The organism is Kitasatospora sp. NPDC022785 (assembly GCF_055561295.1).
In genome coordinates, this window is the sequence record NZ_JBVHHB010000012.1 from 57,672 (window position 1) to 114,344 (window position 56,673).

Sequence of the window (56,673 nt, forward strand, 5' to 3'; positions counted from 1 at the left end):
GCTCGGCGACGGTTACACCGCCGACGAGCAGGACGCGTTCCGGCAGCAGGCCGACCGGGCCTGGCGGGCGCTGATGGAGATCGAGCCGTTCCGCAGCTACCAGGGCTTCTTCAACATAAGGCGGGTCGAGGTGGTCTCCCCGGTCTCCGGCATCGCCGAGACCGAGAGTCGCGGCCGCAACCCCGCCACCCCGCTCGGCATGCACTTCTGGTGCGAGGGCACCGCCCGGCTGCTCTGCGCCGACGAGAGCGCCACCGCCCGCTACGCCGGGGACGGCGACGGCCCGCAGTACCTGATCGCGCTGGCCAACTCCAGCGAGTACGGCGGCGCCGGCGGTACCGGGGTGACCACCCTGGCCGGCGGCAGCGCGGACGCCGGGCGGATCATCCAGCACGAGATAGGGCACACCGTGGGTGACCTCGGCGACGAGTACGACAGCGCGCCGGACGACGCCGACTACCCCAACCTCTCCACCGACAACGCCGACGAGATGCGCCGCAAGCAGACCAAGTGGTGGCGCTGGCTGGGTGCGGAGTCCCCGGACGGCGCCGGGACGGTCGGGGCGTACCGGAGCGCCAACGGGATCTACCGGCCCACTCCGGACTCGGTGATGCGCACCCTCGGCGGCGCCTACAACCTGCCCTCGCGGGAGGCGATCGTCGAGGAGATCTACCGCCGGATCCGGCCGACGGACGCGCCGGAGCCCGCTCCCGGCGAGGTCGCCGGCCGACCCCGGCTTGAGGTCCGCCCGCTGCCGCTGGCCGGTGCCCGGCAGCTCCAGGTCGAGTGGAAGGTGGACGGCGTCCCGGTGGAGCCGCAGGTGGCGGGCCGCAGCTGGTTCGACACCGCCAAGCTGGACCTCGCCCCCGGGCGGAGCGCCACCGTCACGGCCACCGTGCGGGACACCACCGACTGGGTCCGGGACGAGGCCTTCCGTGACCGGTACATGACCAGGTCGGTCTCATGGACGGTGACCGGCTGAGGTGGTTCGTGTCCGACCTCCTGTGACCCCCCGGCCTGGGCGTCCAATGATGGGATGACTAATCTGGGTGCACTATGCCCGTGGACCCTGCCTCCGCCGCCCGTCCGATCACAGTCCCTGGTCCCCGAGTCGACGCCGGTCCGTCCCCGGCCCCGACCCCGCACGCCCCGCCGGGCGGCCGTGCCGCGTGGCTGGCCTGGTCCATCGGCGTCAGCGTCTACATCCTCGCCGTCATCCACCGCACCAGCCTCGGCGTGGCCGGGCTGGACGCAGCCGAGCGCTTCACCATCGGGGCCTCCGCGCTCTCCACCTTCTCCATCCTCCAGGTGCTGGTCTACGCGGCCATGCAGATACCCGTCGGCCTGCTGGTCGACCGGTTCGGCCCGCGCAGGGTGCTGCTCCTCGGTGTCCTGCTGCTCAGCCTGGGGCAACTGGCCTTCGCCTTCTCCGCGTCCTTCGCCCCCGCGCTCGCCTCCCGGGCAGTGCTGGGCTGCGGCGACGCGATGACCTTCATCAGCGTGCTGCGGATCGCCGCCCGCTGGTTCCCGGCCGCGAAGAACCCGCTGGTCGCCCAGCTGACCGGGCTCGCCGGCATGGGCGGCAACCTGGTCACCACGGTCGTCCTCGCCCAGGCCCTGCACCGCGAGGGCTGGACGGCCACCTTCGCCGCCATCGCCGTGCTCGGCGTCGCCGTCTTCGCCCTGGTCGCACTGTTCCTCCAGGAGGCCCCGGACGGTCCGCCGGCGTCCGCCACCGCAGCCCGGGCGCCCCGGCCGGCCGTCGGGCAGCAGATCCGCGACTCCTGGCGCGAACCCGGCACCCGGCTCGGGCTCTGGGTGCACTTCACCACCCAGTTCCCCGGCAACGCCTTCGGCCTGCTCTGGGGCCTGCCCTATCTGGTCGAGGCGCAGGGCATGTCCCGGGCCGAGGCGGGCGGGCTGCTCACCCTGCTGGTCTTCAGCAACATGGCCTTCGGCCTGCTCTTCGGCCGGCTGCTCAGCCGCACCGCCCGGGCGCGGATGCCGATCGTGCTCACCGTCATCGCCGCCACGTCCGCCGGCTGGGCCCTCACCCTCGCCTGGCCCGGCGGCCACCCGCCGCTCTGGCTGCTGGTCGGGATCATCCTGGTGATGGGCAGCAACGGCCCGGCCTCGCTGGTCGGCCTCGACTACGCCCGCTCCCACAACCCCGTCGAACGCCTGGGTACCGCCTCCGGCATCGCCAACATGGGCGGCTTCATCGGCACGATGATCACCCTATTCGGCATCGGCGTCCTGCTCGACGCCCTGACCCCCGGCAACGGCAGCGGGTACTCGGCGGAGGCGTACCGGTGGGCGTTCTGCTGGCTGTACGTGCCCATGGTGCTGGGGACGGTGATGATCTTCCGGCTCCGCCGCAAGGTGGTGGCGGCTGCGTAGGGTTTCCGACCTGCGGAAAGGTGCTGACCCTCAGAGATCCTGAGGGCCGGCACCTTTCGGCACCTTTCGATCAGCGCCCGTACTCGCGCATCAGGTCGGAGATCTGCCGAGCCGTCCCGTGGATCCGGGCGCCGTGCAGCTCCACGAGCAGCTGCCCGTCACCGAGCCGGGACGGTGCCGGCGCCGCGGCCATCAGGCGGACCAGGTCGACGAGCTTGAGCTTCGGGCAGCCCGGGATCGCCTTGCCGCCCCGGATGCCGACCCGCTCGACGATCGGGCAGGAGAAGTAGCCGCCGAAGGGCGGACCACCGTCCTCCTCCCGGCTCGGCACGGTGAAGACCATCTCCCCGTGCCGGCAGTGCACCGTCCCGTCGGAGTGCACGTGCACGCCGGGCCCGCCGTCGTGGTCGAGCCCGGCGATGATCTGCACCTGCTGGCCGATCGCCTCCGCCAGGGTCTCCGCCATCCGCCGCTGCTGGGTGGGGACGTCGGTGTCGCCGCGGCGGACGGAGGGGAGGAGGTCGATGGTGACCCACTCCTGGAAGGGGCGTGCGGCAGCCTTGTCCGACCTCATGAGCAGCCCGTACAAGCCTGCCTCGCTCACCACTCCGAGCAGCGGATTTCCGCGTCGATAGGCTTTCTGATCTGGAAAAACGTCGTAACCCTTGTTCCGAACAAGGGTTACGGCCCTCAGGTCCACCGTCCGGTGGTGGTGTGCCTCCAGGACCTTCACTGCATCGGTCGGGTTTCCCCGGCCCAGGACGCGGCACACGTCGGCCGTGACGAACCACGGCTCGCCGTCGATCATCACGACCCTGATCGGCTGCCCCGTGACCGGGAAGCTCGACCGCACCAGGACCATCTGCGTCTGTTCGTCGTCCATCTGGACGCCCCTCCTTCTTCCGGGTGACGACTGCCCGGAACAACGAGGCCGAACTGCTGGGGTACTGGTACCAAGTTGACGTACGGAGGCGCGAGGGGAACCACCCGGCGTGCGGCGGTGCGGGCACGCCGGGTGGGTGACCGCGGCCGCTACAGCGTGACGGAGAAGTTGGCCAGGACGCGGGAGGCCAGCTCCTGGTCGCCCTCGACGGTGACCGGGCCGGGGCGGCCGCGGCCGCAGGCGAGCCGGAGGTAGGTCTCCCAGTCCATGGTGAGCTGGACGTCGGGGGCGAGGCTGATCGACTCGTCGAGCGTGCCGAGGCCGCCGGCGTCGACCCGGACGGTGCGCAGGAACTCCACCGGGCCGGTGACGTCGACCACCAGTGCCGTCCCGGCCGGGGCGCCGGCCTGGTGGGCGACGGCCTTGGGCAGCAGCTCCAGCAGGACGTCCCGGGAGACCAGGGCGCCCGGGGCGTCGAGGTTGCCGGGCTCGCCGAGGGCCCGCCGGAGGTCCTGCTCGTGCACCCAGACGTCGAACGCCCGGCGGCGCAGCAACTCGTGGTACGGCAGGTCCCGGCTGTGCGGCCCGGCCGGCCAGCGGACCGGCTCGGTCGGGGTCTGCTTGGCGTTCCGCAGCGCGCGCGAGCGGCGGATGATCGTGTACTCCAGCTCGCCGGTCAGCTCGACGGAGGTGTGGCAGCGGCGCTTGTCGACCGGCAGCTCGATGTAGCGGGCGAACTCGCTGGTGACGTGCCGCAGGTCGCGGGGGAGCGAGTGGATCGGGCGCGGGTCGCCGAGCAGCTCGGACTCGATGGCGATGACGTGCGAGACGACGTCCCGTACCGACCAGCCGGGGCACTCGGTGGCCCGGTTCCAGGAGTCCTCCGGAAGAGGGGTCACCAGTTCCGATATCGATTCGATGGACCGCGTCCACGCCTCGGTGTAAGCCTGCACGGTCTGGTTGTCCGTCACGGGAATCTCCGGCCCTCCGTCAGCTGCCTTGCCATGCGCGCCCTGGCTCCGTGGTCCACCGGGTTCCTCCGGCTTCCGGGCGCACACGCTAACCGCACGTTACGCTGCCGGGTGAGAGCAGGGCAGTGCTTTCGGGTGACGATCGTAGGACTCTTGCCGTGGACGGTGGTACTGTGCGCGCTTCATTGATCCAACTCGCGGTCTCCGACGCCGAGCCGCCGGCCGAGCGGCGGGCCCGGGCGGCCGCCCTGGTCCGGGCCCAGCAGGGCGCCGACCTGGTCGTCCTGCCGGAGCTGTGGCCGCTGGGCGGTTTCGCGTACGACCTCTGGTCGGACGGCGCCGAGGCGCTGGACGGGCCGACCTCCGACGCGATGGCGGCCGCCGCCAGGGCCGCCGGCGTCTGGCTGCACGCCGGGTCGATCGTCGAACGCGATCCGGACGGGCCGATCTACAACACCTCGCTGCTCTTCGCCCCCGACGGCGAGCTGGTGCACACCTACCGCAAGGTGCACCGCTTCGGCTTCGACAGCGGCGAGGCCGTGGTGATGGGCGCGGGGCAGGAGATCGTCACCGCCGCCACCGACTTCGGCACCCTGGGCCTGGCCACCTGCTACGACCTGCGGTTCCCGGAGCTGTTCCGGGCCCTGCTGGACGCGGGCGCGCAGCTGCTGGTGATCCCGGCGGCCTGGCCGGAGCGGCGGCGCGAGCACTGGACGCTGCTCAGCCGGGCCCGCGCGGTCGAGGAGCAGGCCTTCGTCCTGGCCTGCAACACGGCCGGGACGCACGGTGGAGTCGAGCAGGCCGGGCACAGCATCGTGGTGGATCCGTGGGGCCGGGTGCTGGCCGAGGCGGGCCTGGGCGAGGAGGTGCTGACGGTGGAGTTCGACCCGGCCGAGGTGGCCAAGGCCCGTGCCGACTTCCCGGTCCACCGGGACCGGCTGCTGGGCATTCCGGCTCCCGTCCAGCGCTGAGGCCCGCCCGGGCACACCGGGGCCCGTTCGGTGGGGGACCTCCCGGGCACCCGGCGGGCGGGTCCCGCCCGGCGCCGTGTGCGGGTGGGGCGGCGGCTTCCGCCGGGGCCGGTGGCGCCGCCCGGCACGCCCCGGCCGCACGGCAAGGACATCTTTGAGAAGATGAGCCTTCGTCGTGTTCCAGCCGCTGTCCCACCGGCCTGTCCCGAGGCAGGCCGCCCAGCCCGCCCGAGGAGGTCGCGCGCATGTTCGGCACCGGCTCGGGCGACACCCGCCCCGTGATCCAGCGCAACAGCCTGCGCGAGCAGATCGCCGGCGCGCTGCGCGAGGAGATGATGGCCGGCCGGCTCGCGGCCGGGCGCAACTTCACGGTCAAGGAGATCGCCGAGCTGTACGGGGTCTCGGCGACCCCGGCCCGGGAGGCGCTGGTCGACCTCGGCGCGCAGGGGCTGCTCCGGGCCGAACACCATCGGGGCTTCACGGTGCCCGAGTTCGGCTGGGACGACTTCCTGGAGATCTTCGAGTCCCGGGTGCTGCTCACCGACAGCTACTTCCGCCGGCTCGCCGCCATGCCCACCCTGCCGGACACCGGCGGCCGGCTGCCCTCGCTGCGGCGGCGGGCGGACGCGGCGGTTCGGGCCGCCCGGGCCGGGAACCTGGACGTGATGGTGGGCTGCGACCGCCGGTTCTGGCAGGAGGCGGCCGGGCTGCTCGGCAACCGCAGGATCGGCGACTACCTGGACTGGCTGCGGGTGCAGTCCTGGATGTTCGCCGCGCCGTACCTGCGGACGATGCCGACACTGGAGGGCGTCTGCTGGGACCGTCACTCCGAGCTGGTCGACGCGGTCGAGGCGGGGGACCGGGCGGGCGCGCACCGGATCGTCTGCGAGTACAACCTGTTCACTGTGCGGCTGCTGGCCGATCTGGCCGGGCAGCCGGTGGAGTCGGCCGGCGTCCTGCCGCTGCTGACGGCCACGCTCGGCCTGCCGGCGGACGCGGGCCCCGCGGCGGATGCCGGGCCTGCGCCGGTACCGGACGCCGGGCCTGCGCCGGTACCGGACGCGGGCACCGCTCCGGCGGCGCCCGGACCGGCGCCCGGGACAGCGCCCGGGACGTCGACGGGGGCGGCACGCGGGGAGGCCGCCCAGGCGGCGCAGTCCCCCCAGACGGGCGCGGCGGAGACCGGCCGTGCCCGGGGCCGTGAGCGCGAGCTGGGCCGGGAGCTCGGCCGTGAGCTGGGGCTGGGCCTGGGCCTGGTACCGCAGCCGCGCACGGTGCCGTACCGACGGTTCGGCCGCCGGCCCGCCGACCCGCCGTCCGGCCAACTGCCCGAGGGGCGCCCCGACCCGCACCGCGCGCCGGGCCGGTAGGGTGGGCGGTCGTCGTCCCGGGCGGTCCCTGCACCGACGGTCCGGGTGCCGACCCGTCCGCCCGTCGTTCGCCCCGCGAACGGCACCCGCCGCCCGGAGAGGAAGAGCCGGCCCATGGCCTGCGACCTCTGGCTCGTCCCGCTCGTGGACGTGCTGAGCCACAGCCCCGACAACCCCTTCCGGGACGATCTCGCGCTCTACAACGCCGTGTTGACCTCGCACGGGCTGCCCGAGGTGCCGGTCTACCAGTTCGTGCCCGGGCTCAGCGGGGCGGTCGAGCCGATAGCCGCCTTCGACTACGACTCGCTGCACTTCCTGCGCCGCGCCTACCTGCTGGGGCTGACCGGCCTGGACATCACGCCGGTGGACGCGCTCGGCGGCGACTACGAGCAGCTGCTGGAGATGTTCGAGAGCAGCGCGGAACAGTCGCACCTGGTCTGGCACTTCGACCACGCCGGGGCGTACGTGCCGATCGAGTTCGCGGTGCCGCTGGTGGACGACGCGCTGCTCGTCGCGGGCGGTCCGCTGGGCTCCAGCCACGGGCTGCTGCGCGAACTGCAGGCCGTCGCACCGGCACTGGGCATCGACCCGGCCAACCCGCCGCACCCGACCCGGCCGCTCGGCCCCACCGGCCTGGAGCAGCCGTTCGGCCCGCCGCTGGACGACCTGCACCCCTTCGCCAGGGAGCGGCACGCCTGGGCGGGCCTGTACGCGGCGGCCACCCGGAGCCTCACCCAGGGCTCGATGATCGTCTTCGCCTGAGCCCGGGCCGGACCTCTCCCCGGCCCGGATCTCCCACCCGGCCGGACCCCTTCGCCGGCCGGACCTCCACCCGGCCGGACAGCCCCTAGCGCAGCGGGCCCTCCGGGGGCCGCTGGCGCGGCATGGTCGGCCGGGTGCCCGGCGGCGGCAGGATCCGCACCTGGGCGCCCCCGCCCGTCTCGCTGCGGCCGCCCCAGCTGCCGGCGGCCTGCGTGGGCAGCTGGGTCATGCCCGCGCGGAACTCCAGCATCCACTCCGAGGTCTCGGTGCGGACCATGTCCGAGACGTCCTCGCAGAACCGCCGCAGCACCCCGAGGCAGCGCTCGGCGGCCTCACCGGCGGTGCCCTCGGTGGGGCCGAGCACCTCGCGCACGCACTCCGACGCCCAGTCGAACTGGAAGGCCTCCAGCCGGCGCTGCAGCGCCTGCGCGGTGGAGACGTCCCGCATCCAGCCGGAGGTCAGGCCGAACACCCGGTCCGCGCCGTAGCAGGCGGCGGAGAGCGCCAGGCCGACGTAGCCCCAGCTGGTGGCGTTCGCGACGGTGCCGGTGAGGTCCACCAGCGGGGCGGTGACCCCCCCGACCGCGAAACCGGCCGAGCCGAACCGCAGCAGTCGGGCCCAGCGGCGCTTCCAGATCCGGTCCCGGCGGTACCAGTCGATCGCCTCCACGGCCCGCTCCTCGGACCAGCGGTAGAGCTCCTCCAACCGCTCGGCGGGCTCGCCCCAGTCTCCCAGCGGGAACTGGCGGGTGCTCAGATCGGTCCGGTGGCGGGTGGACGCCGGGCGCGCGACTGTGGCGGCCGGCTGGTCCTCCTCGCCGATCTCCTTGCCCCAGGCACTCTCCTCGGGCTGCATTTCCGGCTGGCTCACCTGTGGGGCTCCCTGTGGCGGGCGGACTGCTGGGTCTGACGGCGCATCGCCCTGACGTGACATCGGCCTGACTGGCCGTGGAACGCCGGGTGACGCATCGGACGCGCGACGCCCCGGGGCGCGTGTGCTCGCCCGGGGACGGCGCACCGGCCGGCGGCCGGTGCTGGTCCAACAGCACTTCTTACCGCCAAATGGCTGACCGTGGGGGCGCTTCTCCAATGATCGTTACCGGATCCGACCACCGGAAGCCGAGGTGAGCGGGTTGCGGCGGGCGGCGAGATTTCACCCGTCCGAGCGAGGCTCCGGTGACCCGCTGTCCTGACCCGGACACCCCGGGCGCACGACCGGTGCCGACTCTTGGAGGTTCCTCCGAGGCCGGCAGCGTACGGACGGCTTCCGCTGTAGGTTCCGACGGGACCGGGGGGAAGCCGGAACCGGCCACCGACTACCCTTGCCAACCGTGAAGGTCCTCGTCATCGGCGGCGGCGCCCGCGAACACGCCCTGTGCCGCTCTCTGTCCCAAGATCCCGCCGTCACCGAGCTGCACTGCGCCCCGGGTAACGCCGGGATCGCGCAGGTGGCGACGGTCCACCCCGTCGACCAGCTGGACGGCGCGCAGGTCGCGGCGCTCGCCCGGCAGCTCGACGCCGACCTGGTCGTGGTCGGCCCGGAGGCCCCGCTGGTCGCGGGCGTCTCCGACGCCGTGCGCGCGGCCGGCATCCCGGTCTTCGGCCCGTCCGGCTCGGCCGCCCGGCTGGAGGGCTCGAAGGCCTTCGCCAAGGACGTGATGGCCGCCGCCGGCGTGCCCACCGCCCGCTCCTACGTCTGCACCACCCCGGCCGAGGCCGCCGAGGCGCTGGACGCCTTCGGCGCGCCCTACGTGGTCAAGGACGACGGCCTGGCCGCCGGCAAGGGCGTCGTGGTCACCTCCGACCGCGAGGCCGCGCTGGCCCACGCCGCCTCCTGCATGGGGGCAGCTCCCGGCCGCCAGGGCCGGGGGAGGGTGGTCATCGAGGAGTACCTCGACGGCCCCGAGGTCTCGCTCTTCGCCGTCACCGACGGCACCACCGTCCTCCCGCTCCAGCCCGCGCAGGACTTCAAGCGCGCGCTGGACGGCGACGAGGGCCCGAACACCGGCGGCATGGGTGCCTACTCGCCGCTGCCCTGGGCGCCCGAGGGCCTGGTCGAGGAGGTCCTGGAGACCGTCCTGCAGCCGACCGTGGACGAGCTGCGCCGCCGTGGCACCGACTTCTCCGGCCTGCTCTACGCGGGCCTGGCGCTCACCTCGCGCGGCACCCGGGTGATCGAGTTCAACGCCCGCTTCGGCGACCCGGAGACCCAGGTCGTGCTGGCCCGGCTGCGCACCCCGCTGGCCGGCGTCCTGCACGCCTCCGCCACCGGCACGCTGGACCAGCTGGAGCCGCTGCGGTGGGACGACGGGGCCGCCGTCACCGTGGTGATCGCCTCCGAGGGCTACCCGGCCGCGCCGCGCACCGGCGACCCGATCGAGGGCCTGGCCGGGGCCGAGGCCGCCGACGGCACCGCGTACGTGCTGCACGCGGGCACCCGGGCGGACGAGGACGGCCGGGTGCTCAGCGCCGGCGGCCGCGTCCTCTCGGTCACCGCCACCGGTACCGACCTCGCCGAGGCGCGCGGCCGCGCGTACGACGCCGTGGACCGGATCAGCCTCAAGGGCGGCCAGCACCGCACCGACATCGCGCTCAAGGCCGCGCAGTAGCAAGCGGTTTCAGTGCGCCGCAGGGCGCTGCGTTCGCGGGGAAACAACCCCCATGGACGCAGCGCCCTGCGGCGTTTACGGGTCAGGGGGAGCCGGAGTGGTTCCGGCGACCGCCACACCGTTCGGCGGCCGGAATCCAGCCCATCGAGTGACAGCAACCGCATCCAGCTGACGTAACCGGGCGCCCGGCCTTATGGTGCGCTGGTCCGCAGCACCCCGGGCCGTGCCGCTCGCGGCCGCCGCCGGGTAGCCGTGGTCGCGCGGGGGGATGCTGGACGGCGTCCGGCCGGGCGAGCACGCCCGGACCGCTTCGCACGACGCCCTGGCGCGGTCGTCCGGAATTCGGGCACCGTCACCGGGACGAGTGGAAACCGGCGAGATCCGGAACACCCACCCGGGTACGGGCGTCAAAAATGTCACAAGCGCCACGCAGCATGTATTACCGGGGATCGGACGCCGCCGTTTCCCAGTCGGAACTGATCGTTTCGAGTCGGCTCAGGGCCCGTCACCGGGCGCCCGAGGGCTCCGAAGGGGGTGCCGCACCGTATGACCGCTTTCGACACCGCGCGCGCTCATGCCCACGCGGTCCTGCGGGTCCGTGGTCTCGCCCTGGCCGCCGCCGCACTGCCCGCCGCCGTCGCGGTGGTGCTGCTCGCGGGCCGGTTCACCGGCCGGCTCGGGGCGCCCGGCGCCTCCGACGCCGCCGCCTGGGACGCCGTCCGCTGGGCGGTCTGCGCCGTGGCCGCCGGCACCCTGCTGGTGGCCGGCCTGGCCGCCCGGGCCTACCGCCGGGCCGTGCCGCCGCAGACCCCGGCCATTCCGCTGGAGCGGGCACAGGCCCCCGAGCTGTACCGGCTGATCGGCGAGCTGGCCGACCGGCTGGAGGTCCCCGCGCCCTCCGCGATCGCGCTCACCCCGGACTGCGACAGCTGGCTGGAGGACGTCCCGCCGGCCCGCCGGGCACCGGGCGGCGCGCACGAGCCGCCCGCGCCGGTGCTGGTGATCGGCTCGCCGTTCCTCTGGTGGATGCGGGCCGGCGAGCTGCGCGCGCTGCTCGCCCCGGTGGTGGCCGGCACCGCGGCCTCCGCCGACCCGGACATCGCCGCCGCCCGCCGCTTCCTGCGCGGCCTGGACGCCAGCCTGGACGCGGCCGCCCCCGGGCCGGCCGGAGCCGCCGCGCCCGCCGCCCCGCGCACCGGCCGCCGGGGCCCCGCCGCACTGACCGACCGGATCACCCGCCGGCTGCTCGGCGCCTGTCGCGGGCACTCCGCCGAGCTGGAGCGGGCCGTCGCCGGCTGGGCCTCCGAGCAGGCCAGGTCGGTCGACTACGGCCTGCGGATCGCCGCCCAGGAGCAGGTCGGCCTGGCCTACGCCGGCTGGGACCGGCTGCTCACCCGGGTCGCGCTGCCCGCCTGGCGGCTCGGCCGGCACCCCGCGCACCTCAACGCCGGCGTGGTCGCCGCGCTCACCGAGCTGTCCCGCCGCGACCGGCTGGCCGGCGGCTACGGCAGCCGGCTCGGCGACCGCCCCGCCTGCGACCTGCTGGAGGAGCCCGGCGCGGTGGACGAGGCCGTCTCCCTGCTCGCCGCCGAGCTGTTCTTCGGCCGGCCCGCCTCCGGCAGCTGGCGCGAGCTGGACTGGGCCGCCTACCCGGCCGAGGTGGTGGACGCCGGCTGGCGGGCCCGGGCCGCAGCGCTGCAGTCCGCCCTGGACCGCCCGGCCCCGCAGGCCCGCCCCGGCTCCCCGACCCTCACCAGGCTGCTGGTCCGGCTGGCCGAGGGCGACGGCGAGCAGCTGGCCGCCTCGCTCACCGCCCAGCTGGCCCGCACCACGGCCCCCGCACCGCTGCTGGAGCCCGTCCGCACCGGGCGGGACCTCCTGGTCGACCACGTCACCGCGATGGTCTGCTGCGCCGCGGTCGACACCGCCGGCGCCACCCCCGGCCTGGACTGGCTGGACGGCCCGGTGCTGCTGATCGGAGGGGTCCGCCGGACCGACCTTGCCGGCCCGGTCGCCCAGGCCGTGGAACAGGGCCAGGACGGCCCGCTGCGCACCTGGCTGGACGCCGCCGACGTCCGGCTGGAGAAGCCGGTCCGGCTGTAGGCCCCGCCCGGCCGCAGGGGGCGGCGGGGCGCTCGGTATCCGCGCTCGCGCCCCCGGGGCGGCCGGGTACGGCGGGTCTTCGCAGGCCGGAGGCCATCCCCGGGCGGGTCGGAAGAATCGCCACCACTAGTTGCTACCGTTGGGTGACACAGCGCCAGCACTCTGTGGTGTATTGGATCGCACGCACACCCGGGAGGCACATGCCAACCGGCGAGGGTGCACCTGTGGGAGGGGCGCGTGGGGACGGAACTCAACCGCCGCTGGGAGTCCGGAACGCACGCGTACAGCGTCTCCGACCCCTTCGGCCAGGGCCCGCTGCCCTGGCTGCGCAGCCCGGACCAGTACCTGGCGGGCGCCGAGGGCGCCGTCCCCTGGTACGTCTCGGTGGACGCGCCGGGCCAGCAGCCCCTGGCCGGGTGCACCAGACCCAAGCCACCGGTCGGCACTCCGCAGGGCGCCAACGACGTGGTGCAGCAGATCAAGGGCTTCGCCTCGGCCGGCATCGTCCGCCCCGGCGGATCGGTGGACTTCCGGGTCACCGTCAACCCGCCCCGCGAGTTCACCGTCGACGTCTACCGGATCGGCCACTACGGCGGCGACGGCGCCCACCACATGACGTCCAGTCCGCTGATCTCCGGGCTGGCCCAGCCCGCCCCGCTGGTCGTCGGCCGGACCGTCTCCTGCCACCACTGGTGGCACTCCTGGCGGCTGCAGATCCCCGCCCACTGGCCGCCCGGCGCCTACGTCGCCGTGCTGACCACCGGTGACATGCTGCACCGCAGCCACATCCCGTTCACCGTCCGGGACTTCGAGGACCAGGCGCACGCCGCCGAGCTGCTGCTGGTGCTCCCCGACGTGACCTGGCAGGCGTACAACCTCTTCCCCGAGGACGGCCGCAGCGGCGCCAGCCTCTACCACGCCTGGGACGACCAGGGCCGGCTGGTCGGCGAGCCGGAGGCGGCCGTCACCGTCTCCTTCGACCGTCCGCACGCCACCGCCGGACTGCCGCTGCACGTCGGCCACGCCTACGACTTCATCCGCTGGGCCGAGCGGTACGGCTACGACCTCTCCTACGCCACCGCCACCGACCTGCACGCAGGCCTGGTGGACCCGTCCCGGCACAAGGCGCTGGTCTTCCCCGGCCACGACGAGTACTGGTCCGAGCCGATGCGCCGGGCCGCCGAGCGGGCCCGCGACGGCGGCACCTCGCTGGTCTTCCTCTCGGCCAACACCATGTACTGGCGGGTCGAGCTGAGCCCCGCGCCCTCGGGCGAGCCCAACCGGCTCCTCAACTGCCGCAAACGGCAGAAGGTCCGGCCCGGGAGCCAGGCCGCCGGGGTCTCCGGCTCCGCCAGCGCGCTCTGGCGGGACGCCGGCGAGCCCGAGCAGCACCTGCTCGGCCTCCAGTACTCGGGCCGGGTCGCCGCCCCCGTCCCGTTGGTGGCCCGGCACACCGCGCACTGGCTCTGGGACGGCACCGGCGTCCAGGAGGGCGACGAACTGCCCGGGCTGGTGGCCGGCGAGGCCGACCGCTACTACCCCAAGGTGGCCCTGCCCGAGCACACCGAGCGGGTGCTGCTCGCGCACTCCCCGTACCGGGACCTCGCCGGCCGCACCCGGTACCAGGAGACGTCGCTCTACCGGGCGCCCAGCGGAGCGTACGTCTTCGCCGCCGGCACCTTCGCCTGGTCGCCCGCGCTGGACCGGCCCGGCCTCACCGACGAGCGGATCCAGCGGGCCACCGCCAACCTGCTGGACCGCCTCTGCAAGAACGGCTGAGCCGCAGGCCTGTCCCGGTGGCGCGGCCGGGCCTGCGGCGGCCCGGGCCGCCGCACGGGCCCGGGCCGTCGGGGCCGGTGCGGGCGTCATGACAGACTCAGGGGCAGTGACCTCCCCTTTCGCGCCCCACGCCCGCGAACGACCCCTGAGGACTGAGACGACCTTGAGCGGATTTGTCACCAAGCCCGAGCCGGTCCAGGTGCCCGGCCTGGTCCACCTGCACACCGGCAAGGTGCGCGACCTCTACCGCGCCGAGTCGGGTGACCTCGTGATGGTCGCCAGCGACCGCATGTCGGCCCACGACTGGGTCCTGCCCAACGAGATCCCCGACAAGGGCCGCATCCTCACCCAGCTCTCGCTGTGGTGGTTCGAGCGGATCGCCGACATCGTGCCCAACCACGTGATCTCCACCGAGGTCCCGGCCGGCGCCCCCGCCGACTGGAAGGGCCGCACGCTGGTCTGCCGCAGCCTGGAGATGATCCCGGTCGAGTGCGTGGCCCGCGGCTACCTGGCCGGCTCCGGCCTGGCCGAGTACAACGCCGACCGGACGGTCTGCGGCATCGCCCTGCCCGAGGGCCTGGAGAACAGCTCCGAGCTGCCCGCCCCGATCTACACCCCGGCGCTCAAGGCCGAGGTCGGCGAGCACGACGAGAACGTCTCCTACGAGGAGACCGCCCGCCGGATCGGCGCCGAGCTCGCCAACCAGCTGCGCCGCACCACCCTGGACGTCTACGCCCGGGCCCGGGACATCGCCCGCGACCGCGGCATCATCCTGGCCGACACCAAGTTCGAGTTCGGCCTGCTCGACGGCGAGCTGGTGATCGGTGACGAGGTGCTCACCCCGGACTCCTCCCGCTTCTGGCCCGCCGACCAGTGGCAGCCCGGCCGCTCGCAGCCGTCCTTCGACAAGCAGCTCATCCGCGACTGGCTGGTCTCCCCGGCCTCCGGCTGGGACCGCCACAGCGAGCTGCCGCCGCCGGAGCTGCCCGCCGAGATCGTCGAGCAGACCCGCGCCAAGTACGCCGAGGTCTACGAGCTGCTGACCGGCACCTCCTGGGCGTGAGCCCCTCGGGCGCGTCCGGCGGCCCCCGTGCCACGCGGGAGGCGCCGGACGCGTCCCACACCGCCCGCGGGCGCGGCCGGGTCTCAGATCCAGCCGTGCTCGCGGGCGATCCGCACCGCCGCATGGCGGTTCTCGGCGCCCAGCTTGCCGGCCGCCGAGGAGAGGTAGTTGCGGACCGTCCCCTGGGAGAGCGCCGCGCGCTCGGCGATCTCGGCGATCGAGGTGCCGTCGGCGGCCAGCTCCAGCACGTCCGTCTCGCGCGGGGTCAGCGGCGTCTCGCCCGCGCTGATCGCGTCCGCCGCGAGCTCCGGGTCGACGTACCGGGCGCCCGCCAGCACCGTGCGGATGATCCCGGCCAGATCCGCCGCCGAGACCGTCTTCGGCAGGAAGCCGCGCACCCCGACCTCCAGCGCCCGCTTCAGATAGCCCGGGCGGCCGTGGCCGGTGACGATCATCGTGCGGCAGTCCGGAAGCACCCGCCGCAGCTCGGTGGCCACCTCGATGCCGTCCAGACCGGGCATCTGGAGGTCGAGCACCGCGACATCGGGGCGGTGCGCCTTCGCCATCGCCAGCGCCTCCGGGCCGGAGGCGGCCTGGGCGACCACGGTGATGTCCTCCTCCAGGGAGAGCAGCGCGGCCAGCGCCCCGCGGATCAGATGCTCGTCGTCGGCGAGCAGGACGCGCACGGGGGCGGTGTCGGTCATCGGGCGGGCCTTCCTGCGGTGGCGGGCGTGCGGTGGATCGGAACGGCCGGGTGGCCCGGAGCGGGACGGCGGATCAGAGCGGGACGGTGGCGAGCATCCGGAACCGGCCCGGTCCGGCCTCCGGGACGGTCAGCTCGCCGTCGTGCGCGGCCAGCCGTTCCCGCAGCCCGCGCAGCCCGGTACCGCTGCCCTGGGAGGGGATCGGCACCGCCGGCACCCCGTCATTCTCCAGCTCCAGCACCGCCCGGCCGTCCTCCCGGCGCAGCCTGATCGCGCAGTGGCCCGCCTCGCTGTGCCGCAGCACGTTGGTGGTCGCCTCGCGGATCACCCAGCCGAACACCGACTGCACCGGCTGCGGCAGCTGGTCGGCGTCCTCGCCGAGGTCGATCTCGCAGCGCACGTCGGCGGCGCGGAGCACCGCGCGGGCGCCGATCGCCTCGGCGTGCAGGTCCGCCGTGCGGTAGCCGCGGATCACGTCCCGGACCTCCCGCTGCGACTCCTGGGCGATCCGCTGCACCTCGGTCATCTGGTCGGCGGCCTCCGGGCGGCCGCGCCGGGCCAGCTGGACGGCGAGCTCGCTCTTCAGCGCGATCGTGGTGAGGTTGCGGCCCATCACGTCGTGCAGGTCCCGGGAGAACCGCAGCCGCTCCTCCGCGACGGCCAGCCGGGACTGTGCCTCGCGGGCGGCGTCCAGCTCCCAGACGACGCCCTGGAGCCAGGCGCACCCGCGGCAGCTGAGGCCGATGAAGGCCATCGCGACGAGGTCGCCGACCAGCATGCCGGCGGCCGCCGGGGCGCCGAGCCCGGCCAGCAGTGTGGCCGGGACGACCAGCAGCCGACCGCCGATTCCGGTGAGGCAGGCCTGCCGCATGGACAGGCCCACGCTCGCAGGGCCGAAGGCCGAGGCCGCCAGCGCGGAGACGACCACCGCGGTGAACGGCGGACCGGTGTTCACCGGTCCGCCGGTGGGGCCCAGCAGCAGGACGGCCCAGGAGCCGGCGACCGCCACCCCGCCGGTCAGCAGGAGCCAGCGCAGGTGGTCGGACGGCCGTTTCAGGTAGTGGTCGAGCGAGGTGCGGAACGCCCGGAAGCCCAGCAGTGTGGTGGCCAGGCCGACGACCATACTGACCCGGACGGCGTCGCGGGGCTGTTCCTGCTGGGCGGCGGATCCGGCGGCCAGCAGGATCACCATCATCAGGATCAGCGGCATCAGGTAGAGCGACCAGCGGAGGTAGAGCTCGGAACGCTGCGGCTTGCCGTAGGCCTTCCACCTACGCACCAGCCTCGGTACGCCCATCTGCCCGCCCCCGTTCGATCATGATCATTGCTTCGCTCTTCCTATCAGAGAAGGCTCAGCGGCGCGGCTCCCAGCGGAAGTAGCGGACGGCACCCCAGACCGCGAGGCCCAGCCAGACGGTGCCGGTGACCAGGTGCGGGGCGGCGGTGGCCCAGGTGCCGGCGAAGCCGGTCGCGGCCTCGGAGCCGTCGGTGCCGAACCAGCCGACGCGGATCAGCTGGAAGGCCGGCGTGGTGGGCAGCAGCCGGCAGAAGTCGGCGACGCCGTCCGGCATGACCTCCAGCGGGAAGAACAGGCCGGAGCCGAACTGGGCGAGCAGCAGGACCGGCATGGTGGTGATGCCCGCGCTCTCGACGGTCCGGGTGAATGCGCTGGAGATCGCGGCCAGCGCCATCAGGGTGCCGACGACCAGCACCAGCCCGACGGCCAGCAGCAGGGGGTTGACCGGCACGGTGAGGTGCAGGGCGCAGGCGCCGACCACCCCGATGACGGCGCACATCAGCAGGGCGAGGCCGACCGAGGGCACCGCGGTGCCGGCCAGGATCTCGGCGTCCCGGGCCTCGCCGGTGCGCAGCCGCTTGAGCACCAGCTCGCCGCGGCGGGCCACGTACGCGGCGGTCAGGTTGTAGTAGACGACGAAGACCAGCACCATCCCGACCGCGCCGTTGACCAGCAGCGAGTCGACGTCGAGACCGGGATTGTCCTTGGCCTGCTGGTCGAGCACGCTCTTCAGCCCGCCGATCAGCAGCAGCGGCAGCAGCAGGGCGGTGAACAGCGCGGTCCGGTTGCGCACCAGCAGGGTGGCCTCGGCCCGGCCGAGGGCGAGCAGGCGGCGGCCGGCGGTGCTCTGCGGGCCGGCTGCGGACAGGGCGGCGGTGGGGGCGGCGGTGGTCATCGGGCGAGTCCGATCAGGCGGCGGCGGGCGGTGGGGGCGGCGGGTGCGTCGGCCGGGGGCCGGTGGGCGGCCTCGGAGGCGATGGCGAGGAAGGCCTCCTCCAGCGAGGCGCTGCGGGCGTCGAGGGCGCCGAGCGCGATGCCGTGGTGGTCGGCCCAGCCGAGCAGCTCGGTGAGGGTGGCCTGGAGCCGGGGGGTGTGCACGGTGATCCGGCGGCCGACGGCGAGGACCTCGGCCCCGGGCAGCGGGGGGAGGGAGGCGCCGGAGAACTCGGGGAGTTCGAAGGTGATCCGGGACGGGCGGCCGGCGATCACCTCGGCCACGGTGCCGGTGGTGACGACCCGGCCGCCGTGCATGATGGCCAGCCGGTCGGCCAGCTCCTCGGCCTCCTCCAGGTAGTGCGTGGTGAGCAGCACCGTGGTGCCCTGGGTGCGCAGCTCGCGGACCAGGCGCCAGACGGCTGCGCGGGCCTCCGGGTCGAGGCCGGTGCTGGGCTCGTCCAGGAAGAGCACCTCGGGGCGGCCGAGCAGGGCCATCGCGAGGTCGAGCCGGCGGCGCTCGCCGCCGGAGAGCTGCTTGACCCGGACGTTGCGGCGGGCGGTCAGGCCGACGAGCTCCAGCGCCTCGTCCACCGGGCGGGTGCGGCTGGTCATTCCGGCCCAGCTGCGGCCGGTCTCGGCGACGGTGAGGTCGCCGGGGAACCCGCCCTCCTGGAGCATGATGCCGATCCGGGGGCGGACGGCGGCCCGCTCGCGGTGCGGGTCGTGGCCGAGTACCCGGACCTCACCGCCGGTCGGGGCGGCGAGGCCCTCGATCAGCTCCATGGTGGAGGTCTTCCCGGCCCCGTTGGTGCCGAGCAGTGCGAACAGTTCGCCCTTGCCGATGGTGAGGTCGACGCCGCGCACGGCGTGGTAGCCGTCGGTGCCGGAGCCGTAGTGGCGGTGGAGGCCGGTGACCTCGATCACGGGCTCGCTCGGGGCGGGGGGCTGGCTCGTTTCCATGCCTCAAGCCTTCCGCCGCCCGGGCGCCGCGGGCAGTGCGCGCCGTCATGAGAACGCGGTGCGGTTACCCGGGTCGGCGATGACAAATGTCATCGGCCAAGGGCCCGGGGGGCGGGCCGGGGAATACCGGCAAGGAACGCCGAAGGGCCCCCTCGATCGAGGGGGCCCTTCGTACTGGAGCGGACGACGAGATTCGAACTCGCGACCCTCACCTTGGCAAGGTGATGCTCTACCAACTGAGCCACGTCCGCAGGTCTGACTATTGAGTTGTGCTGTGCTCGCGCACTGCGAGCGGACGACGAGATTCGAACTCGCGACCCTCACCTTGGCAAGGTGATGCTCTACCAACTGAGCCACGTCCGCATGGTGCCTGGTGGGGCACCCGCCGCCTCTCGGGATCTCTCCGTTGCGGCGACGAGGAATACTCTACAGCATCGTTCGGGGTGGTCGCCCCACCCTTTCGGGCAGGTGGGACGACCGGGCCCCGGCGGGGTCAGTTCGCCTCGGCGAACGCCTCGTACACGTGCTTGGGGATGCGGCCCCGGGCGGGCAGCTCCATGCCGCGCGACTGGGCCCAGGCGCGCACGGCGGCCGGGTCCGGGGTGAGTGCGGTACGGCGGAAGGACTTTCCGGTGCGGCTCTGGCGGCGGCCGGCCGCGACGAACGGAGCGAGGGCCTCCCGCAGCTTTTCCGCGTTGTCCAGGGACAGGTCGATCTCGTAGGACTTCCCGTCGACGCCGAAGTGGACGGTTTCCGCGGCGGCACCGCCGTCCAGGTCGTCGGAGAGCGTGACGACTACACGCTGAGCCATGGGTGTCAATCCTCTCGGGCAATTCGGCCGAAGGGCGCGGGGTGCGCTCCCGTGGCCTGATGTGCACCACACGCGCAAGCGCATACGGGCAGGCCTGATGGCGTGCCGGATACGCAGCACTTGCCGCGGCAGGTGGCCCTATTCTGCACCCGAAGCGGGTCGAAATCGAAGAGTCCGGCTTTCTTTTCCGGATATTCACGTGTCTTCGCCGGAGTACCGGATACCGGCGCACTCGGCTGGCCGATCTGTCCCGGAGTGCCGGTATTCGGGTGCTCTTCGGCGGTTCTCGTTCGGGGAGCCGAATCCGCAGAAATGGGGTGCCCGCCGGTGCGGGGCGCGGGCCCGGAACCCTTGCGGCGTAAGGGTCTCAGGTCTACGCGCGTCGCCCGCCCCGGCCAGCAATCGCGCCCGAAACCCCCGGTAGTCTGGAGTTCCCCCGCCTCACGAAGACACCACCGGGAGTGCCAGTGGCACGCGTCGTAGTCGACGTCATGCTCAAGCCGGAGATCCTCGACCCCCAGGGACAGGCGGTGCAGCGCGCACTGCCCCGTCTCGGATTCACCGGGATCGCCGACGTCCGCCAGGGCAAGCGCTTCGAGCTGGAGCTGGAGGGCCCGGTCGACGACGCCGCGCTCGCCCGTATCCGCGAAGCCGCCGAGACCTTTCTCGCCAACACCGTGATCGAGGACTTCACCGTCCGCATCGAGGAGGAGGCGAAGTGACCACCCGCGTCGGCGTCGTCACTTTCCCCGGATCCCTCGACGACCGCGACGCCCAGCGCGCGGTCCGCCTGGCCGGCGCCGAGCCGGTCGCCCTCTGGCACCGTGACAAGGATCTCCACCAGGTCGACGCCGTCGTCCTGCCGGGCGGATTCAGTTACGGCGACTATCTGCGCTGCGGCGCGATCTCCCGCTTCTCCCCGGTGATGGCCACCATCATCGAGCAGGCGAAGCTGGGAATGCCGGTTCTCGGTATCTGCAACGGCTTCCAGGTGCTCTGCGAATCGCACCTACTGCCCGGCGCGCTCACCCGCAACGACTCGCTGCACTTCATCTGCCGCGACCAGAAGCTGCGCATCGAGAACAACGGCACCGCCTGGACCCGGGATTACTCGGTCGGACAGGAAATCGTCGTCCCGCTGAAGAACGGCGAGGGCCGCTTCGTCGCGGACGCGCACGTCCTGGACGAACTGGAGGCGGAGGGCCGGGTGGTCGCCCGTTACCTGGACGTCAACCCGAACGGTTCGTACCGCGACATCGCCGGCATCACCAACGCCGCCGGCAATGTCGTCGGCCTGATGCCGCACCCGGAGCACGCCGTGGAGCCGCTCACCGGTCCGACCGTCGAGGGCCTGGGCTTCTTCACTTCCGTACTGAAGCAGCTGGTGAACGCCTGATGAGCCTCGACACCGTCAAGAACGCCGAGCAGACCCCGGACGCCGCCCAGCCCTGGGCCGAGCTCGGCCTCAAGCAGGACGAGTACGCGCGCATCCGCGAGATCCTCGACCGTCGCCCGACCGGCGCCGAGCTCGCGATGTACTCCGTCATGTGGTCGGAGCACTGCTCGTACAAGAGCTCCAAGGTCCACCTGAAGCAGTTCAGCGAGAAGAAGCCGCAGAGCGACGCGATGCTCGTCGGCATCGGCGAGAACGCCGGTGTGGTCGACGTCGGCCAGGGCTACGCGGTCACCTTCAAGGTCGAGTCGCACAACCACCCGTCGTACATCGAGCCCTACCAGGGCGCGGCCACCGGCATCGGCGGCATCGTGCGAGACATCCTGGCGATGGGCGCCCGCCCGGTCGCCGTGATGGACCCGCTGCGCTTCGGTGCGGCCGACCACCCGGACACCCGGCGCGTGCTGCCCGGGATCGTCGCGGGCATCGGCGGCTACGGCAACTGCCTGGGCCTGCCGAACATCGGCGGTGAGGTCGTCTTCGACTCCTGCTACCAGGGCAACCCGCTGGTCAACGCGCTCTGCGTGGGCGTGATGAAGCACGAGGACATCCACCTCGCGCAGGCCTCCGGCGCCGGCAACAAGGTCATCCTGTACGGGGCCCGCACCGGCGGCGACGGCATCGGCGGTGTCTCGGTGCTCGCCTCCGAGACCTTCGACGCCACCGGCCCGGCCAAGCGCCCGGCCGTCCAGGTCGGCGACCCGTTCCAGGAGAAGCTCCTCATCGAGTGCACTCTGGAGATCTTCTCCGAGAAGCTCGTCAAGGGCATCCAGGACCTCGGCGGCGCCGGCCTCTCCTGCGCCACCTCCGAGCTGGCCTCGGCCGGCTCCGGCGGTATGCGGATCGAGCTGGACACCGTCCCGCTGCGCGACAACACGCTCTCGCCCGAGGAAATCCTCATGAGCGAGTCGCAGGAGCGCATGTGCGCCATCGTCGAGCCCGGCAAGGTCGACCGCTTCCTGGAGATCTGCGAGAAGTGGGACGTCATCGCCACCGTCATCGGTGAGGTGACCGACGGCGAGCGGCTGGAGATCTTCTGGCACGGCGAGCTGGTCGTGGACGTGCCGCCGCGCACCGTCGCCCACGAGGGCCCGACCTACCAGCGCCCGTACGCCCGCCCGAGCTGGCAGGACGCGCTGCAGGCCGACGCCCCGAGCGCCGAGCGCCTCGCCCGGCCGACCACCGGTGAGGGCCTGAAGGCCGACCTGCTCAAGGTCGCCGGCAGCCCCAACCAGGCCTCCAAGTCCTGGATCACCGACCAGTACGACCGCTACGTGCTCGGCAACACCGTGCTCTCGGTGCCCGAGGACTCCGGCATGATCCGGATCGACGACGAGACCAACCTCGGCGTCTCGGTCGCCACCGACGGCAACGGCCGCTACACCAAGCTGGACCCGTACACCGGTGCCCAGCTGGCCCTCGCCGAGGCGTACCGCAACGTCGCGGCCGGCGGTGCCAAGCCGCTCGCCATCTCCGACTGCCTCAACTTCGGCTCCCCCGAGGACCCGGACGTCATGTGGCAGTTCGCCGAGGCGACCCGCGGCCTGGCCGACGCCTGCCTGGAGCTCGGTACCCCGGTCACCGGCGGCAACGTCTCGCTCTACAACCAGACCGGCGAGGTCGCCATCCACCCGACCCCCGTGGTCGCGGTGCTCGGCGTCATCGACGACGTCACCCGGCGCACCCCGATCGGCTTCGCCGAGGAGGGCCAGCTGCTCTACCTGCTCGGTGAGACCGAGGACGAGCTGGGCGGCTCGGCCTGGTCGCAGGTGGTCCACGACCACCTCGGCGGTCTGCCGCCCAAGGTCGACCTGGGCCGCGAGAAGCTGCTCGGCGAGATCCTGATCGCCGCCTCGCGCGACGGCATGATCGACGCCGCGCACGACCTCTCCGACGGCGGCCTGGGCCAGGCCCTGGTGGAGAGCTGCCTCAAGGGTGGTCACGGCGCACGGATCATCGTGCCCGAGGGCCAGGACCCGTTCGTGTTCCTGTTCTCCGAGTCGGCCGGCCGCGCGGTTGTCGCGGTTCCGCGCAGCGAGGAGCTCCGGTTCAACGACATGTGCACCGCGCGCGGCCTGCCGGCCACCCGGATCGGCGTGGTCGACGGCGATGTGCTGGACGTCCAGGGGCAGTTCACCGTGTCGCTGGCCGAGCTGAAGGACGCCCACACCGGCGTCATCGAGGCTCTGATCGCCTGATCGCCCGGCGAACGGCGAGTGCTCGGGGGCGGCCGGTTCGGCTGAACCGTCCGCCCCTCGGCGTATGTTGGGGCCCATGCCTGCCAAGTCCCGTACGTACCAGCCCGCGAAGGTCCGCGCCGCGCTCGCGGGGCAGACCGACGCGCTGAGCGACGCCGTGCAGCTGCTCTGCGCCCGTCCGGACGCCGAAGAGCTGCTCGACCGGCCGACCCGGCTGGGGGAGTGGCGGGTGCGCGAGTTGATCGCGCACCTGGCCGTCCAGATCGACTGGGTACCGGCGCACATCGAGGACCCGCCGGAGGGCCGGCCGCCGCTGGACCTGCTGCAGTGGGCCGCACGGGTCGGCACGGTCGCCCCGCTGCTCGACGCGCAGGCCCGGGAGAAGGCGGCCGGCGAGTTCGGGGGTGCCCCGGCCGCGGTGGCGGAGGCCTTCCGGGAGGCCGTGGCGCGACTGGCCCTCGTCCTGGCCAGGGTCGACTACTGGGACCCGGCCCGGCGGTTCGAGATCCGGCTCGGCTCGATGCTGCTCACCGACATGTGGGTGACCCGGCTGGTGGAGACGGTCGTGCACGCCGACGACCTGGCCGACGCGCTCGGCCTCGCGGACTTCCCGCACGACAAGCAGGCGCTGGCCGCCGTCACCCGCCTGCTCGCCGACGCCCTGGCCGACCAGGCACCCGGCGGCGCGGTCGAGCTGCGGGTGCCGCCGTACGCCGTGGTGCAGGCCGTCGAGGGCCCCCGGCACACCCGGGGCACCCCGCCGAACGTGGTCGAGACCGACCCGCTGACGTGGATCCGGCTCGCCACCGGCCGGGCCGACTGGGCGGCGGCGGTGGACGACGCGGCCGTCTCGGCCAGTGGCGAGCGGAGCGACCTGCGGGGATACCTGCCGCTGCTCGGCTAGGGCTCCGACAGGGCTGCCCGGCAGGCCGTCGCTCAGCCGTGCAGCTGGCCGGCGAGCGCCGACGCGGCCTTCTGGAGCGCCGCGCCGGTGAGCGCCCGGTCCCGGTCGGCGGTGTCGGTGTCCTGGGACAGGACCAGCACGATGTCTCCCTCGCCCGCCGCGGGAACGCGGGCCACCGCGGCCGTGCCCTCCCCGGGGGTGGCCTTGGCCTCGCCCTTCGCGGGCCGCTCGCGGGAGAACTGCTCCAGCTGGGCGACGCTCATCCGGCCCTCCCGCTGGATCACCGGCAGCGCGAGGTTGAGTGCGACCTCCTCCTTGGGCACGGCCAGCAGTTCGACGACGACGGGGGTGCTGCCGGCCGTCCAGGTGCAGGAGACCGTCGCGTTGGGCGGGATCGCGGGCGCCGAGGGCAGGGACGGCGGGGGCGACACCGTGGTGGGCCACGGCTGTTCCGGCACGCCGTCGCCGACGTCGCCCTCGGCGGCGGGCCCGCCCTTGGCGCCGGGGCTGACGGCCCGCTCGACCCCGGCCGTCTTCAGGGCCGCCGCCAGGTCGAGGCCGAACGGGCAGGCGGACGTCTTGTCGAGCTGCTTCGCCGTCGCCCGGACCCGGTCGTAGGAGAGCGTGCCGCCACCGCCCGCGGCGTCGGAGCCGGCCCCGGAGGACGAGCAGGCGGCCGTGCCGAGGAGGATCCCGGTGGCGCCGATGGCGGCGAGGAGCCTGTGGTGCCGGGCGGCGGTGCGGTCAGCTGTCATGCGGTCAGCGTATGACGGGCCGTGTCGTGGGCGGTCGTTGAATCCGTCTCAGATCGGTCCCGGGCCGCTCTCAGGGCACCGCCGGGCCGCTCAGGTACGTCCCGTCCGCCGAGTACGGCCAGGCGTTGGGTTCGCAGCCCTTGAGGCCGTAGATCTGCTGCATCATCGCGGGCGCCGGCTTGCCCTTGGCCGGGCAGGTCTCGTGGCCGTGGCCGATCCGGTGCCCCACCTCGTGGTTGACGATCAGCGCCCGGTACTCGTCGATCGGGCCGCTGAACTGCGGGGAACCGGTGTTCCAGCGCTTGACGTTGACCAGCACCTGGTTGCCGACGTTGCAGTTCACCTCGCCGTGGGTGTCCAGCCCGGCCGCGCCGCAGATCCTGTCCACGGTGGCCGGCGAGGCGATCTTCACGGTGAAGTCGTACGCACCGCTCGCCACCAGCTGGAAGCCGTTCTTGCGGTCGTTGGTCCAGCCCCGCTTGTCGGCCAGGATGCCCTGGACCTGTGCGGCGGCGGCCGCCGGGTCGATCCCGATGCCGTCCTCGACCTCCACCCGGTAGCGGCGGACGGGGCCCTTGCCCACCGCCGCGGCCGCGCCGGGGGCGACGGTGAAGGTGCCCGCGCCCTTGCTGGGGCCCGGGTCCGGGGCGCTCGGCTCGGGAGCGGCCGGTTCCGGGGCGGGTGGCGGGGTGGGCTGCTGCGAGGGGGTGGGCGTCGGCGTCGGGGCCGGCCCGGGTGCGGCCCGGGTGCCGCCGTCGGACGGGGCGACCCGGCCCTGAGCGGTCTGCCCGCCGCCGGGCAGGGTGGAGGGGCGGTTCAGCACGTAGAGCGTGCCGCCGAGTATCGCCACGGCCGCCACCAGTGCGGTGATCATCCCGGGCCCGGGTCCGCGGCGCTGGCGGCGCCGTCTGCGCCCGCCGCCCGCCTGGCCACGGCCGCCGCGGGCCCGGGGGGCGACGGCGGGGGAGTCTCCGGTCCGGGACGCCGTACCGCGGGAGCTGCGCGCGCGGGAGCCGCGCTGGTCGGGTCGGGCTGCGGGCACAGTGAGGCTTTCCTGTCGGACCGTGGGGCCGCAGAGCCTTCGAACTTGTGTGCGTCCCCCTCGCCCGGTAACCCTGGCATGGAGGCCCGGTGAATGTCCACATACCGGGTATACGGCCGATCCGGGACCGCCCCCGTCGCCTCGAAGGGCGGCGGGGGCGGCGGGTCCGGACGCGCGGTCCGGGCGATTCGAGGGGGTCAGCCCAGGGTGGCGGCGGCGGTTGGCGAGCTGTCCCGGAGGAACTGCGCGCAGCGCTCCGCCTCCTCCTTCTCCTCGATCGCGGCGGCGGCCCGGCCGAGCGCGTGCAGCGCCCGCAGGAAGCCGCGGTTCGGCTCGTGCTCCCACGGCACCGGGCCGTGGCCCTTCCAGCCCGCGCGGCGCAGCGAGTCCAGCCCGCGGTGGTACCCGGTACGGGCGTACGCGTAGGACTCGACGGTGCGGCCGGCGGCGAAGGCGTCGTCGGCGAGCTGGGCCCAGGCCAGCGAGGAGGTCGGGTACTTCGCCGCGACCTCGGCCGGGGAGGCGCCGCCGGCCAGCAGCTCCAGCGGAGCGGGCTCGGCGGGCAGGTGCGTCGGGGGCGGACCCCCGAGGAGGTTCTGGCCCGCGAAGGAGTTCTCGTGTGCACTCATGCCCCCCAGTGAACCACTGGGGGGCACGAGTGCAGACCCTGCCTGCGGCGGTGGCCCGACTTCTGGCCGCCTTGCGTCGGGCCGCGGCCTGCTTCGGGCCGGGCCCTGCTTCAGGCGGCGCCCTACTTCAGGCGGTTGCCGGCCGAGCGGAGCTGCTGGGCGGCCTCCAGCACGCGGGCGGCCATGCCGGCCTCGGCCAGCTTGCCCCAGGTGCGCGGGTCGTAAGTGTTCTTCTTGCCGACCTCGCCGTCGACCTTCAGCACACCGTCGTAGTTCGCGAACATGTGCCCAGCGACCGGGCGGGTGAACGCGTACTGGGTGTCGGTGTCCAGGTTCATCTTCACGACGCCGTTCTCCAGCGCGGTCGCGATCTCCTCCGCGGTGGAGCCCGAGCCGCCGTGGAAGACGAAGTCGAACGGGTCGGTCTTGCCGTACTGCTTGCCGATCGCGTCCTGCAGCTCGCGCAGCAGCTCCGGCTTCAGGACGACGTTGCCCGGCTTGTAGACGCCGTGCACGTTGCCGAAGGAGGCGGCCAGCAGGTAGCGGCCCTTCTCGCCCAGGCCCAGGGCCTCGGCGGTGCGGACGGCGTCGTTGACGGTGGTGTACAGCTCGTCGTTGATCTCGTGCGTGACGCCGTCCTCCTCGCCGCCGGTCGGGGTGATCTCGACCTCAAGGATGATCTTGGCGGCGACGGCCTGGGCCAGCAGCTCCTCGGCGATGGCCAGGTTGTCGTTCAGGGTCTCGGCCGAGCCGTCCCACATGTGCGACTGGAACAGCGGGTTCAGGCCCTTGGCCACGCGCTCGGCGGAGATCGCCAGCAGCGGGCGGACGTAGCCGTCCAGCTTGTCCTTCGGGCAGTGGTCGGTGTGCAGCGCGACGGTGATGTCGTACTTGGCGGCGACGATGTGCGCGAACTCGGCGAGCGCGACGGCGCCGGTCACCATGTCCTTGTTGTGCTGGCCGCCCAGGAACTCCGCACCACCGGTCGAGATCTGGATGATGCCGTCGCTCTCGGCCTCGGCGAAGCCGCGCAGGGCGGCGTGCAGGGTCTGCGAGGAGGTGACGTTGATGGCCGGGTAGGCGAACTTGCCCGCCTTGGCCCGGTCCAGCATCTCGTTGTAGACCTCGGGAGTTGCGATGGGCATGCGATCCGCTCCTGTCGGGTTGCGGCGTACGGACGGTGCTGTCCGACGCTGTGTACGCCTTCGTTACGACTCCGGGGCGCCGGCAGCCGAGCGCGGCATTGCGGTGCGGCTCTCCGGTACCTGGGTTCGAGGCGGCCGCCGCGGTACGACAATGAGGGTGGTTTGCGACCGCGGTCCGGACGCCCGTGCCATCTTCCCAGACTTGCGCTCCGGGGTCAGCATGCAGCCCGCCAGTCGGACGGGGCCCTGCCTGCCGGGCGCCAGGGTACGAGACGCGCCGCGGGGGTGCTACGAAAGGATGAGGGCCTCTCGGCCACCGGGGAGAAGCTTTGGTAAAGACGGGCCCGCTATCCTGCGGCCGTGGACTACAACCAGCTGGCCGTCAACCTGCTCGACGCCAAATCACTGATCTCGTCCCTCGGTGCCATCGGGCTGATCGCGATCATCTTCGCGGAGACCGGCCTCCTGGTCGGGTTCTTCTTCCCCGGGGACTCCCTGCTCATCATCGCTGGCGTCGCCGCCTCGAACGCCGCCTCGTCGGTGCTCGGCGAAGGGACGAAGCTGCCGATCGCGGCCCTGCTCGTCGGGGCCCCGGTCGCGGCGATCGCCGGAGCCCAGCTCGGGCACCTGATCGGGGTGAAGGTCGGGCCGAAGATGTTCGACAAGCCCGAGTCGAAGATCTTCCGCCGCGAGTACGTGGTGAAGGCCGAGGAGTACTTCAACAAGTTCGGGCCCGGCAAGGCCGTGGTGCTGGCCCGATTCATGCCGATCGTCCGCACCTTCCTGAACCCGGTCGCGGGCACCCTGGAGATGCCCGCCCGGACGTTCTTCCTGTGGAACGTGATCGGCGGCGTGCTCTGGACCGAGTCGATGCTGCTCACCGGCTACTTCTTCGGTGACGCCCTCGCCCCGGTGATCGACAAGTACCTGATCCCGGCGGTGCTGCTGATCGTGCTGCTCTCGGTCTCACCGATCCTGATCGAGGTGCTGCGCGAGCGCCGGAAGAAGAAGGCCGGCGGCGTCGGGGCCCTCGCCGAGGACGTCGAGACCGTCCAGGCCGGCGGGCGCCACCGCCGCGGCTGAGCCACGGCACGACGAGACGGCAGGGGCCGGGTTCCGTTCCACGTGGAACGGAACCCGGCCCCTGCCGTCTGTCCGGAGTGCGAGGTCTACTCGGGCTCCCGGTACCCGGGGCCGTCAGAGGCCCAGGTCGTCCAGGTTGTAGGCGGTCACGTACGGAAGGCCCGTCGCCTCGACCGCGGCGGCGCCGCCGCGCTCCACGATCACCGCGACACCGACCACCTCGGCGCCCGCCTCGCGCAGGGCCTCGACGGCGGTCAGCACCGAGCCGCCGGTGGTGGAGGTGTCCTCGACGGCCAGCACCCGGCGGCCCTTGACCTCCGGGCCCTCGATCCGGCGCTGCAGGCCGTGCGCCTTGCCCGCCTTGCGGACCACGAAGGCGTCCAGCTCCTGGCCGCGCGCGGCCGCGGCGTGCAGCATCGCGGCCGCCACCGGGTCGGCACCGAGGGTCAGACCGCCGACGGCGTCGTACTCCAGGTGGGCGGTCGCGTCCAGCATCACCCGGCCGACCAGCGGGGCGGCCTGGCCGTCCAGCGTGATCCGGCGAAGGTCGACGTAGTAGTCGGCCTCCTTGCCGGAGGAAAGGGTGACCTTGCCGTGCACGACGGCCTTGTCCTTGATCTGTGCCAGCAGGGCGTCGCGGTCGTTGCTCATGAGCGTTCAGTCTAGGGCGTGTCTGACAGTTCCCGGCGCACCCGTGCGGCGTCGGGGTGCATGCATCGCAAGGCGGAGGAGAGAGTCCGTGCGGAGCATCGGCGACCGACGACAACGTGGCGAGGTGCGTGCCCTGGCGTCGTGCGCCGGGCGCAGGAATCGTCGGACACGCCCGTAGCGGGGCGAGGGACCGGCTAGCGTCGCCGCAGGGCCCTGACCAGCACCACGGCGCCGCCGACCAGCGCCACACCGCCGCCGATCATCCACGGCACGGCGCTGCGGCCACCCGGGCCCGGCACCACGATGCCGCCGGCCTCGCCGCCCCAGCGGGACGCCGCCCGGGCCCGGGCGCTGCGGGCCGGGAGGGCCGGGGCGTAGCGGCCGCGCGGCGGGGCGTGGTCCACCTCCTCGGCGGAGCGGCCGACGATGCTGCGGCGGACCGGGCCGCTGAGCACCGGCTCCTGCTCGTACTCGAAGGGGAGCTCGGTGGGGAGCTCGCTGGGCAGCTCCTCCTCGGCCGAGGCGGCGGGGACGTCGGTGCCGGCGGGCTCCTCGTCATCGTCGTCGCGGCCGCCGGGGTCGCCGGTGGGGAGGCCGAAGCGCTCGGCGTCGGCGTCGGAGAAGGCGATCAGGTCGGAGAGGTCGTCGTCGAGGTCCTCACCGGGCTCGCTCTGGTGGTCCTCCAGGAAGAGCACGGTGGCGGTGGGCTCCTCCGCGTCCGCGTCCTCGCCCTCGGGCCGCTCGGTCTCCGCGGGCTCCTCGTCCCCGGTGTCCGCGGTCTCCTCGGCCTCGGCCGGTGCGGTGGTGTCCGTTCCGGCCTCCTCGGTCTCCTCGGCGTCCGTGGCCGTGGCCGTGTCCGTGTCCGCGTCCGCGTCGGCGGCGGCATCCGGGGAGGCGAGGGCGGCGGCGAAGCGGTCCAGCAGACGGCGGCCGGTCGCGGCGAGGGTCTCCTCGTCGAACTCGGTCAGCCGGCCGGTGGCGGACAGGTCGCCGGTGAAGCGGACCAGCGCGGTGCCCTCCTCGGCGCCGTCGGCGGCGCTGACCCGGACGGTGGCGGTCGCCTCGCCGCTGCCGCGGGCCTCCTGGCCCTCGGCGAACACGGTGAGCACGCCCTCGCGGCCCTCGATCAGCGACAGCACGCCGCGGAAGGTGATGGTGGAGGTGCCGATCCGCAGCTTCAGCCGCCCGCCGATCTCCTCGGCGGGGCCGCTGCCGACGGCGGCGGGCTCGGTGCTGAGACCCGGCACGCAACGGGCCAGCAGAGCCGGATCCTGCAGGGCCTGCCGGACCTGCTCGGCCGGCAACGGGACGACAACCTCATGCTCCATGTGACGGAGCCTACCGACCGAACCCCCGGTGGTCCCTGCTGCGGCCCCTACCTGTCGCGCCGACTTCTCCGGCCCGCCCCGGCCAGGCCCCCACCGGCCGGCCGGACCGGGCCCGCGGTGCCGCCACGGCGGCACGGCCGCATCCCGCCCCGGGGCTCACCGCGGCCCCAGGAGGCTGAGCGCCGCCGGGGGGCGTGCCGGGCGGAGGGTGGTGAGGCGGGCGGCGGCGGCGCGGAGGATGTCCGGGGTGAGCGCGCGGGGCGGCGGGGCGTCCGGGGCGAGGCCCAGCGGGGGCTGGGCGGCGGCCGCGAGCAGGAAGGCCTGGCTGCCGCTGCCGCTGCTGTCGCCGCTGTCGTCCGGCCCGGGCTGGCAGCTCGCGGTGGCGCCGCCCTGGACGGCGTACGGGACGGTCCGCAGGCCGGCCGCCCGCAGGCCGGACTCGACCTGCCAGAGGCGGTTCCGCTCGTCGCCGGCCCGGACGGCGAGCCGCCCGCCAGGGGAGAGAAGCCGGGTGGCGAGGCCGTAGAACTCCTGCGAGTGGAACTTCACCGTGCCGCCGTCGGCCGGTGCGGGCAGGTCGGCGAGGACGACGTCGAAGGCGCGGTCGCTCGGGCGGACGCTGCGCAGCCACTCCAGCGGGTCCGCGTCGGCGGTGCGGACCCGGGGGTCGTCCATCGAGCGACCGGAGAGCGCGGCCAGGCCGGGGTCGGTCCGGGCCAGCCGGGTGAGCGCCGGGTCGGCGTCGACGACCAGCACCGAGCGGACCCCGCTGTGCCGCAGCACTTCGCGCAGGGCCAGCCCGTCGCCGCCGCCGAGCAGCAGCACCCGGGCGTCCGGCCCGGCCGCCATCGCCGGGTGGACCAGCGCCTCGCTGCCCCGGTACTCGTCGGGGCCGCAGACCGCGAGCCGCCCGTCCAGGTAGAGCCGCAGCGGGCCCTCGGCCGGGCCGGTGAGCACGATCTCCTGGTACCGGCCGTGGGTGGCCAGGCGGACCTGCGCGCCGTACAGGGCGCTGCGGGCGGCCCGTTCGATCGCGCCGGACCAGGCGGCGGCCGCGGCGAGGGCGGCCAGGACGAGCCCGCAGCACCCCCAGAGCAGCAGCCGGACCCTCGGCACCGGCTCCTCGCGGAACAGCCAGAGCACCACGGCGGCCCCGGCGACGGCGTTGACCGCGCCGGTGACCAGGGCGCCGGTGCCGGGCCCGAACGTGGGCAGGATCAGGAACGGGAAGGCCAGGCCGCCGATCAGCGCGCCCACGTAGTCGGCGGCGAAGAGGTCGGCCGCGGCCCGGCCGGCGTCCTCGCGGCGGATCCGTTGGATGAGCGTCATCAGCAGCGGGATCTCGGCGCCGATGAGGACGCCGATCAGGCAGGTCAGGCCGACCATCGCGGTCTGGTACCGGCCGATCCAGGCCCAGCAGGAGTACAGCGCGAGGACGGAGAGCCCGCCGGCGAGTGCGAGCGCGCACTCGACCAGGGCGAAGGCGGTGGCGGGGCGGCGGGTGAAGCGCTTGGCGAGCAGTGAGCCCAGGCCCATCGCGAACACCATGACGGAGAGCACCACCGACGTCTGGGTGACGGAGTCCCCGAGGAGGTAGCTGCCGAGCGCCACGAGTTCGAGCTCGTAGACGAGTCCGCAGGCCGCGCAGACGAACGCGGCCAGCAGGACGGTGAGCCGGGCGAGCCGGGGGCGGGCACGCAGCCGGCACCGACGGCGGGCGGGCAGGGGGGTCAGGCTCCGCCCGAGCCGGGATGGGCTGCCGTCGTCGAGGTCGAGTCCCGACTGAGCGGGGGGACCGGCCGGATGATTGATCACGAACAAACGCTAGGCGACGTTCGGTACGGACGGCTGCGTCCATTCGACGGACAGTGCGATACGTCGGGTTGACGGATCGTTCCTGCGTGCGAGTGGACGGCGGTCTGCGGGCGTATGCACGCCTCGGCCGCGGCTGTCGTGCTCACCGGGCCAGCACCAGCGAGGAGCGGGTGCAGACCAGCTGTCCCTCCTGCGGATAGGCGTGCCAGGTGCGCCAGAGCAGCCGGTCCGCGCTGCCCTGGGTGACCAGCGCGGTGAAGGCGCTCGGGTCCCCCGGGAAGACGCCCGCCAGGCCGCGTGGGTGCCCCTCGACCAGGGCCAGCAACTCCTGGGCGCGGGCGGCGAAGTCGTGCGGCGGCAGCGCCTCGATCCGGGCCGCGAACTCGTACTCCCAGCCGTCCACCTGCTTGGCCACCCGGGCCGGCAGCGGGGTCCGGCGGCCGGGCAGGCAGGCGACGGTCTCCAGGCACTTGCCCGGTCCGGCGGCGATCACCACCTGGTGGGAGGCACCGAGCAGCCGCAGCTGCAGGGAGCCGGGCGGACCGGGACGTCCGGCCCCGTCCAGTCTCAGGTCGCGGACCGCGAGAGCGGGCAGCGGTTCGCCGCCCAGGCACCAGGCCAGGTCACCCGCGCGGGTGTCCGTGTAGGAGGTCTGCAGTGTGGTGAGCATGCTCGGCTCCGCGTTTCAGCTCCGTGCGCGCCCGCCGAGCAGCAGCGAGTAAGGCCAGGCAGAGGCGAGGCTGTTCGTGGCTGTGCGGTCCAGGGCGCGGCCGACCGTGGAAGGAAGGATTCCGGCTGGAGATTCAGCAGCAGAGAAGCATGAATACGCCGGGTCCGTCGGTGATTTACCCAACTTTGTCAAGCATTCACCGTTTCGAGCACACCTGCTTCCCGGCTCTGATCGACCCGGTGTGCGACTCTGCACAGCGCGCGCTCTTCGCACCGGTCCACGCGCCGCGCACTCCGCGCGCACGCCGTCCGCAGGCCCTGTGCGCCCCTGCCCTCCCATGCGCCCGGCGCGCGGTGGCACACGAAGCGCCCGGACCTGCCGGGCAGGCATGGCGAATGCCCGACAGGCGGTAAACGCCCATGCCTGTCGGGCAAGTTGACGAATCGTCAGGACATCCAGGCCATTCCGCCGATCCGTCAGATCCGGCTGAGCCTGGCCACCGCCTCCTGGAGGACGTCGACCCGCTTGCAGAACGTGAACCGGACGAGGGGGCGGCCGGCCTCCGGGTCGTCGTAGAAGACGGCGTTGGGGATGGCGACCACACCGCAGCGCTCGGGGAGGGTGCGGCAGAACTCGATCCCGTCCTTCTCGCCGAGCGGGGTGATGTCGGTGGTGATGAAGTACGTGCCCGCGGGAGTGAAGACCCGCAGGCCCGCCGCCGAGAGCCCCTCGGCCAGCAGGTCGCGCTTGCGGAGCAGGTCGGCGCGGAGGGTGTCGAAGTAGTCGTCGGGCAGCCGCAGGGCCTCGGCGACGGCGTACTGGAAGGGCCCGGCGCTGACGTAGGTCAGGTACTGCTTGGCGGTGCGGACGGCGGCGACCAGCGGGGCGGCGGCGGTGACCCAGCCGACCTTCCAGCCGGTGAAGGAGAAGGTCTTGCCGGCCGAGGAGATGGAGACGGTGCGCTCGCGCATGCCGGGGAGGGCGGCGATGGGGTGGTGGGCGCCGGTGAAGACGAGGTGCTCGTAGACCTCGTCGGTGACGACCAGCAGGTCGTGCTCGACGGCGAGGGCGGCGATCGCGGCCAGCTCCTCCGGGGTCAGGACGAGACCGGTGGGGTTGTGCGGGGAGTTGAGCAGGAGCAGCCGGGTGCGCGGGGTGATCAGCGACCGGAGCCGGTCGAGGTCGGGGCGGAACGAGGGCGCCCGGAGGGTGAGCGGGACGCGGGTGGCGCCGGCCATGGCGATGCAGGCGGCGTACGAGTCGTAGAACGGTTCGAAGGCGATGACCTCGTCGCCGGGCTCCAGCAGGGCGAGCAGGGCGGCGGCGATGGCCTCGGTGGCGCCGGCGGTGACGAGTACCTCGGTGTCCGGGTCGTACGTGAGGCCGTGGAAGCGCTGCTGGTGCTCGGCGACGGCCTGCCGGAGTTCGGGGATGCCGGGGCCGGGCGGGTACTGGTTGCCGCGGCCGTCGCGCAGCGCCCGGACGGCGGCCTCGCGGATCTCCTCGGGCCCGTCGGTGTCGGGGAAGCCCTGGCCGAGGTTGATCGAACCGGTGGCGGTGGCGAGGGCCGACATCTCGGCGAAGATCGTCGTGCCCATCCCGTGCAGCCTGCGGTTCAGCAGCGGCCTCGTACCCATTGCGGCTCCTCACGCCTCGTCGTGGGCCCCATCCTCGGCCCGGCGGCGGCCGGAGACAAGGACGGCCCGCCACCGGGGTCTGCCGGTGGCGGGCCGTGCCGTGGGAAGCCGGTGGGGTCAGGCCTCGTCGGTGCCTTCGGGGGCCTCGCCGTCGCCCTCCTCGCCCTCGATCTCCTTCTGGAGGCCGAGGCGCTCGACGATCCACTGCTCGAAGCCGACGGCGGCCTGGGTCCAGTTGGCGGTGGTGGTGACGAAGTAGTCCAGGTTGACGCCGGTGCCGACGATCATCTGGGCCTCGCCGATCAGGCGGACCACGCCGTCCTCGTGGGTGTGGGTGTAGACCTTGGGCCAGAGGGTCTCGCGGTTCCACTCGTCGATCAGGTCGAGGATCTCGCCCTTGTCCTCCAGCGGGTACGCGCGGTCGTAGAACGCGCGGACCGCGAAGAGCTCCTTCTGCTCGCCGCGGAACATGTAGTAGACGCGGAAGCCCTCCCAGGGGGCGGTGAGGTCGCCCTCCTCGTCCACCACGTGCTTGAGCTGCATCTGGTCCAGCAGCTGGGTCACCAGGGCCTGGTCCGGAACGATGATCGGCGGCGGGCCGGCCGGTCGGCCGCCCTGGCCACCGCCGGGCTGGCCGCCCTGCGGGACGCCGAACGACGGGATGGACGACGGGTCGATGCTCATGGGGGTCCTCTTCCTCAGTGCACGTGGTGGCCGGCAATGAGAGGCCGCCCTTTCCACCTCCCATCCTGCCTCATTCGGGCCCTGCCTCACAGGGGCGGCAACCCGGGAAGGATCTTGCAGGAGCGTCTGCCGGGGGCGGCGGACACCGAGGGTGAACAGGGCGGTGGGCCGCTCCCGTGGAAGGGGCGGCCCACCGTGGGCGGGGCTCCGGCGAGAGCCCCGGTGCGCTACTTCTCCAGCGGCCCGCGGCCACGGACGGTGAGGCGGTCGGTCTCTTCGTCCCGCTCGACCACGACGGTGTCGCCGTCGTGCACCTGGCCGGAGAGGATCGCCCGGGCCAGCTGGTCGCCGATCGCCGACTGCACCAGACGGCGCAGCGGGCGGGCGCCGTACGCCGGGTCGTAGCCGGTGAGCGCCAGCCAGTCCCGGGCCGCCTCGCTGACCCGGAGGGTGAGCCGGCGCTCGCGCAGCCGCTCGCCCAGCCGGGCCACCTGGAGGTCGACGATCCGGCTGAGCTCGGCGGTGCCCAGCGGGTCGAAGACCACGATGTCGTCCAGCCGGTTGAGGAACTCCGGCTTGAAGGCGGCCCGGACGGCCTCCAGCACCAGGGCCTTCTTCCGGTCCTGCGAGGAGGCCTGGTCCACCGGGCCCGGTTCGTTGAACGCGTGGCTGCCCAGGTTGGAGGTGAGGATCAGGATCGCGTTGCGGAAGTCCACCGTGCGGCCCTGGCCGTCGGTGAGCCGGCCGTCGTCCAGTACCTGGAGCAGCACGTCGAAGACCTCGGGGTGGGCCTTCTCGACCTCGTCCAGCAGCACCACGCTGTACGGGCGGCGGCGGACCGCCTCGGTGAGCTGGCCGCCCTCCTCGTAGCCGACGTACCCGGGCGGGGCGCCGACCAGGCGGGAGACGGAGTGCTTCTCGCCGTACTCGCTCATGTCGATGCGGACCATCGCCCGCTCGTCGTCGAAGAGGAAGTCGGCCAGGGCCTTGGCGAGTTCGGTCTTGCCGACGCCGGTGGGGCCGAGGAAGAGGAAGGAGCCGGTCGGGCGGTCCGGGTCGGCGATGCCGGAGCGGGTGCGGCGCACCGCGTCCGAGACGGCCTGGACGGCCTCGCGCTGGCCGATCAGGCGGCGGCCCAACTCGTCCTCCATGCGCAGGAGTTTGGCGCTCTCGCCCTCCAGCAGCCGGCCGGCCGGGATGCCCGTCCAGGACGCGACCACGTCGGCGACGTCGTCCGGACCGACCTCCTCCTTGACCATGGAGTCGCTGGTGTCCTCCCCGGCGGCGCGCTCCTGCGCCTCGGTCAGCTCGGTCTCGGCGGCCGGGATCTCGGCGTACATCAGCTTGGAGGCGCGCTCGAAGTCGCCGTCCCGCTGGGCGCGTTCGAGGGCGCCGTGCAGGTCGTCCAGGCGCTCCTTCAGCTCGCCCACCCGGTTGAGGCTCTTCTTCTCCTGTTCCCACCGGGCGGTGAGCACGCTCAACTGCTCGTTCTTGTCGGCGAGATCGCGCCGCAGTCGGGCGAGCCGGTCGACCGAGGCAGGGTCCGACTCCTTCTCCAGGGCCAGCTCCTCCATCCGCAACCGGTCGACGGAGCGCTGGAGTTCGTCGATCTCGACCGGGGAGGAGTCGATCTCCATCCGGAGCCGGGAGGCCGCCTCGTCGACGAGGTCGATCGCCTTGTCGGGCAGGAAGCGGGAGGTGATGTACCGGTTCGAGAGCGTCGCGGCGGCGACCAGGGCGGCGTCCGAGATCTGCACCTTGTGGTGCGCCTCGTAGCGGCCCTTGAGGCCGCGCAGAATCGCGATCGAGTCCTCCACGCTGGGCTCGCCGACCAGCACCTGCTGGAAGCGGCGCTCCAGGGCCGGGTCCTTCTCGATCCGCTCGCGGTACTCGTCCAGCGTGGTGGCGCCGACCATCCGCAGCTCGCCGCGGGCCAGCATCGGCTTGAGCATGTTGCCGGCGTCCATCGCGGAGTCCCCGCCGGCGCCCGCGCCGACCATGGTGTGCAGCTCGTCGATGAAGGTGACGACCTGGCCGTCGCTCTGCTTGATGTCGTTCAGGACGGCCTTCAGCCGTTCCTCGAACTCGCCCCGGTACTTCGCGCCGGCGACCATCGCACTGAGGTCCAGCGCGACCAGGCGCTTGCCGCGGAGCGACTCCGGCACGTCTCCCGCGACGATCCGCTGGGCCAGGCCCTCGACCACGGCCGTCTTGCCGACACCGGGCTCGCCGATCAGCACGGGGTTGTTCTTGGTGCGCCGGGAGAGCACCTGGACGACCCGGCGGATCTCCTGGTCCCGCCCGATCACCGGGTCGAGCTTGCCCTCCCGGGCGGCCTGGGTGAGGTCGGTGCCGTACTTCTCCAGCGCCTTGTAGGTGCCCTCCGGGTCGGGCGAGGTGACCCTGCCGCTGCCGCGCACGTCCTTGAACGCGGCGAGCAGGGCCTTCGGGGTGGCGCCCTGCTGCACCAGCAGCTCGGCGACGGCCCCGCCCTCGGCGGCCAGGCCGACCATCAGGTGCTCGGTGGAGACGTACTGGTCGTCGAGGTCGTCGGCGCGCTTGCCGGCCTCGGTGAGCACGGCCAGGGTGTCGCGGGCCAGCTGCGGGGCGGCGACGGTGGAGCCCATCGCGCTGGGCAGCGCGGCCAGCTGCCGGCGGGCCTCGGCGTCGACCCGGCCGACGTCCGCGCCGACCGCCTCCAGCAGCGGCCTGGCGATGCCCTCGGGCTGCTCCAGCAGGGCGGTCAGGATGTGCACCGGCTTGACGTCCGGGTTGCCCGCGGAGCCGGCCTGCCGGATCGCGGCGGACAGGGCGTCCTGCGTCTTGGTGGTGAACTTGCTGGCGTCCACTGCTGGGGTGTCCTCCTTGCTGGGGGGCGGATCGTGCGAGCTGATGAGCGGATCCGCATGCTGGTGTCGAATCCTGCCGAGTACAGCATGCACTAAGTTGAGTCTATTCCGCTCAACTCATCCGGACTCAACGTCTGGATGAACGATGGTGGGGCCCCGGCTTTCGCTCCGGGGTGCGCCGGGTGAGCGTCAGCAGCTCCCGGGCCGGCCCGCTCGGCCGCCGCCCGGCCGGCCAGACCGCGCGCAGCGGGCGCCGCAGGTCCAGCCCCTCCGCCAGCGGCACCTCCACCAGCCGCCGGGTCGCCAGCTCCTCCACCACCGCCAGCTCGCTCAGGCAGACCGGACCGGCGCCGGTCATCGCCGCCGCCTTCAGCGCCGTCGACGAGGCCAGCTCCATGCGCGGCCGCGCCGCACCCCCGTACGGCGCCAGCGCCATCTCCAGGACCTCCCGGGTGCCCGAACCCGGCTCGCGCAGCACCAGCGGGGTCGCGGCCAGCTCGGTGCCGGTCAGCGGGGCCCGGCGGCGCGCCCAGGCGTGGCCGGGAGCGACCACGACCACCAGCCGGTCGGCGGCCACCACCGCGCCGGCCAGCCCCGGCGGCGTGGACGGGCCCTCGACGAAGCCGAGGTCCGCCTCCCCGGCCAGCACGTGCCCGGCGACGTCCGCCGAGTTGGCCGTCCGCAGCGTCACCGCCGTCCCCGGGCTGGCCTCGTGCAGCGCCAGCAGCCAGCCCGGCATCAGGTACTCGGCGACGGTCAGGCTGGCCACCACGACCAGCCGGGCGTCCCGCCGCTCGCGCAGCGCGTCGATGCCGGCGTCCAGCGCCTGCGCCGCCTCCACCACCTGGCGGGCCCACTCGACCACCAGCCGGCCCGCCTCGGTCGGCCGGCTGCCCCGGGGCGAGCGGTCCAGCAACGGGACGCCGATCTGCTGCTCCATGCCCTTGATCCGGGCGCTGGCGGTCGGCTGGCTCACCCCCAGCTCGGCCGCCGCCCGGCCGACACTGCCCAGCCGGGCCACCGCGAGCAGCAGCTCCAGCGCACCGAGTTCGGGGACGCGCGGAGAGAGGGCCATAGGTTCAGGCTATGTCCTCATAGAGCGCCCGGCGCTACCGGTACCCGCCCGCCGACGGCACGGTGGATCCCATGGCCACCCTGATCGACACCCCTGCCCCACGACCCCTCCTCCGTACCCGCCCCGCCCGCCCCGATCTCGCCCAGCTGGGCCCGAACTGGTACGCGGCGGTCATGGGCACCGCGATCGTCGGCAACGGCGCCGCCGCCCTCCCGGTCGCGCTGCCCGGGCTGACCGGGTTCGGCGAGGTGATGTGGGGCCTCGGGCTGGCCGCCCTGGTGGTGCTCGGGTCCGCCCGCGTCGTCCACCTCACCCGGCACCGGGCCGCCGCCCGCACCCACCTGCTGGACACCCCGGCCACCGCCGTCTTCTACGGCTGTCCGCCGATGGCCCTGCTCTCGGTCGGGTTCGGCACCCTGGTGCTCGGCTCGCGGGTGATCGGCACCGGCCCCGCCGTCGCCCTGGACGCGGTGCTCTGGGGCGCCGGCACCCTGTACGCGCTGACGGTCGCCGCCGGCATCCCGTACCTGATGATCACCCGGCACGCCGTCTCCCCGCTGGAGGCCAACCCGACCTGGCTGCTGCCGGTGGTCGCCCCGCTGGTCGCCGCCTCCACCGGCCCCGCGCTGGTCCCGCACCTGCCGGCCGGCACCCCGCAGCAGGCCATGCTGTACGGCTGCTGGGCGCTGCTCGGGGTCGGCCTGCTGGCCACCCTCGCCCTGCTGCCGGTGGTGCTCACCGGCCTGCTGCACAGCAAGATCCCGGCGCCGGTGCTCACCCCGGCGCTCTTCCTGGTGCTCGGCCCGCTCGGCCAGTCCACCACCGCCGTCCACCAACTCGCCGACGCCGCCCGCCCGGTCACCCCCCGGCTCGCCCCCGCCGCCCTCGCCTTCGCCGAGCTGTACGGCGTCGCGGTGCTCGGCGTCGCGATGCTCTGGCTCGCCGTCGCCACCGCCGCCAACCTGCGCGCCCGCCGGGCGGGAATGACCTTCGCGATGACCTGGTGGGCGTACACCTTCCCGATCGGCACCTGCGTCACCGGCGCCGCCGCCCTCGCCCGGCACACCGGCTTCGCGGGCTTCACCGGGCTGGCCGCAGGGCTCTTCGTCCTGCTGGTCGCCGCCTGGGTCGTCGCCGCCGCCGGCACCGTGGCCGGCCTGGCCGCCGGGCGGCTGCTGGCGCGCTGAGCGCCGTGCACCTGGCCACCGGGCGGCTGCCGGCGCGCTGAGCGCCGGGCGCCTGGCCGCTCGGTGGTGGGCCGGATGCCCGTCCACCTGGCCGCCCGCTGGTGGGCCGGATGCCCGTCCACCTGCCCGGAAGACACCCGGTCACCGAATGACCGGACGGTCGGACTCCACGGGCCGACCGGCGTGACCAGCGGTTTTGCACACCGCCGGAGCATCGCGCGGGAGCCCGCGCCGACCGTCCGCTGCAGGTTCCTGCAATTGCGGGAACATGCACTCGGGCGGCACTTGTTCACCGGCCGTCACGCTGTGAGGGTGGAGTCACGCCAGGTCGTCCGGGCAACCGCAGCCCGATGGTGGCGATCTGCTCTTCAAAACTGGATGCGAACGGTACGTCCGTGCCTGCATATCGGGGGGAAGAGCGCCGGCCGGGACGCCATGTGTGGTGATGGCCCCCGGGACCGGAGCCGGCGAGGCGTTGCTGCTCCGCCTCGCCGGAATCGTCCAGACCCTGGCGTGACACCGGCGGCCCCCGGGCCTCCCGGCGTGCGACGGCACCCGGGACCTCGGGGTCCGCCGGCTCGCAGTACCGTGATCGCGTGCGGCGCGCGGTGCCGGGATCATGCCCGCAACCGTGCGGGAACACATGGCAGCCGCGGCACCTGCGTACCCGAAGCACAGGCGTATCCGAGATCCATCCGGCAGGGAGTGTTCGAGGTGACGGCGGACCCGACGGCCGCTCCGGGCATCACCGGGCCGTCCGGCGAACCCGACGAGGAGGCCCGCCGGCTCTACCTGGCCATCCTCGACGGCGGCGGCCGCATCCCCGTCGCCGACGTCCCGGAGGCCGACCGGGCCGCGCTGCGCCGGCTCGTCGACACCGGCCTGCTGATGCCCAACCCGATGGACGCCTGCTACACCGCCGTCAGCCCGCGCTCGGTCAGCGACCGGCTGGGCGCCGAACTGCGCAGCGAGGCGACCCGGCTGCTGGTCCGCGCCGAGAACCTCCCCGGCGCCCTCGACTCCCTCACCCGCGCCTACGACGCCATGCCCCGGCCGCCCGAGCGCTCCGGCGGCGCCGTCTACATCGAGGGCCACGTCCACATCCGCCACCGCATCTCGCAGCTGGTCTCCGACTGCCGCAGCGAGGTCCTCACCGCCCAGCCCGGCCACCGCCCGGCCGACGCCCTGCAGATCGCCCTCCTTCAGGACGTCCAACTCCTGCAACGCGGCTGCTCGCTGCGGACCATCTACCAGCCGGTGGCCGTCTCCGAGCCCGCCGCCCTCGCCTACGCCGACAAGGTCACCCGGCACGGCTCGCTGATCCGGATCCTGGACGAGCCGTTCCAGCGGCTGTTCGTCTTCGACCGCTCCGTCGCCGTGCTCTCCGCCAACGAGGACAACAGCACCGCCGCCTTCATCTCCGACCCGGCCGCGATCGCCTTCCTGGTCAACACCTTCGAACGCGACTGGGCCCGCGCCGACACCACCGACTGGGCCGCCGCCCGCGCCCACGGCCCCGCCCGCGACGCCGCCGAGCGGGTCGGCCGCCTGCTCGCCCGTGGCCTCACCCAGCGCGCCGTCGCCACCCGCCTCGGGCTCAGCGAACGCACCGTCGCCGCCCACATCTCCCGCCTCCGCGAAAGGCACGGTGCGCAGACGCTGTTCCAGCTCGGCTGGCTGATGCGAGGCGGCCCGGATGACCGATGAGCCCACCACCGCCGAACACGCCCTCTACCTGGCCGCCCTCGCGGCCGGCGGGCACCTGCGCGCGGCCGCCCTCACCCCGGCCGACGCCCCCGCCCTCACCGGCCTGCTGAGCCACGGCCTGCTCGTCCCCGCCACCGCCGGCTACACGGCCGTCGACCCGCGCTGCGTCAGCGACCGCGTCGGCGCCGGACTCCGCACCGAGGCCACCCGGTTGCTCGTCCACGCCGAACGGCTCCCGGCCGCCCTGGACGACCTGACCCGCGCGTACGACGCCGTGCCCCGCCCGGTGGTCCCCCCGGAAGCCGTCCATGTCGAGGGCACCGCCGAGATCCGGCAGCGTGTCGCCGAACTCCTCTCCGACTGCACGGAGGAGCTGCTCGCCGCCCAGCCCGGCCCCCGCCCGGTCGTCGGCCTGCGGATGGCGATGCCCCAGGACCTCGCACTGCTCAGGCGCGGCGGCGCCATGCGGACCCTCTACCAGCCGCTGGCCTTCGCCGACCGCGCGGTGGCGGAGCACGTGCGGTCGATGGCCGGACACGGCGCCCGGGTCCGGGTGCTGAAGGAGCCCTACCGGCGGATGCTCGTCTTCGACCGCTCGGTGGCCGTCATCCCCGCCGCCGACGACGAAAGCCGAGCGGCCTTCGTCCACAACTCCGCGGTGGTCGCCTTCCTGGTCGCCGTCTTCGAACGCGACTGGTCCCGGGCCACCCCCGCCGGCCACCCCACCAGCGCCGCCGCGCCCCACCCCACCACCACCCGCGTCGGCCACCTGCTCCGCCAAGGCCTCACCCAGCGCACCATCGCCACCCGGCTCCACCTCAGCGAACGCAGCATCGCCGCCCACATCGCGCGCCTGCGCCGCCGCCACGACGCCCGGACGCTGTTCCAGCTGGGCTGGCAGATGAGGGGCGGCGGCGATGACTGAACCCCGCACCGCGTCCGACCTGCTGACCGCGGCTCTGCCGGACGCCGCCGCCCGGGAGCTGTACCGCGCCATCCTCCGCGAGGGCGGGCGCATCCGGGCCGCCGAGGTCGGCCCGGCGGACGCCGCGGCGCTGGACCGGTTGGTCGAAGTCGGCCTGCTGGTGCCGCTGCTGATGGACGCCTCGTACAGCGCGGTCGACCCGCGCTCGGTCACCGACCGGATCGGGGTGGACATCCGGCTGATGAGCGCGCGGCTCCTGCGGGAGGCGGAGCAGCTGCCCGATCTGATGGACGACCTCACCCGGGCCTACGATTCCGCGCCGCGTCGCCATGACGGCCCGGCAGGCGTCAGGTACCTCGCGGACATGGCACAGATCCGCCACGAGATCGAGCAACTGGCCCAGGCGTACCGGGCGGAGGGGCTGACCGCACAGCCCGGCGGGGCCCGGCCGGCCGGACTCCTACCCGACTCGCTCGACCGGTCCCGCCGCTACCTCGAACGCGGTGGCACCATGCGGACGATCTACGAACCGGCTGCCCGGTTGGACGGCCCGACCGTGGAGTACGCGGTCGAGGCCACCAGGCTCGGGTGCGCGATCCGGGTGCTGGCCGTGCCGTTCAAGCGGATGCTGATCTTCGACCGCACCGTCGCCGTCATCCCGGCCGCGCCGGACAACAGCAGTGCCGCCTTCGTGGAGGACCCGGCGACGGTGGCCTTCCTGGTCGACGTCTTCGAGCAGCACTGGCAGCAGGCGGACGGGGTGAACTGGGCCGGCCTGGTCGCCGGGCCGGCCGAGCCCGCCGTCCACGATCAGGTCGGCCGCCTGCTCTCCCAGGGGCTGACCCAGCGGGTGATCGCCGGCCGCCTGGGTCTCAGCGAGCGTACGGTGGCCGGTCACATCGCGCGGCTGCGGGAGCTGTACGACGCGGAGACCCTGTTCCAGCTGGGGTGGCAGATGCGGGGAGCCCGGACGCGGGAGCCCGATGCGTGAGCGGCCGGGCGGCGAGCCGAGGTCAGCCGGTGGCGGCGTTGCTCGGCCAGTACCCGGTCGGGCCGACGGCCGGGGGCTGCTGGCGGGGGACGGTGAACTGCTCGCCGGGGGCGGTCCAGAAGCCCTCGCGCAGGGAGAGCGCCATGCCGGCCCAGTCGAGGGCCGTCTCGACGGTGTGGTGGAGGGCCTCCTGCGACCAGGTGTCGTCGAAGACGAGCGGCAGCACGGGGGCGACCTGCTCGATGGTGGCGATCAGCGGGTTGTGCGTGATCGCCTCGTCCACCAGCAGGACGATCGGCTTGCGCAGCGCCGACGCCCACCCCAGCTCGAGGCTCACCCCGGCGGACAGCGGCGCGCCGACGTACGCGAAGACCAGGTCGGCGGACTGCAGGGCCCGGAAGTCCGACGGCACCCGCGGCTCGGGGGCCCGGCCGGCGACGGTCCAGGCGTCGCTGTGGTGCGCGCTGTACACGGCGGCACCGCTGCGCAGGAGCGTGGTGCGAAGCGTCGTCAGTCGCGTCCGGCTGGCCAGGGTCACCACACTGTCGGCCGGCCCGGTCAGTCGCATCAACGGCGCGGCCAGGAAGACTCGTGCACGCCGGCCCTCGGGGGCCTGGCTGTCGTGGTGACGCAGGTAGGGCTCGGTCATTGTCGACTCCGGGGGAGGGCGTCGGTGGTGGCTGCATCACGGCCGACGCGTGGCGTGGAGGTTGCTGCTCAGAGAATTTGGGCCGATTTATCGTTGTTTCGCCGCCCAGTGATACCGGCGCCGAACGGGAGGATCCGGCGTTGAGGTGAGGAGGGCGTGAGTTGATCGTCCACCGAGCAGAGCCGGCAGTCCACTGACGCACAGTGTCATCCGTCTGCATGGCACAGAGATGCCACCCTCTGCATGAGTTCGTCCGTGACAGTCGCAAGCTCTATGTGGCACCATCTGAGCGTTTGATGGCATGTCGTATGCGCTTTCGATCGGACATGCCACGAGAGATTGGGGTGTGCATGTCTCGTCTGCGTCAGGTCGCCAGTGCGGCCATGGTGGCGATATCCGTTGGCTTCGTTGCCGTGCTCGGCATTGGCGTCAGTGGACATGATGCCGATAGTTCTGTCCATGTCAATCGATCGGTCACCGGAGTCGATTCCAATGACCAGTCAGCCCAGGCGTCGCTCAGCTTTTTGGAGAATGACCACCAGTGGACATGACAGTTTCGCCCGGCTTGTGGCGAATCCTGTGATGTGGTGACTGTGGGCCGGGCGATGCGGCACGGGTGAGGGAGTACCCGCGGCCGGCAGCCGGCGGGGGCTCGTGCTGTCGCCGGATGCGGCGCGGCGGGGGCTAGCCGTCGTGGGACTCGTGCTGCAGGCGCGCGAGTGCGTAGCCCAGCTGGAACAGCGATTCGACGTTGTAGTCCTCGCGCATCTCGGCGAGATGGCGGGCCAGTGTCCGTTCGCTGATGCCGAGACGTCGGGCTATCACCCGGTGGTTGGTGCCTTCGAGGAGCAGATCGATAATGGTCTGCCGCAATCGGGAGACCACCTGTTGTGGAACGGTCCGGCCGCCGCTGAAATCGAGGCCGCGGTTCCAGTTGCGCTCGAACACTTCGTGGAAGAGGAAGTGGATGACTGCCGGATCGTAGATGAAGGCAGCGACGTTGAGGTCTTCCGCGACCGGAATCACGGCGAGGAGCCGGTCGACGATGATCAGCCGCGTGTAGGGCTCGTCGAGAGTGCGGAACTTGCCTCCCGCCTCGGTGATTTTCGCGACGTAGTCCCGGGTCGGCGCGTGGTACCGGGTGCTCGGGTGGTAGATGGTCCGCGTGGATATGCCGCGCTTCAAATCACCCAGGTCGTCGGAGATGGCTCGCGAGAGGACCTCCGGAGGCCGAGGTCCGCCGGGCTGGGCGGCGAGTATCTCCTCCTTTGCCGAGGTCACGGCGTGGTTTATCCGTTGGGCGATCAGTGCTTTTCCGTGCACGTATTCGATGATCCCGCCGGTCGACTCCGGCCGGTGGAATGCCTCGGCAAGGCCCTGTAGGTCGCTCGGGACGGCTATGGCGCGCGCCAGGAGGTCAAGCGCCTGCCGCTGCCACGTGGTGCTCAGTCTGGTGGCCAATTGCTGAGGGTCGACCGCCACCAGGACCTCGGGGTCATCGGTGTCGGGAATGAGCAGGCCGATATCGAGCAGTTCGCCGAGATGGCCGTAGCTGCTGTCGTGGATTTCTTTGCGGTTGATGCGGCCACGGGTGCGGATAATCAAAAGGTAGAGATCGTGGGCGGCGGCGGACAGCGTGCCCGCGCTGACAACATCCGGACCGGAGTCGTTCCTCCCGCTCATTCACGGCTCCTTCTCGATGACCGAACTGGCCCCATGGTGGTACTGGCACCTCACCGCGATCCTAGATCGTGAGGCGGATGCAGGATCGGGCATTCTTCCACTGCTGCGTGGCGAACCTGTTGACTGGCACCCTCTCACCAACGGACAGCCGCCGGCACCCCCCCGACCAGAGGGAACCGGCGGCCGTGTCCAGGCTCGGCAAGTCAGCGCTTGGGCCGCCACACCACCAGGGCGCTGGACTGGGTGGGCGGCTGGTAGGGCACCAGGTCGCGGCGGTAGGAGGCGTGGATGGTGGCCTCGCGCTGCTGGAGGGTGGTGGCGGCACCTTCGAGGGAGTCGGCGAGCTCGGCGATGCGGGACTGGAGGGCGGTGACCTGGTTCTCCAGCTCGATGATCCGCTTGATGCCGGCCAGGTTGATGCCCTCGTCCTGGGAGAGGCGCTGGACCTCGCGCAGCTGCTGGATGTCGCGGGCGGAGTAGCGGCGGCCGCGGCCGGCGGTGCGGTCGGGGCAGACCAGGCCGAGGCGGTCGTACTGGCGCAGCGTCTGCGGGTGCAGGCCGGAGAGCTCGGCGGCGACCGAGATCACGTAGACCGGGGTGTCCTCGGTGAGGACGTACTGCGGGGGCGGGGCGGCCCGGCGGGCGCGCGGGGCACTGCCGGGGAGGCCTTCGCCCACGCCGGGGCCGATCGGGCCGCCGGGGCCCAGGGGGCCGAGCGGGCTGCTGTCGGGGGTCATCTGGTCGTCACGCTCCCTTCGCCGCCTGGAACAGGGCGGCTCGTGGGTCGTCGGAGGCGGTGGCCTCGCGGTACTGCTCCAGGGCCGTCAGCGCGTCGCCGGTGACGTGCTGGGGCACCACGACCTCCACGGTGACCAGGAGGTCGCCGCGGGTGCCGTCCTTGCGGGTGGCGCCCTTGCCGCGGGCCCGCAGGGTGAGGCCGTTGGCACTGCCGGGGGGCAGCTTGAGCTTCACCGAGGGGCCGTTGAGCGTCGGCACCTCGATGGTGCCGCCGAGAGCGGCTTCGGGGAAGGTGACGGGCACCGTCACGGTGAGGTTGTCGGCCTTGCGCCCGAAGACGGGGTGCGTGTCGACGTGCACGGTGACGTAGAGGTCGCCGGCCTGGCCGCCGCGCTCGCCCTGGGCGCCCTTGCCCTTGAGGCGGATGCGCTGGGCGTCCTGGACGCCGGCCGGGATCCGGACCTGCATGGTGCGGGCGGAGCTGGCCCGGCCGCTGCCGTGGCAGTCGGGGCACGGGTCGTCGACGATCATGCCCCGGCCGCGGCAGTCCCGGCAGGGCTCGGAGAGGGCGAAGGCGCCCTGGCCGCGGCTGACGGTGCCGGCGCCGACGCAGGTGGGACAGACCCGGGGGGTGGTGCCGGCCTTGGCGCCGGTGCCGCTGCAGGTGCGGCAGGCGGCCTGGCTGGTCATCCGGAGCGGGACGGTCGCGCCGTCGACGGCCTCCTCGAAGGAGAGCGTCACCTCGGTCTCGACGTCGGCTCCGCGCCGGGGCTGGGGCTGGCGGCCGCCGCGGTTGAAGAGACCGCCGAAGACGTCGCCGATCCCGCCGCCGCCGGCGCCGCCGCCGCCCTGGCTACCGCTGAAGAGGTCGCCGAAGTCGAAGCTGTAGTTGCCGCCGCCGGGGCCGCCGGAGCGGAAGCCGCCGTTGGCGAAGAGGGTGCGCGCCTCGTCGTACTCCTTGCGGCGCTTCTCGTCCGACAGGACGTCATAGGCCTCGGAGATGTCCTTGAAACGCTCTTCGGCCTTGCTGTCGCCCTTGTTCGCATCGGGGTGGAACTCGCGCGCCAGCTTGCGGTACGTCTTCTTGATCTCGGTGGCGGAGGCGTCCTTGGGCACGCCGAGGACCTTGTAGTAGTCCTTCTCCACGTAGTCCTTGCCGCTCATGCGCCCACCTCGCTTCGCTCGGCAGCCGCTTCGCGGAACGCGCGCCCCCGGTCGATTCGCTCGCTGCGCTCGCTCATGCGCCCACCTCGCTTCGCTCGGCAGCCGCTTCGCGGAACGCGCGCCCCCGGTCGATTCGCTCGCTGCGCTCGCTCATGGCTGCCGCCACCTCCCACGATCCATAGTCAATGTGCTGTCAAGAGACAGGGACAGGGTGCTGTCAACGGAGACGGCGCTGCGGAGCCGGCCGTCGTACTGGACGACGTACGACTCCGCAGCGCACGGGTTGTCAGCTCTCCGAGCCACCGTCTGCCTTGTCGGCGTCCTCGGCCTTGTCGGCGTCGGGCGCGGCAGTGGTCTGGGTGCCCGGCTGGGGCTCCGCGACCGCCACCATCGCCGGGCGGATGATCCGCTCGCCGATCCGGTAGCCGGGCTGGAGGATCTGGACACAGGTGTCCTCGGTGACGTCCGAGGAGTAGCTGTGCATCAGCGCCTCGTGCATGGTCGGGTCGAAGGGCTCGCCCTCCTTGCCGAACTGCTGGAGGCCCAGCTTGGCCACGACCGTCTCCAGGGACTCGGCGACGGACTTGAAGCCGCCCGTCACCTCGCCGTGCTCGCGGGCCCGGCCGATGTCGTCCAGGACCGGGATCAGCGACTCCAGGATGTTGGAGACGGCGATCTCACGGACCGTCAGACGGTCGCGCTCGACCCGCTTGCGGTAGTTCTGGTACTCGGCCTGAAGGCGCTGGAGGTCCGCCGTCCGCTCGGCCAGCTCGCGCTTGGCCGCGGCCGCGTCGCCCGCGCCGTCGGTGCTGTCACCGGCCGCGGCGGCCTCCTCGGCCGCCTTGATCACGGCCTCCTCGGCGGCGGAGTCGTCGCCGGGCTCAGCACCCTGCGGCTTCTCCGTCATGCCGCACCGCCCTTGGGCTTCTCGTCGTCCACGATCTCGGCGTCGACGACGTCGTCGTCCTTGGCACCGGCGGCGTCACCGGCCGGGGCGGCACCGGCGGCGTCGGCGTTGGCGTACAGGGCCTGGCCGAGCTTCTGGGCGGTGGTGGAGACCTTCTCGGAGGCGTCGCGGATGGCCGCGATGTCCTCGCCCTTCAGGGCCTCCTTGAGCTCGCCGATGGCGGCCTCGACCTCGGTCTTGACGTCGGCCGGGAGCTTGTCGGCGTTGTCGGCGATGAACTTCTCGGTCGAGTAGACGAGCTGCTCGGCCTGGTTGCGGGTCTCGACCGACTCGCGGCGCTTGTGGTCCTCCTCCGCGTACTGCTCGGCCTCGCGCATCATGCGCTCGATGTCGTCCTTCGGCAGCGCGGAGCCGCCGGTGACGGTCATCTTCTGCTCCTTGCCCGTGCCGAGGTCCTTCGCGCCGACGTGCATGATGCCGTTGGCGTCGATGTCGAAGGTGACCTCGATCTGGGGCAGGCCGCGGGGGGCCGGCGGGAGACCGGTCAGCTCGAACATGCCGAGCTTCTTGTTGTACGCGGCGATCTCGCGCTCGCCCTGGTAGACCTGGATCTGCACGGACGGCTGGTTGTCCTCGGCCGTGGTGAAGATCTCGGACCGCTTGGTCGGGATCGTGGTGTTGCGCTCGATCAGCTTGGTCATGATGCCGCCCTTGGTCTCGATGCCGAGGGACAGCGGGGTGACGTCGAGCAGCAGGACGTCCTTGACCTCGCCCTTGAGGACACCGGCCTGGAGCGCGGCGCCGATGGCGACGACCTCGTCCGGGTTGACGCCCTTGTTGGCGTCCTTGCCGCCGGTCAGCTCGCGGACGAGCTCGGCGACGGCGGGCATGCGGGTCGAGCCGCCGACCAGGACGACGTGGTCGATCTCGGAGAGGGCGATGCCCGCGTCCTTGATGACGTTGTGGAACGGGACCTTGCAGCGCTCCAGGAGGTCCGCGGTCAGCTGCTGGAACTGGGCCCGGGTGAGCTTCTCGTCCAGGTGCAGCGGGCCCTCGGCGGAGGCCGTGATGTAGGGCAGGTTGATCGAGGTCTCGGAGGACGAGGACAGCTCGATCTTGGCCTTCTCGGCAGCCTCGCGAAGACGCTGGAGGGCCATCTTGTCCTTCGACAGGTCGACACCGTGGCCGGCCTGGAAGACCTTCACCAGGTGGTCGACGACCTTCTGGTCCCAGTCGTCACCACCGAGGTGGTTGTCACCGTTGGTGGCCTTCACCTCGACGACCCCGTCGCCGATCTCCAGCAGCGAGACGTCGAAGGTGCCGCCGCCGAGGTCGAAGACCAGGATGGTCTGGTCGTCCTTGTCCAGGCCGTAGGCCAGGGCGGCCGCGGTCGGCTCGTTGACGATGCGCAGGACGTTGAGGCCCGCGATCTCACCGGCCTCCTTGGTGGCCTGGCGCTCGGAGTCGGAGAAGTACGCCGGGACGGTGATGACGGCGTCGGTGACCGTCTCGCCCAGGTACGCCTCGGCGTCGCGCTTCAGCTTCTGCAGCACGAAGGCGCTGATCTGCTGGGGGTTGAAGTCCTTGCCGTCCAGGTTGATCTTCCACCCGGTGCCCATGTGGCGCTTGACCGAGCGGATGGTCCGGTCGACGTTGGTGACCGCCTGGCGCTTGGCCACCTCGCCGACCAGCACCTCGCCGTTCTTCGCGAAGGCCACGACGGACGGCGTGGTCCGCGCACCCTCGGCGTTCGTGATGACGGTGGGCTCGCCACCCTCAAGGACGCTGACGACCGAGTTCGTCGTACCGAGGTCGATGCCGACCGCGCGTGCCATCGTTGGTACCTCCACGGAAGAGTTGAGCTTTACGGGCTCAAGGATGCACGACTCGGCGGGGGGCGTCAACAGCCATGAGTCGGTAGCGCTCAACTTTGCTGAGCGGTTTCGCGGAGGCTTCCGGGTGTCGCGCGGGGATGGGGCCGGGTGGACCCGCTGGGCTGGCGTGGTGAGTGTGGACTCACGTGACTGCCGCCATACGTTGAACACCTTCTGGAGAAGAGTTGACAAACGGTAATGTCCGGGCCGTCGGCCCAGGAAGTTACCGACGAGTACAATCGATCCGGAGAGACCGCCAACCCAGCAAAGCCGCAGGAGACGGAGAGCCGATGCAACTAGCAGCGATCGTCATCTCGCTGGTCACGTTCGTGATCGGCACCGCGCTCGCCGCACGTGGGGCGCTGTACATCTTCAAGGTGGTGCGGACCGGCCAGTCCGACCCCACCAGATTCGGAGAGCCCGTACAGCGGGTGAAGACCGTGGCGGTCGAGTTCGTCGGCCACACCCGGATGAACCGCTGGGGCGTCGTCGGCATCGCGCACTGGTTCGTCGCGGTCGGCTTCTTCAGCCTGGTGCTGACCATCGTCAACGCCTTCGGCCAGCTCTTCGACGCCGAGTTCGCGCTGCCGATCATCGGCCACTGGATGCTCTGGCAGCTCTTCGTCGAACTGCTCGGCACCCTCACCACGGTGGGCATCGTGACCCTGATGGTGATCCGGCTGCTCAGCCTGCCGTCCCGGTCCGGCCGCAAGTCCCGGTTCGCCGGCTCGATCGCCTGGCAGGCCTTCTACGTCGAGTACACGATCCTCGGCATCGGCCTCTGCATCCTGATGCTGCGCGCCCTGGAGGGCGCCCTCAACGGCGTCGACTCGTACGGGCCCGAGCACCTGGTCTCGTACCCGCTGGTCTCGGCGCTCAGCGGGCTGCAGCACGGCACGCTGGAGAACCTGATCTACTTCTTCGCGATGCTGAAGATCTGCATCTCGTTCGCGTGGGCGACCACCATCGGCATCAACCCCTCGATGGGTGTGGCCTGGCACCGCTTCCTCGGCTTCTTCAACATCTACTTCAAGCGCGAGGAGGACGGCGGCACCGCGCTCGGCGCCCTGCGCCCGATGACCAGCGGCGGCGCCCCGATCGACTTCGAGGACCCGGCCGACGACGCCGTCTTCGGCGTCTCCCAGGTCGAGCACTTCTCCTGGAAGGGCATCCTCGACTTCTCCACCTGCACCGAGTGCGGCCGCTGCCAGTCGCAGTGCCCCGCCTGGAACACCGGCAAGCCGCTCTCGCCCAAGCTGCTGATCATGAGCCTGCGCGAGCACGCCTTCGGCAAGGCGCCGTACCTGCTGGCCGGCGGCGGCAAGGACATGGAGGGCGAGGAGAAGGCCACCGCCGAGCAGCTCGCCGGCGTCCCGGCCGCCGCCCTCGCCGAGGCCGAGCGCCCGCTGATCGGCACCGCCGAGGAGAACGGCGTCATCGACCCGGACGTCCTGTGGTCCTGCACCACCTGCGGCGCCTGCGTCGAGCAGTGCCCGGTGGACATCGAGCACATCGACCACATCGTCGACATGCGCCGCTACCAGGTGATGATCGAGTCCTCGTTCCCGACCGAGGCCGGGACGATGCTCAAGAACCTGGAGAACAAGGGCAACCCGTGGGGCATGGCCACCAAGGCCCGCCTCGACTGGGTCAAGGAGCTGAAGAAGGAGACCGGCATCGAGGTGCCGGTGATCGGTGAGGACATCGACCCCGCCGAGGTCGAGTACCTCTACTGGGTCGGCTGCGCCGGCGCCCTGGAGGACCGCGCCAAGAAGACCACCAAGGCCTTCGCGGAGCTGCTGCACACCGCCGGCGTGCAGTTCGCGATCCTCGGCAAGGAGGAGTCCTGCACCGGTGACTCCGCCCGCCGCCTGGGCAACGAGTTCCTCTTCCAGATGCTCGGCGCGCAGAACGTCGAGACCCTGAACGCGGCGCTGGAGGACGCTCCGAAGAAGCGGATCGTCGCCACCTGCCCGCACTGCTTCAACACCATCGCCAACGAGTACCCGCAGCTGGGCGGCCACTTCGAGGTCATCCACCACACCCAGCTGCTGCAGCACCTGATCGACGAGGGCAAGCTCGTCCCGGTCAACCCGGTCGAGGGCCTCATCACCTACCACGACCCCTGCTACCTGGGCCGCCACAACAAGGTCTACAGCCCGCCGCGCGAGATCATGGACAAGGTCCCCGGTCTGCGCCAGCAGGAGATGCACCGCCACAAGGAGCGCGGCTTCTGCTGCGGCGCCGGCGGCGCGCGGATGTGGATGGAGGAGCGGATCGGCAAGCGGATCAACACCGAGCGCGTGGACGAGGCGCTGTCCCTCAACCCGGACATCGTCTCCACCGCCTGCCCGTTCTGCCTGGTGATGCTCTCCGACTCGGTCAACGGGAAGAAGAACGAGGGCGCGGCCAAGGAGCACCTGAAGGTGGTCGACGTCGCCCAGCTGCTGCTCGACTCCGTCAAGGCGACCCCGCCGGCCGCGGCGGAGGCGGAGACGGTCGACGCCTGAGGTCCGAGGTCGGAGGCCTGAGGCCCCACGGACGGGGACGGCCGACGCCCGCACAGGGCGGGCGACCGTCCCGGTGTTCGACAGTTCTGTTACAACTGCCCGGCCCGGTGGGTGCCACGAGCGCCCGCCGGGCCGGGCTTTTCGCCGGGCCCGGCGGCGGGCATTCCACCGGGTTTCACCGGGCCCTCGCCCGGTTTTCCGCCCTGCGTCGCAGGCCGGACCGGTCCGGCCGGGGCGCCAACCGCCGGACCACCGGGAGGCATCCCGGTTGGAAGGAAATACAGTAGGCGCCTGACCGGCCCTGTGCCGGTCGACCCGTTCCGGCCCACCGGACGGGTGTCCAGACCACCGACGGAGGTATCGGCCCGCCGGGCCGGGCCGCAGAGACCACAAGGGGAACAGCGCAGACCATGACCGAGGCGATCATGCTGGTCGGTGGTAAGGGCACGCGACTGCGTCCGCTGACCACCCACACCCCGAAGCCCATGCTGCCCGTGGCAGGCGTCCCGTTCATCGCGCACCAGCTGGCCCGCGCGGCCGCCGCCGGGGTGACCCGCGTGGTGCTGGCCACCTCCTACCTGGCCGAGGTCTTCGAGGACCACTTCCAGGACGGCACCCCGTACGGCATCGAGCTCGTCTACCTGACCGAGCGCGAGCCGCTCGGCACCGGCGGCGCCATCCGCAACGCCGCCTCGGGGCTCACCTGCGGCCCCGACGAGCCGGTCCTGGTCTTCAACGGCGACATCCTGTCGGGCGTCGACATCGCCGCCCTGCGCGACGGCCACGTGGCCGCCGGGGCCGACGTCACCCTGCACCTCACCCGGGTCGAGGACCCGCGCGCGTTCGGGCTGGTCCCGACCGACGAGAACGGCCGGGTGCTGGAGTTCCTGGAGAAGCCGGAGACGCCGGAGCAGATCGTCACCGACCAGATCAACGCCGGCTGCTACGTCTTCACCCGGTCCGTGATCGACCGCATCCCGGCCGGCCGGGAGGTCTCCGTCGAGCGCGAGACCTTCCCCGAGCTGCTGGCCACCGGTGCCCTGCTGCGCGGCGTCGTGGACACCTCGTACTGGCTGGACCTCGGCACCCCGGCCGCCTTCGTCCGCGGCTCGGCCGACCTGGTGCTCGGCAAGGTCGACTCCCCGGCCGTCCCCGGCCCGACCGGCGACGCCCTGCTGCTGCCCGGCGCGACCGTCCACCCGAGCGCGGTGCTGAGCGGCGGCAGCGTCGTCGCCGAGGGCGCGGTGGTCGACGCCGGCGCGATCGTCGAGGGCAGCGTCATCCTGCCCGGCGCGGTGATCGGCCCGGACAGCCTGGTCAAGGACTCGATCGTGGGCGCGTACGCCTCCATCGGCGACCGGACGGCGCTGGACGGCGCGGTGATCGGCGACGGCGCGATCGTCGAGGCCGACAACGAGCTGCCGAGCGGCGTCCGGATCGCCTGCGGCACGCTGCTGCCGGTCGGCGCCGTCCGCACCTCGGCCGGCCCGGGCGGATGCCCGGCCGGGACCACGGCCGCCGCGGCCGTGCACGCGCCCAAGGTGTCCGCGCAGCGCTGAGCGCGAGCGGGCCGCCCGGCCGTCACAGGCTCGCTGCAAACGTGCCCCGGCCCGGGTGCACGGCCGACGCGGGGTCAGCCGGACGGGTACCTTCGGAACGTGGCTGGTAATCGATACGACAGCGGTCAGGGCGCCGACCCCCACGGCGGGTGGTCGGCTCCTCCGCCCTCGGCGGGGGCGCCCGGGGGGTACGGGCAGGTGGACGGGCCGGAGTACTTCACGGCCCCGCACCGGGGGGCGCCGGGGGGCGGCCAGGGACACGGCGCCCAGGCCCAAGGCGGCCAGGGGCACGGGGGCGGTCAGGCCCACGGCGGCCAGGGCGGGTACGACCCGTACGCCGCCGACCAGCCCGGCCACACCCGGGCGTTCCCGACCGGCGGCGACCCGTACGCGGGCGAGCCGTACCCGTACCAGGGGCAGGGGTACCCGCAGGAGTACGGGCAGCCCTATCCGGACGGCGCCTACGACCAGGGCGGCCCCCACGGCTACGGCCAGGAGCAGGCGTACGGCCAGGACCAGGGCTACGGCCAGGAGCAGGGCTACGCCCAGGACAACGTGGGCGTCTACCGGGCCGGCGGCCAGTCGGCCCCGCACGTCTCCGGCCCGCGCCCGACCTGGCGCGAGCTGCTGGTCGGCCTCTTCCGCCACCCGACCGCGACCTTCGACCGCACCCGCGACCACCAGGTCTGGCTCCCCGCGCTCACCGTCTCGCTGCTGTACGGCGCGCTGGCCGTGCTCGGCATCGGCCTGACCCACGACGACGTGGTCAACTCGACCTTCACCGTCGCACTCACCGCCATGCTCGTGGCCGCGATCGGCTTCACCCTGGCCGGCGCCACGCTCGGGGCGGTGACGTACGCACTGGCCCGCCAGTTCGGCGGGGACGGCCCGTGGAAGTCGACGGTCGGCCTGGCCGTGCTGATCGGCTGGACGACGGACGCGCCCCGGCTGCTGCTGGCCCTGGTGCTGCCCTCCGACAACATGGTGGTCCAGGTCGTCGGCTGGGCGACCTGGGTGCTCTGCGCCGTGCTGCTGACCACCATGGTCCGCCGGCTGCACGACCTGCCCTGGGGCAAGGCGGCCGGCGCGGCCGCGCTGCAGCTCCTGGCGCTGCTGGTACTGATCAAGCTGCCGACCCTGGGCTGAGCCCGTCGGCCGGGGGCCGGGCGCTGCCCGCGCGGCGCCGTGCCGGGAGAGAATGGACGACGGGCCCCGCCTGCGGGGCCCGTTCCGCTTCCACCA

47 protein-coding genes, 2 tRNA genes and 1 pseudogene (1 of these 50 cut by a window edge) are annotated in these 56,673 nt (G+C 72.9%); 22 read left to right on the forward strand and 28 right to left on the reverse strand.

The genetic code is table 11. The features are described from left to right. A protein-coding gene (locus ACZ3YO_RS20480) for a M64 family metallopeptidase (RefSeq protein WP_465571102.1) crosses the window boundary here: on the forward strand, window positions 1–982 show its 3' portion. It extends 251 nt beyond the left edge of the window; the window shows 982 of its 1,233 coding nt (coding positions 252–1,233); its start codon lies beyond the left edge, outside the window; it ends in the stop codon at window positions 980–982. Between the two features lie 74 nt (window positions 983–1,056). Beyond that, window positions 1,057–2,400, forward strand: a complete 1,344-nt coding sequence (locus ACZ3YO_RS20485) for an MFS transporter (protein WP_465571110.1) — start codon at window positions 1,057–1,059, stop codon at window positions 2,398–2,400. 70 nt (window positions 2,401–2,470) lie between these two features. Here ACZ3YO_RS20485 and ACZ3YO_RS20490 read toward each other — a convergent pair whose 3' ends face one another. Continuing rightward, the gene (locus tag ACZ3YO_RS20490) at window positions 2,471–3,283 is read right to left on the reverse strand and encodes a BRO-N domain-containing protein (protein WP_465571113.1); all 813 of its coding nucleotides are present in this window, start codon (window positions 3,281–3,283) and stop codon (window positions 2,471–2,473) included. Between the two features lie 149 nt (window positions 3,284–3,432). After that, window positions 3,433–4,254: a maleylpyruvate isomerase family mycothiol-dependent enzyme gene (locus ACZ3YO_RS20495; RefSeq protein ID WP_465571116.1), complete on the reverse strand. Its 822-nt coding sequence runs from the start codon at window positions 4,252–4,254 to the stop codon at window positions 3,433–3,435. Between the two features lie 173 nt (window positions 4,255–4,427). On the opposite strand from ACZ3YO_RS20495, the gene ACZ3YO_RS20500 reads away from it, so the two are divergent. The 3 genes from ACZ3YO_RS20500 to ACZ3YO_RS20510 all read left to right on the forward strand — a co-directional run bounded on the left by ACZ3YO_RS20500 (window position 4,428) and on the right by ACZ3YO_RS20510 (window position 7,357). Further along, complete coding sequence (locus ACZ3YO_RS20500) at window positions 4,428–5,225, forward strand: carbon-nitrogen family hydrolase (protein ID WP_465548596.1); 798 nt, start codon at window positions 4,428–4,430, stop codon at window positions 5,223–5,225. A gap of 245 nt (window positions 5,226–5,470) precedes the next feature. Then, complete coding sequence (locus ACZ3YO_RS20505; protein ID WP_465571118.1) at window positions 5,471–6,595, forward strand: GntR family transcriptional regulator; 1,125 nt, start codon at window positions 5,471–5,473, stop codon at window positions 6,593–6,595. 114 nt (window positions 6,596–6,709) lie between these two features. Further along, window positions 6,710–7,357 carry a hypothetical protein gene (locus tag ACZ3YO_RS20510; protein WP_396324301.1) on the forward strand — a complete coding sequence of 216 codons (648 nt, stop codon included), beginning with the start codon at window positions 6,710–6,712 and terminating at the stop codon, window positions 7,355–7,357. Window positions 7,358–7,442: 85 nt separating this feature from the next. Here ACZ3YO_RS20510 and ACZ3YO_RS20515 read toward each other — a convergent pair whose 3' ends face one another. Next, window positions 7,443–8,228 carry an SLATT domain-containing protein gene (locus ACZ3YO_RS20515; protein ID WP_465571120.1) on the reverse strand — a complete coding sequence of 262 codons (786 nt, stop codon included), beginning with the start codon at window positions 8,226–8,228 and terminating at the stop codon, window positions 7,443–7,445. A 460-nt stretch (window positions 8,229–8,688) separates the two neighbouring features. Between ACZ3YO_RS20515 and purD the strand changes: the two genes are divergently transcribed. The 4 genes from purD to ACZ3YO_RS20535 all read left to right on the forward strand — a co-directional run bounded on the left by purD (window position 8,689) and on the right by ACZ3YO_RS20535 (window position 14,911). Next, window positions 8,689–9,966, forward strand: coding sequence for a phosphoribosylamine--glycine ligase (purD, locus tag ACZ3YO_RS20520; RefSeq protein WP_465548600.1), 1,278 nt, complete (start codon window positions 8,689–8,691; stop codon window positions 9,964–9,966). A gap of 546 nt (window positions 9,967–10,512) precedes the next feature. Next, window positions 10,513–12,069, forward strand: coding sequence for a hypothetical protein (locus ACZ3YO_RS20525; protein WP_465571123.1), 1,557 nt, complete (start codon window positions 10,513–10,515; stop codon window positions 12,067–12,069). Window positions 12,070–12,306: 237 nt separating this feature from the next. Next, window positions 12,307–13,848 carry a N,N-dimethylformamidase beta subunit family domain-containing protein gene (locus tag ACZ3YO_RS20530; protein ID WP_465571125.1) on the forward strand — a complete coding sequence of 514 codons (1,542 nt, stop codon included), beginning with the start codon at window positions 12,307–12,309 and terminating at the stop codon, window positions 13,846–13,848. Window positions 13,849–14,011: 163 nt separating this feature from the next. Continuing rightward, window positions 14,012–14,911, forward strand: coding sequence for a phosphoribosylaminoimidazolesuccinocarboxamide synthase (locus ACZ3YO_RS20535; protein ID WP_396324296.1), 900 nt, complete (start codon window positions 14,012–14,014; stop codon window positions 14,909–14,911). 83 nt (window positions 14,912–14,994) lie between these two features. Here the strand turns inward: ACZ3YO_RS20535 and ACZ3YO_RS20540 are convergent, their stop codons facing one another. The 7 genes from ACZ3YO_RS20540 to ACZ3YO_RS20570 all read right to left on the reverse strand — a co-directional run bounded on the left by ACZ3YO_RS20540 (window position 14,995) and on the right by ACZ3YO_RS20570 (window position 19,619). Next, the gene (locus tag ACZ3YO_RS20540) at window positions 14,995–15,615 is read right to left on the reverse strand and encodes a response regulator (protein ID WP_396324295.1); all 621 of its coding nucleotides are present in this window, start codon (window positions 15,613–15,615) and stop codon (window positions 14,995–14,997) included. 73 nt (window positions 15,616–15,688) lie between these two features. After that, window positions 15,689–16,912, reverse strand: coding sequence for a sensor histidine kinase (locus tag ACZ3YO_RS20545; protein WP_465571127.1), 1,224 nt, complete (start codon window positions 16,910–16,912; stop codon window positions 15,689–15,691). 55 nt (window positions 16,913–16,967) lie between these two features. Further along, window positions 16,968–17,807 (reverse strand): ABC transporter permease, encoded by an 840-nt coding sequence (locus ACZ3YO_RS20550; protein WP_465571129.1) that lies wholly within the window; start codon window positions 17,805–17,807, stop codon window positions 16,968–16,970. Further along, a complete protein-coding gene (locus ACZ3YO_RS20555; protein ID WP_465571131.1) occupies window positions 17,804–18,808 on the reverse strand; it encodes an ABC transporter ATP-binding protein in 1,005 nt (334 codons plus the stop codon). Before ACZ3YO_RS20555 ends, ACZ3YO_RS20550 begins: the two co-directional genes overlap by 4 nt. A gap of 175 nt (window positions 18,809–18,983) precedes the next feature. Beyond that, window positions 18,984–19,059, reverse strand: a tRNA-Gly gene (locus ACZ3YO_RS20560). A gap of 39 nt (window positions 19,060–19,098) precedes the next feature. After that, a tRNA-Gly gene (locus ACZ3YO_RS20565) sits at window positions 19,099–19,171 on the reverse strand. Between the two features lie 130 nt (window positions 19,172–19,301). Further along, window positions 19,302–19,619 carry a histone-like nucleoid-structuring protein Lsr2 gene (locus tag ACZ3YO_RS20570; protein ID WP_238860361.1) on the reverse strand — a complete coding sequence of 106 codons (318 nt, stop codon included), beginning with the start codon at window positions 19,617–19,619 and terminating at the stop codon, window positions 19,302–19,304. Window positions 19,620–20,086: 467 nt separating this feature from the next. Between ACZ3YO_RS20570 and purS the strand changes: the two genes are divergently transcribed. The 4 genes from purS to ACZ3YO_RS20590 all read left to right on the forward strand — a co-directional run bounded on the left by purS (window position 20,087) and on the right by ACZ3YO_RS20590 (window position 24,174). Then, complete coding sequence (gene purS / locus ACZ3YO_RS20575) at window positions 20,087–20,341, forward strand: phosphoribosylformylglycinamidine synthase subunit PurS (RefSeq protein ID WP_396324291.1); 255 nt, start codon at window positions 20,087–20,089, stop codon at window positions 20,339–20,341. Beyond that, window positions 20,338–21,015, forward strand: coding sequence for a phosphoribosylformylglycinamidine synthase subunit PurQ (gene purQ / locus ACZ3YO_RS20580; RefSeq protein ID WP_396324290.1), 678 nt, complete (start codon window positions 20,338–20,340; stop codon window positions 21,013–21,015). Before purS ends, purQ begins: the two co-directional genes overlap by 4 nt. Then, window positions 21,015–23,270 (forward strand): phosphoribosylformylglycinamidine synthase subunit PurL, encoded by a 2,256-nt coding sequence (gene purL, locus ACZ3YO_RS20585; protein ID WP_396324289.1) that lies wholly within the window; start codon window positions 21,015–21,017, stop codon window positions 23,268–23,270. Before purQ ends, purL begins: the two co-directional genes overlap by 1 nt. A gap of 76 nt (window positions 23,271–23,346) precedes the next feature. Next, a complete protein-coding gene (locus ACZ3YO_RS20590) occupies window positions 23,347–24,174 on the forward strand; it encodes a maleylpyruvate isomerase family mycothiol-dependent enzyme (protein ID WP_465571136.1) in 828 nt (275 codons plus the stop codon). Between the two features lie 32 nt (window positions 24,175–24,206). Here the strand turns inward: ACZ3YO_RS20590 and ACZ3YO_RS20595 are convergent, their stop codons facing one another. The 4 genes from ACZ3YO_RS20595 to fbaA all read right to left on the reverse strand — a co-directional run bounded on the left by ACZ3YO_RS20595 (window position 24,207) and on the right by fbaA (window position 27,745). Next, a complete protein-coding gene (locus ACZ3YO_RS20595; RefSeq protein ID WP_465571138.1) occupies window positions 24,207–24,929 on the reverse strand; it encodes a hypothetical protein in 723 nt (240 codons plus the stop codon). Between the two features lie 70 nt (window positions 24,930–24,999). Next, window positions 25,000–25,803: a DUF3152 domain-containing protein gene (locus ACZ3YO_RS20600; protein ID WP_465571141.1), complete on the reverse strand. Its 804-nt coding sequence runs from the start codon at window positions 25,801–25,803 to the stop codon at window positions 25,000–25,002. A 365-nt stretch (window positions 25,804–26,168) separates the two neighbouring features. Further along, window positions 26,169–26,600 carry a DUF3151 domain-containing protein gene (locus ACZ3YO_RS20605; protein ID WP_396324285.1) on the reverse strand — a complete coding sequence of 144 codons (432 nt, stop codon included), beginning with the start codon at window positions 26,598–26,600 and terminating at the stop codon, window positions 26,169–26,171. A gap of 122 nt (window positions 26,601–26,722) precedes the next feature. Beyond that, entirely contained in the window at window positions 26,723–27,745 is a 1,023-nt protein-coding gene (gene fbaA, locus ACZ3YO_RS20610) for a class II fructose-bisphosphate aldolase (protein ID WP_396324284.1), read from the reverse strand. A 360-nt stretch (window positions 27,746–28,105) separates the two neighbouring features. Between fbaA and ACZ3YO_RS20615 the strand changes: the two genes are divergently transcribed. After that, window positions 28,106–28,828, forward strand: a complete 723-nt coding sequence (locus tag ACZ3YO_RS20615) for a DedA family protein (protein ID WP_465571145.1) — start codon at window positions 28,106–28,108, stop codon at window positions 28,826–28,828. 114 nt (window positions 28,829–28,942) lie between these two features. Here the strand turns inward: ACZ3YO_RS20615 and pyrE are convergent, their stop codons facing one another. The 8 genes from pyrE to ACZ3YO_RS20655 form a co-directional block, all read right to left on the reverse strand. Next, window positions 28,943–29,479: an orotate phosphoribosyltransferase gene (gene pyrE / locus ACZ3YO_RS20620; RefSeq protein ID WP_396324282.1), complete on the reverse strand. Its 537-nt coding sequence runs from the start codon at window positions 29,477–29,479 to the stop codon at window positions 28,943–28,945. Between the two features lie 194 nt (window positions 29,480–29,673). Further along, window positions 29,674–30,807, reverse strand: coding sequence for an SRPBCC family protein (locus ACZ3YO_RS20625; protein WP_465571148.1), 1,134 nt, complete (start codon window positions 30,805–30,807; stop codon window positions 29,674–29,676). Between the two features lie 156 nt (window positions 30,808–30,963). Beyond that, window positions 30,964–32,541: a polyamine aminopropyltransferase gene (locus tag ACZ3YO_RS20630; RefSeq protein ID WP_465571433.1), complete on the reverse strand. Its 1,578-nt coding sequence runs from the start codon at window positions 32,539–32,541 to the stop codon at window positions 30,964–30,966. Between the two features lie 223 nt (window positions 32,542–32,764). Continuing rightward, complete coding sequence (locus ACZ3YO_RS20635; protein WP_465548612.1) at window positions 32,765–33,292, reverse strand: DUF2617 family protein; 528 nt, start codon at window positions 33,290–33,292, stop codon at window positions 32,765–32,767. Between the two features lie 476 nt (window positions 33,293–33,768). Further along, window positions 33,769–34,929, reverse strand: a complete 1,161-nt coding sequence (locus ACZ3YO_RS20640) for a pyridoxal phosphate-dependent aminotransferase (protein WP_396324278.1) — start codon at window positions 34,927–34,929, stop codon at window positions 33,769–33,771. Window positions 34,930–35,046: 117 nt separating this feature from the next. Next, window positions 35,047–35,613, reverse strand: coding sequence for a type III secretion system chaperone family protein (locus tag ACZ3YO_RS20645; RefSeq protein WP_396324277.1), 567 nt, complete (start codon window positions 35,611–35,613; stop codon window positions 35,047–35,049). A 227-nt stretch (window positions 35,614–35,840) separates the two neighbouring features. Beyond that, window positions 35,841–38,462, reverse strand: coding sequence for an ATP-dependent chaperone ClpB (gene clpB, locus ACZ3YO_RS20650; protein ID WP_465571151.1), 2,622 nt, complete (start codon window positions 38,460–38,462; stop codon window positions 35,841–35,843). Between the two features lie 127 nt (window positions 38,463–38,589). Beyond that, on the reverse strand, window positions 38,590–39,537 hold the full coding sequence (locus ACZ3YO_RS20655; protein ID WP_465571154.1) for a LysR family transcriptional regulator: 948 nt from the start codon (window positions 39,535–39,537) through the stop codon (window positions 38,590–38,592). A 71-nt stretch (window positions 39,538–39,608) separates the two neighbouring features. On the opposite strand from ACZ3YO_RS20655, the gene ACZ3YO_RS20660 reads away from it, so the two are divergent. From ACZ3YO_RS20660 to ACZ3YO_RS20675, 4 genes are all read left to right on the forward strand, one after another. Further along, complete coding sequence (locus ACZ3YO_RS20660; protein WP_465571157.1) at window positions 39,609–40,724, forward strand: TDT family transporter; 1,116 nt, start codon at window positions 39,609–39,611, stop codon at window positions 40,722–40,724. A gap of 714 nt (window positions 40,725–41,438) precedes the next feature. Next, a complete protein-coding gene (locus ACZ3YO_RS20665) occupies window positions 41,439–42,431 on the forward strand; it encodes a helix-turn-helix transcriptional regulator (protein ID WP_465571160.1) in 993 nt (330 codons plus the stop codon). Then, window positions 42,421–43,356, forward strand: coding sequence for a LuxR C-terminal-related transcriptional regulator (locus ACZ3YO_RS20670; RefSeq protein WP_465571163.1), 936 nt, complete (start codon window positions 42,421–42,423; stop codon window positions 43,354–43,356). Before ACZ3YO_RS20665 ends, ACZ3YO_RS20670 begins: the two co-directional genes overlap by 11 nt. After that, the gene (locus ACZ3YO_RS20675) at window positions 43,349–44,347 is read left to right on the forward strand and encodes a LuxR C-terminal-related transcriptional regulator (protein ID WP_465571165.1); all 999 of its coding nucleotides are present in this window, start codon (window positions 43,349–43,351) and stop codon (window positions 44,345–44,347) included. The genes ACZ3YO_RS20670 and ACZ3YO_RS20675 overlap by 8 nt, the downstream gene beginning before the upstream one ends. A gap of 22 nt (window positions 44,348–44,369) precedes the next feature. On the opposite strand, the gene ACZ3YO_RS20680 is transcribed toward ACZ3YO_RS20675, so the two are convergent. Beyond that, window positions 44,370–44,996 (reverse strand): hypothetical protein, encoded by a 627-nt coding sequence (locus ACZ3YO_RS20680; protein WP_396324271.1) that lies wholly within the window; start codon window positions 44,994–44,996, stop codon window positions 44,370–44,372. 350 nt (window positions 44,997–45,346) lie between these two features. On the opposite strand from ACZ3YO_RS20680, the gene ACZ3YO_RS20685 reads away from it, so the two are divergent. After that, window positions 45,347–45,547: a hypothetical protein gene (locus ACZ3YO_RS20685; protein WP_396324270.1), complete on the forward strand. Its 201-nt coding sequence runs from the start codon at window positions 45,347–45,349 to the stop codon at window positions 45,545–45,547. Window positions 45,548–45,680: 133 nt separating this feature from the next. Here the strand turns inward: ACZ3YO_RS20685 and ACZ3YO_RS20690 are convergent, their stop codons facing one another. The 5 genes from ACZ3YO_RS20690 to dnaK all read right to left on the reverse strand — a co-directional run bounded on the left by ACZ3YO_RS20690 (window position 45,681) and on the right by dnaK (window position 51,323). Continuing rightward, window positions 45,681–46,679, reverse strand: a complete 999-nt coding sequence (locus ACZ3YO_RS20690) for a helix-turn-helix domain-containing protein (RefSeq protein ID WP_465571170.1) — start codon at window positions 46,677–46,679, stop codon at window positions 45,681–45,683. 203 nt (window positions 46,680–46,882) lie between these two features. Next, complete coding sequence (locus tag ACZ3YO_RS20695) at window positions 46,883–47,416, reverse strand: heat shock protein transcriptional repressor HspR (protein WP_396324268.1); 534 nt, start codon at window positions 47,414–47,416, stop codon at window positions 46,883–46,885. A 7-nt stretch (window positions 47,417–47,423) separates the two neighbouring features. After that, entirely contained in the window at window positions 47,424–48,581 is a 1,158-nt protein-coding gene (dnaJ, locus tag ACZ3YO_RS20700; RefSeq protein ID WP_465571173.1) for a molecular chaperone DnaJ, read from the reverse strand. A 286-nt stretch (window positions 48,582–48,867) separates the two neighbouring features. Further along, entirely contained in the window at window positions 48,868–49,488 is a 621-nt protein-coding gene (gene grpE, locus ACZ3YO_RS20705; protein ID WP_465548621.1) for a nucleotide exchange factor GrpE, read from the reverse strand. Next, window positions 49,485–51,323, reverse strand: coding sequence for a molecular chaperone DnaK (gene dnaK / locus ACZ3YO_RS20710; protein WP_396324265.1), 1,839 nt, complete (start codon window positions 51,321–51,323; stop codon window positions 49,485–49,487). Before dnaK ends, grpE begins: the two co-directional genes overlap by 4 nt. Window positions 51,324–51,652: 329 nt before the next feature. Between dnaK and ACZ3YO_RS20715 the strand changes: the two genes are divergently transcribed. The 3 genes and pseudogenes from ACZ3YO_RS20715 to ACZ3YO_RS20725 all read left to right on the forward strand — a co-directional run bounded on the left by ACZ3YO_RS20715 (window position 51,653) and on the right by ACZ3YO_RS20725 (window position 56,577). Next, window positions 51,653–53,872: a (Fe-S)-binding protein gene (locus ACZ3YO_RS20715; RefSeq protein ID WP_465571177.1), complete on the forward strand. Its 2,220-nt coding sequence runs from the start codon at window positions 51,653–51,655 to the stop codon at window positions 53,870–53,872. A gap of 410 nt (window positions 53,873–54,282) precedes the next feature. Then, window positions 54,283–55,356 (forward strand): annotated as a pseudogene (manB, locus tag ACZ3YO_RS20720) (mannose-1-phosphate guanylyltransferase); the annotation flags it as partial. Between the two features lie 174 nt (window positions 55,357–55,530). Beyond that, on the forward strand, window positions 55,531–56,577 hold the full coding sequence (locus ACZ3YO_RS20725; protein WP_465571180.1) for a Yip1 family protein: 1,047 nt from the start codon (window positions 55,531–55,533) through the stop codon (window positions 56,575–56,577). Window positions 56,578–56,673: the final 96 nt, after the last annotated feature.

Coding starts and splice junctions, on each gene's coding strand:
- purL (WP_396324289.1), top strand. CDS start 21,015: ATGAGCCTCGACACCGTCAAGAACGCCGAGCAGACCCCGGACGCCGCC.
- ACZ3YO_RS20540 (WP_396324295.1), bottom strand. CDS start 15,615: ATGACCGACACCGCCCCCGTGCGCGTCCTGCTCGCCGACGACGAGCAT.
- ACZ3YO_RS20680 (WP_396324271.1), bottom strand. CDS start 44,996: ATGACCGAGCCCTACCTGCGTCACCACGACAGCCAGGCCCCCGAGGGC.
- ACZ3YO_RS20715 (WP_465571177.1), top strand. CDS start 51,653: ATGCAACTAGCAGCGATCGTCATCTCGCTGGTCACGTTCGTGATCGGC.
- ACZ3YO_RS20510 (WP_396324301.1), top strand. CDS start 6,710: ATGGCCTGCGACCTCTGGCTCGTCCCGCTCGTGGACGTGCTGAGCCAC.
- ACZ3YO_RS20525 (WP_465571123.1), top strand. CDS start 10,513: ATGACCGCTTTCGACACCGCGCGCGCTCATGCCCACGCGGTCCTGCGG.
- ACZ3YO_RS20550 (WP_465571129.1), bottom strand. CDS start 17,807: ATGACCACCGCCGCCCCCACCGCCGCCCTGTCCGCAGCCGGCCCGCAG.
- ACZ3YO_RS20600 (WP_465571141.1), bottom strand. CDS start 25,803: ATGATCACCGCACTGGTGGCGGCCGTGGCGATACTCGGCGGCACGCTC.
- ACZ3YO_RS20670 (WP_465571163.1), top strand. CDS start 42,421: ATGACCGATGAGCCCACCACCGCCGAACACGCCCTCTACCTGGCCGCC.
- ACZ3YO_RS20685 (WP_396324270.1), top strand. CDS start 45,347: ATGTCTCGTCTGCGTCAGGTCGCCAGTGCGGCCATGGTGGCGATATCC.
- ACZ3YO_RS20490 (WP_465571113.1), bottom strand. CDS start 3,283: ATGGACGACGAACAGACGCAGATGGTCCTGGTGCGGTCGAGCTTCCCG.
- ACZ3YO_RS20605 (WP_396324285.1), bottom strand. CDS start 26,600: ATGAGTGCACACGAGAACTCCTTCGCGGGCCAGAACCTCCTCGGGGGT.
- ACZ3YO_RS20485 (WP_465571110.1), top strand. CDS start 1,057: ATGCCCGTGGACCCTGCCTCCGCCGCCCGTCCGATCACAGTCCCTGGT.
- ACZ3YO_RS20660 (WP_465571157.1), top strand. CDS start 39,609: ATGGCCACCCTGATCGACACCCCTGCCCCACGACCCCTCCTCCGTACC.
- ACZ3YO_RS20645 (WP_396324277.1), bottom strand. CDS start 35,613: ATGAGCATCGACCCGTCGTCCATCCCGTCGTTCGGCGTCCCGCAGGGC.
- ACZ3YO_RS20695 (WP_396324268.1), bottom strand. CDS start 47,416: ATGACCCCCGACAGCAGCCCGCTCGGCCCCCTGGGCCCCGGCGGCCCG.
- ACZ3YO_RS20595 (WP_465571138.1), bottom strand. CDS start 24,929: ATGACAGCTGACCGCACCGCCGCCCGGCACCACAGGCTCCTCGCCGCC.
- ACZ3YO_RS20690 (WP_465571170.1), bottom strand. CDS start 46,679: ATGAGCGGGAGGAACGACTCCGGTCCGGATGTTGTCAGCGCGGGCACG.
- ACZ3YO_RS20590 (WP_465571136.1), top strand. CDS start 23,347: ATGCCTGCCAAGTCCCGTACGTACCAGCCCGCGAAGGTCCGCGCCGCG.
- dnaJ (WP_465571173.1), bottom strand. CDS start 48,581: ATGAGCGGCAAGGACTACGTGGAGAAGGACTACTACAAGGTCCTCGGC.
- pyrE (WP_396324282.1), bottom strand. CDS start 29,479: ATGAGCAACGACCGCGACGCCCTGCTGGCACAGATCAAGGACAAGGCC.
- ACZ3YO_RS20545 (WP_465571127.1), bottom strand. CDS start 16,912: ATGGGCGTACCGAGGCTGGTGCGTAGGTGGAAGGCCTACGGCAAGCCG.
- ACZ3YO_RS20635 (WP_465548612.1), bottom strand. CDS start 33,292: ATGCTCACCACACTGCAGACCTCCTACACGGACACCCGCGCGGGTGAC.
- ACZ3YO_RS20675 (WP_465571165.1), top strand. CDS start 43,349: ATGACTGAACCCCGCACCGCGTCCGACCTGCTGACCGCGGCTCTGCCG.
- dnaK (WP_396324265.1), bottom strand. CDS start 51,323: ATGGCACGCGCGGTCGGCATCGACCTCGGTACGACGAACTCGGTCGTC.
- ACZ3YO_RS20640 (WP_396324278.1), bottom strand. CDS start 34,929: ATGGGTACGAGGCCGCTGCTGAACCGCAGGCTGCACGGGATGGGCACG.
- fbaA (WP_396324284.1), bottom strand. CDS start 27,745: ATGCCCATCGCAACTCCCGAGGTCTACAACGAGATGCTGGACCGGGCC.
- ACZ3YO_RS20625 (WP_465571148.1), bottom strand. CDS start 30,807: ATGGAGCATGAGGTTGTCGTCCCGTTGCCGGCCGAGCAGGTCCGGCAG.
- ACZ3YO_RS20655 (WP_465571154.1), bottom strand. CDS start 39,537: ATGGCCCTCTCTCCGCGCGTCCCCGAACTCGGTGCGCTGGAGCTGCTG.
- ACZ3YO_RS20505 (WP_465571118.1), top strand. CDS start 5,471: ATGTTCGGCACCGGCTCGGGCGACACCCGCCCCGTGATCCAGCGCAAC.
- ACZ3YO_RS20555 (WP_465571131.1), bottom strand. CDS start 18,808: ATGGAAACGAGCCAGCCCCCCGCCCCGAGCGAGCCCGTGATCGAGGTC.
- grpE (WP_465548621.1), bottom strand. CDS start 49,488: ATGACGGAGAAGCCGCAGGGTGCTGAGCCCGGCGACGACTCCGCCGCC.
- ACZ3YO_RS20570 (WP_238860361.1), bottom strand. CDS start 19,619: ATGGCTCAGCGTGTAGTCGTCACGCTCTCCGACGACCTGGACGGCGGT.